Genomic DNA, 56,181 nt, shown 5'->3' on the forward strand with positions numbered 1-56,181 from the left:
TGGTGGCTATGACGGGATTCGAACCTGTGACCCCCGCATTATGAGTGCGATGCTCTAACCAACTGAGCTACATAGCCAACCTTGCTTCCGGTGAGTCGTTACCTCGTCACCGTGCGGGCCGAATTATGCGTATCTGGCTCTGGGGCGTCAACCCTTTTTTTGCCAGAAAAACGCAATTTGAGTGCGTTTGACCAGTTATTGGTCTCTGTTGCGCAAAAGCCCAACAATCTGGTTTTTTTTAAGACATTGCCATTATTGCTTGGGCAATGGCAGATAAAAAACAGGCCAGCAAATGCTGGCCTGTCATGGGATTAGACGTTGAACAGGAAGTTCATGATATCGCCATCTTTGACGATGTAATCTTTCCCTTCAGCGCGCATCTTGCCCGCTTCCTTGGCGCCTTGCTCACCCTTGTAGTTGATAAAGTCTTCAAAGGCGATGGTTTGGGCGCGAATAAAGCCTTTTTCAAAGTCAGTGTGGATCTTGCCGGCCGCTTGCGGGGCAGTGGCACCGACCGGAATAGTCCAGGCGCGTACCTCTTTCACACCGGCGGTGAAGTAGGTCTGCAGGTTGAGCAGCTGGTAGCCGGAGCGGATAACGCGGTTCAGGCCCGGCTCTTCGATGCCAAGGTCAGCCATGAACTCGGCGCGATCTTCATCGTCCAGTTCGGCGATGTCGGCTTCGATGGCGCAGCAGACCACGACCACGACCGCGTTCTCGGCGGCGGCGATTTCACGCACCTTGTCCAGATAGGGATTGTTCTCGAAGCCATCTTCCGCCACGTTGGCGATATACATGGTGGGTTTCAGGGTCAGGAAGTTGAGGTGGCTCACGGCGGCCAGCTCTTCTTTATCCAGCTTCATGCCGCGGATCATCTGGCCGTTTTCCAGCGCGACCTTGATCTTCTCAAGCACTTCCACTTCCAGCTTGGCATCCTTGTCGCCGCCTTTGGCGCGCTTGGACTGACGGTGAATGGCGCGCTCGCAGGCGTCCAGATCCGACAGGGCCAGCTCGGTGTTGATCACTTCGATATCGTCAGCGGGAGAGACCTTGCCGGCAACGTGAATGATGTTCTCGTCATCGAAGCAGCGCACAACGTGGCCGATCGCTTCGGTTTCACGGATGTTGGCCAGGAACTGGTTACCCAGACCTTCACCCTTGGAGGCACCGGCAACCAGACCGGCGATGTCGACGAATTCCATGGTGGTCGGCACAACACGCTGCGGATTGATGATGGCAGCCAGCTGATCGAGGCGGGGATCCGGCATCGGCACCACACCTGTGTTCGGCTCGATGGTGCAGAACGGGAAGTTGGCGGCTTCGATACCGGCCTTGGTCAGCGCGTTGAACAGGGTGGATTTGCCTACATTGGGCAGGCCCACGATACCGCATTTAAAACCCATGGATTGTTACCTTACTTGATGGATGCTGTTGGGGGTCGCCCGCAGGCGGCCCATGTCATGCTTGTTCTGGTCGTTGCTCATGTACCGGCACAATGCCCGTACAGGGTCAAACCGACCTAACCCTTTTCAGCCTTGAAGCTGTGCAAGCGATTCATGGCCTTGGTCATATCTTGTTTGAACAGGATGTCGGTGGCGCGCAGGGATTCGTCCAGCGCGGCGTCGATCAGGTTCTGTTCACTGCTGGGGGCCTTGGTCAGGACGAAGCCAGCCACCTGCTCTTTGCTGCCGGGATGGCCGATCCCGAGGCGCAGCCGGAAGAAGTTATTGTTGTTGCCCATCTTGGCGATGATGTCCTTGAGACCGTTATGGCCACCGTGACCACCACCCTGCTTGAACTTGGCGATGCCCGGCGGCAGATCCAGTTCGTCATGGGCCACCAGCATCGCTTCCGGCTCAATCTGATAAAAACGCGCCAGTGCGGCCACCGCCTTGCCAGAGAGGTTCATATAGGTGTTCGGGATGAGCAGCCGCACATCCTGCCCCTCGACCAGGATGCGAGCAGTATGGCCGAAGAACTTGGGTTCTTCACGCAGGCTGACATTGTGCCAGCGGGCCAGTTGCTCCACATACCAGGCGCCCGCGTTGTGGCGGGTCTTGGCATATTCCGGGCCGGGGTTGCCCAGTCCGACGATCAGTTTGATTTCGCTTGTCACGCTTGATGTCTTCACTCGCAGCTGCCGTGGGCACACTACCCAGGGCAATAGGACGCAATATTCTAGCCGCCGAGTGGCGATCACTCAACCAATGCGCATGTTATGGCGGGATTTGCAGCATTATTGCGGCCAATGGGTGGCTAACGGTGGGCAAACGGGCCTCTTGCAAGAGGCCCGTTTCAGTTTACCGATGGATTGTGCTCGGTTGACTACCGTCGTTATTTGGTACGCAGCAGGGTGACGGTCTCTTCATCCAGTGCGGTCAGGGTGGGACGGGCATCGCGCACATACTCCACGAAAGACGCTGCATCGGTGCCACAATCCACGCCGCTGGCCTTGCAATCGAGGGCCTGGTCCGGGGCATAGACGGCGCTCAGCAGTTCGCCATTTTGTGCCACTTTCAACACCGGGAAGGCGGTCAACTTGCCATTGACGCTGGCGATATCGACCCGCTCGCTCTTCTGACGCTGGGCATTGGCCAGTGTTTGCCAGCCATCGTTGCCGTTGGCGCTGTAGGCGTTCATCACCACCCGATAGTGCTGGCTATCCACCAGATCTTGCCACTCGCCGCTTGCGGTCTTGTGCTGCAATTGAGTCAGGGTGCCCGCTTTGCCTGCGTCGGTCTCCTGGAAGGTGTAACGCAGGTGACCGCCATAGGGGAACTTGCCGGCATGGGCGCTGGCGGGCAGGGTGGCGGTGATGGTCTCGGTCAGCAGGGCGCGCACCTCGGCGCCAGTCAGGGTTAGCACCGCGAGCTGGTTCTTGAACGGCAGCAGGGTGAGGGCACTATCCCCCTCGCGCCATTCGCCAGCGGGCAGGTCGGCGCGCACGCCGCCCACCGCCACCAGAGCGAAGTCGACCGGGCCGCCGGTCAGGGCCTGAACAGCCGGAGTATTGGCCCAGTAGAACTCCCCTTCGGCAACCAGCGGCGCTACATCTGAGCCGTGGCTGTCGCTGCCGTTGTCGCCGGGGCGACGGGCATTTTGCAGTTGCTCGGGGATGGTACCGATCACCGGGCCGTAGGCTTTCTCCAGCGCCGGTTTGTAGTGGCTGTCGATGATGCCGCGCAGGCGCGGATCTTCATCCACGGTGACCAGATTGGGTTGGTTGTCGACAAACTGGCTTGCCTCTTTGCTCCGGGCATCGTCGAGCGCTTGCTTGCGCGCCGCATCGGCGAAGAAGTCGCGGCTGGCCAGCAGGCTGTTGTGGCCCTGGCAGTCTGTCACCTGACCCTGGCTGTCAAAGGTCACCTGTGCCAGACCGATGGCCTGGGCGTAGGAGCCCGCCTGCACCACGCAGGTCTTGCCGATGCCATCCGGATTGGTCACCAGCTTGGCGTAATCGCCGGTCTTGCCCCAGCCAATGTTGCGAAAATCGCCGAGCAGGCTGTGGGAGTGGCCGCCGACGATGGCATCGAGGCCGTTTACCTTGGCGGCCAGCGCCAGATCCCGCTCGTTGCCGATGTGGGTGAGCGCCACAATCTGGTGGATCCCCTTGGCTTGCAGCATGTCGACCGTGGCCTGAGCCGAGGCGACCTCCTTGCCAAAGCGCAGCTTGCCGACGTTGGGGGCGATATTACCCATGTCTTCCAGTACCAGACCGATGACGGCGACCAGCTGTTTGCCTTGCGGCAGGTTGTCGAGATCGGTGACCGGGCTCTTCTGGTTGCCGTCAAAGGCGTAGACCACGAAGGGCTTGAGGTTGTCAGCCTTGCTGAGGGCCGGATCGGCCTTGGTGTCGAGGTTGGCGGCCAGCACCGGGAAGTTGACCCCCTCGATGAAGCGGGCCAGCTTCTGGTTATCCAGATCGAACTCGTGGTTGCCCAGTGCCATGGCATCGAGGCCGAACTGGCTCAGCAACTCGGCGTTGGCCATCCCCTCGTTCAGTTTGAAGTAGCCACTGCCCTGCCAGGCATCGCCGCCGTGCAGCAGCAGCAAGGGCTGGTTCTTGGCCAGCGCCTCGGCCTGATAGGCTTTCGCCATGGTCAGCAGGCGTGGATAACCGCCAAAGCGGGTATAGAGGGTGTCCGTCTCCCCCTGCTGGGCAAAGATCTGCCCTTTGATCTCGGCATTGACCGGATCAAACTGGGAGTGGGTGTCGTTCATGTGAGCCAGGGTCAGCACAAAGGGCGGGTTCTCTTTGGCGGGCTGACAGGCGAACAGGGCGGAGGTGAGGGTCGCGAGCAGGAGGGGGCGCAAGCCATTCATGGGTAAATCCTTAACACCTGCCACAGGCAGGGTCGTACATATAGCCGGGGTCTAGAAAGACGAAAACCGCCTGATGGCGGTTTTCGTTATTGCTGAATCTATCAATGCTCGAACATGGCGGAGATGGACTCTTCGTTGCTGATGCGACGAATGGCTTCGGCCAGTACAGTTGACAGCGTCAGCTGCTTGACCTTGCCGACCGCTTTCATCTCCGCAGTGAGCGGGATGGAGTCGGTGATGATCAGTTCATCGATCACGGAGTTCTTGATGTTCTCGACGGCGGAACCGGAGAAGACCGGGTGGGTAGCGTAGGCGAATACACGCTTGGCACCGCGCTCTTTCAGGGCCTCTGCGGCTTTGCACAGGGTGCCGCCGGTGTCGATCATGTCATCAACGATGATGCAGTCGCGGCCTGCAACGTCACCGATCAGGTGCATGACCTGGGAGACGTTCGGGCGGGGACGGCGCTTGTCGATGATGGCGATGTCGGTGTCATCCAGCAGCTTGGCGATGGCGCGGGCACGCACGACGCCACCGATGTCCGGGGAGACAACGACAGGAGACTCGAGGTTCTTGGACTTCATGTCTTCCAGCAGCACCGGGCTACCGAACACGTTGTCTACCGGAACGTCGAAGAAACCTTGAATTTGCTCGGCATGCAGGTCAACGGTCAGCACGCGATCCACACCGACGCTGGAGAGGAAGTCAGCGACAACCTTGGCGGTGATGGGTACACGGGCGGAGCGGACGCGGCGGTCCTGACGGGCATAACCAAAGTAGGGGATAACGGCAGTGATACGGCCAGCTGAAGCACGACGCAGAGCATCCACCATGACGATCAATTCCATCAAATTGTCGTTGGTCGGGGCACAGGTGGATTGAATGATGAAGATATCGCCACCACGTACATTCTCATTGATCTGTACGCTGATCTCGCCGTCGCTAAAGCGACCTACGGCAGCATTGCCGAGTTTGATAAACAGGCGATCTGCGATCTTCTGGGCTAGTTCCGGCGTTGCGTTACCAGCAAACAGCTTCATGTCAGGCACGGTTTGAAACCTCGGGGTTGCATCCAGTATGTGGGGGAGTCTGAAATCAGACCCTATCGTTTTGGGGCAAACGATTTATCAAGATAACGTACAAGGTGTCTGCTGCCCAATGAATGTGATGATACCGGTAACCCGAATCAGTGGCCGAGTGCAAAACCGGCCACGTTAATCATCATCAATACCGTTCGGTAAAATTGGCTGGGGTACTAGGATTCGAACCTAGGAATGGCGAGATCAAAACCCGCTGCCTTACCGCTTGGCGATACCCCAATCATTTGAACTGTTGCAATGTGGAGAAGAGAGGTGATATGTTCTCGCCCTTGGCGACAAACCCATCAAGTCCCTTCGGCACGCAGGCCAACACTTCCCGAGCAGTCACTTCGTCTTCAAATTGAGCAAAGACGCAGGCTCCTGTGCCCGTCATTCTTGACGGCGCGTATTCTAGCAACCAGCCGAGCGCATTGGCAACCTCGGGGTGGCGCTTTTTCACCAGTGATTCGCAATCGTTTTTCCACTCGCCTTCCAGCAGGTTGTCCAGCGCCATTTTTGGCGTGGCTCTCGGCAGGTCCGGATCCTGGAATACGGCCGCGGTCGCCACATGGCAATCGGGCTTGAGCACCAGATACCAGGCATCGGGCAGTTCGACCGATTGCAGCCGCTCGCCCACTCCTTCGGCAAAGGCCGCCTTGCCACGGACAAACACCGGCACATCAGCCCCCAACTGGACGCCAAGCGCTGCCAGTTCATCTTCACTCAAACCCGCTTGCCAGAGGTGGTTAAGCGCTACCAGCGTGGTCGCTGCATCGGACGAACCGCCGCCAATGCCGCCTCCCATGGGCAGCACCTTCTCCAGCCGGATATGGGCACCTTGCGGGCTCGGCAGGGTTGCCTGCAGTAGGCGTGCAGCCCGGATAATCAGATTCTGCTCATCCGGCACCCCGGGAATGGCCGGGCTCAGGGTGAGGGTGTCGCTATTTGGTATCACCTCAAACTCGAGCCAGTCGCTGTGGTTGAGGAAGATAAACAGGGTCTGCAGCTCGTGATAGCCATCGGGACGACGGCCATTGACGTGTAAAAACAGGTTGAGTTTGGCCGGTGCCGGCCAGCGTGTGGAAGCCATTAACGTGCAAGAGTCCATTGGTTGATCTGAAGCTTGAGGCGGCTGTTCTGGCCGGTCATGGTCAGCTGGTGCGGCAGGCGGTAGCCATCCTGATCCCGATAATCGCCATAGACGATCTGCCACTGGCCGTCGCGCACGCTGGCCAGACTGCTGTCGGGGTTGAGTTCAAACTCCGCTTGACCCGGTAGCCCCTTGATCCACTCTGGCAATCCCGCAACCGGAATATTCCAGCCGGTCAGTTGATAGATGAGCGCTTCTGCATCCTGGCTCTGGTGGCGATTGCCGTCGCTGTCGAGCAGGGTGATCTCTCCCTTGCTGCGGGAGAGCTCCAGAATGCTGGTGCCAATCAGGCTGGTGAGGTTGAGGCGATAATCCTCGCCATCCTGCTGCCAGTTGAGACGGGCGCTGCCTTTTTGCTGGGGCGTGATGATGGCCATCTTGCCGGATAGCTGCCAGTGGGTCAGCTTCTCGAGACGGGTCCGCTCCTGGTTCCAGTTCACCTGGTCACGCTGGGGCTGGGTGGTGGCACAACCGGCCAGCAACAGCAGGCAGGTGAGGGTAAAAATACGTAGCAGCAAGAGACGGCTCCAGAGAGAGGAATTTGCCACAGTATACGGGGCGGCCGTATTGCTTTTAAAGACTTACCCTTTCTCGTACAATTGGCAGCCTTTGCACCCAGCGTATGAAATGATCGTCGCCCACTCATGAGTTTGCTTGCCCTCGGAATCAACCACAACACCGCCAGTGTCGCCTTGCGGGAACGGGTCGCCTTTGGCCCGGACTGCATCGATCGCGCCTTGCGTGAGCTGGTGAGCCAACCCGGTGTCAGCGAGGCGGTGATCGTCTCCACCTGCAACCGGACCGAACTCTATTGCAATCTGGAGGAGGAGCGGCAGGAGCAAGTGCTGCGCTGGCTGCAACAGTTCCACGGGCTGGACGCGGCCGAACTGGTCACTGCCATCTATCAGCATCACGATGAAGAGGCGGTGCGCCACCTGATGCGGGTGGCGTGCGGGCTCGACTCGCTGGTGTTGGGGGAGCCGCAGATCCTGGGGCAGATCAAGCAATCCTACGCTCACGCCCAGCAGGCGGAGTCGGTGAAGGGGGCGCTGGAGCGGCTGTTCCAGAAATCCTTCTCGGTGGCGAAAAGAGTGCGTACCGATACCGAGATTGGCGCCAGTGCCGTGTCGGTGGCCTTTGCCGCCGTCAGTCTGGGTCGGCGGATCTTCTCCGATCTCTCCCAGACCAAGGTATTGCTGGTCGGGGCGGGGGAGACCATCGAACTGGTGGCCCGTCACCTGCGCGAGCAGAGCGTCACCAAGATGATGGTGGCCAACCGCACCCTGCAGCGCGCCCAGACCCTGGCAGCCGAATTCGGTGCCCAGGTGATGACGCTCGAAGAGATCCCCGACTATCTGCACGAGGCGGATATTGTCATCAGCTCGACCGCCAGCCCACTGCCCATCATCGGCAAGGGGATGGTGGAGCGCGCGCTGAAGGCCCGCCGCTTCAAACCCATGTTTCTGGTGGATATTGCCGTGCCGCGCGACATCGAAGCCGAAGTCGATGAGCTCTCCGATGCCTATCTCTACACGGTGGATGATTTGCAGGGGATCATTGAGCAGAACCTCGAAACCCGTAAACGGGCTGCCGCCCAGGCGGAAGTGATCGTGCAGGAAGAGCGCGACGAGTTTATGGGCTGGTATCGTGGCCAGAGCTCGGTCGACCTCATTCGCGATTACCGCCATCAGTCCCAGCAAGTGGCTGATGAAGAGTTGCAACGGGCCCTGCTGGCATTGGCGCAGGGCGAGAGTGCCGAACAGGCGCTCAAGGCGATGGCCCATCGCCTCACCAACAAATTGATCCACGCGCCGACCCAGGCGTTGCGCCAGGCTGCCTCCCAGGGGGATCAGAGCGAGCTCTCCCGCTTGCGGCAGGCGCTGGGGTTGTCACAAGAGCCATAATTTTCGGGCAACCTGCCGGTTGTCCCGTCCTCCATTGAGAATGCAAGAGTTATGAATCCGTCACTGATCAGAAAGCTGGAAGGCCTCATCGAGCGCCACGAAGAAGTACAGGCCATGCTCGGCGAGCCGGATGTGGTCTCGGATCAGGATCGCTACCGCGCCCTGACCCGCGAATATGCCCAGCTGGAAGATATCGTTCACGCCTTCCAGCGTTACCGTCAGGCGCAGGATGATCTTGAGACCACCCAGATGATGCTGGAGGAGGATGATGCCGACCTGCGCGAGATGGCGCAGGAGGAGCTGCCGCTGGCCAAGGCCAATCTGGAGGCGCTGGAGCAGGAGCTGCAACTGATGTTGCTGCCCAAGGATCCCAAGGATGACAACAACTGCTATCTGGAGATCCGCGCCGGTGCCGGTGGCGACGAAGCGGCCATCTTTGCCGGTGACCTGTTCCGTATGTATTCACGGTTTGCCGAGCGTCAGGGCTGGCGCGTCTCCATCGTCAGCTGCAATGACGGTGAATACGGTGGCTACAAGGAGGTGATCGCCAAGATCGACGGCGAGCGCGTCTATGGCCGCCTCAAGTTTGAATCCGGTGGTCACCGGGTGCAGCGGGTGCCGGAGACCGAATCCCAGGGCCGGGTGCACACCTCCGCCTGTACCGTCGCCGTGCTGCCGGAAGTGCCGGAAGCCGAGCAGATCGAGATCAACCCTTCCGACTTGAAGATCGATACCTTCCGCGCCTCCGGTGCCGGTGGTCAGCACGTCAACAAGACCGACTCGGCCATCCGCATCACCCACCTGCCGACCGGTCTGGTGGTGGAGTGTCAGGACGAGCGCTCCCAGCACAAGAACCGCGCCAAGGCGATGTCGGTGCTCTCCGCCCGCCTGCAAGCGGCCGAGGATGAGCGCCACCGCGCCGCCGAGCAGAGCACCCGCCGCAATCTGGTGGGCTCCGGTGATCGCTCCGAGCGCATTCGTACCTACAACTACCCGCAGGGCCGCCTCTCCGAGCATCGCATCAACCTGACCCTCTATCGCCTCTCCGAAATTTTGGAAGGGGATCTGGACTGCGTCATCACCCCGCTGGTGCAGGAGTATCAGGCCGATCAGCTCGCCTCGCTGGCCGAGAACAACTGATGCAAATGGTGATTCGGCAAGCTCGCATTAAGTGTCGTGCCCATAAGGTGGAGTGGCACTGATGCAGATCCAGCAGGCCCGCGCCCATATCATGACCATGCTGGCTGGGGGAGAATCCCCCCGCGCCGACGCCGATGTACTGCTCTGTCATCTGCTCGATTGCCGTCGCAGCTATCTGATGACCTGGCCCGAGCGTGAGCTGGATGCCGCCCAGCAGGCCACCCTGCAGACGTGGCTGGCTCGTCGTCTCAACGGCGAACCTATCGCCCATCTCGTTGGCGAGCGGGAGTTCTGGTCGCTGCCGCTGAAAGTGAGCCCGGCGACCCTGATCCCGCGCCCCGATACCGAGGTGCTGGTCGAGCAGGCACTGACCAGAATCCCGCAAGGGCCGTGCGCCGTGCTGGATCTCGGCACCGGCACCGGCGCCATCGCGCTGGCGCTCAAGTCCGAGCGGCCCGAGGTCGATGTGTGGGCGGTGGATCGGATGGCGGATGCCGCGGCGCTGGCCCGCGAGAACAGCGCCGCGCTGGGGCTACCCATCGAGGTGCGCGATGGCAGCTGGTTCGAGCCCCTTGGCGAGCCGGATCGCGACGAAGCGCCACGTTTTGCGGTGATTGTCTCCAATCCCCCCTATATTGATGGCGCCGATCCCCATCTCGAGCAGGGTGACGTGCGCTTTGAACCCCGCTCGGCGCTGGTTGCCGATGACGCCGGGCTGGCCGATATCCGCCACATCGTGGCCCATGCCCCCGCTTATCTGTTGCCTGACGGCTGGTTGCTGCTGGAGCATGGCTGGGATCAGGGGGAGGCGGTGCGTCAGTTGCTGCGTGATGGCGGCTACCGTGAGGTAGCCACGGTGCGCGATTACGGGGATAACGACAGGGTGACGCTGGGCCTCTGCCCGCTGCGCTGACGGTTCCTCACTGTTACACGGCGGGTTGCCTGTGCGCCCCCATGCAAGGATTGAATATGGTTTTTGTGCTCAAACACCTGCACCTCACCCTGATTGCCGGGGCCGTGCTGATGTTTATGCTCCGCTTCTACTGGGTACAGACCGCTACTGGCCGTGCCTATAGCGCGCCGGTGATGAAGGTCAGCGGCTGGCTCAACGGGCTGGTGGTGCTCTCCGGCGCATTGCTCTGCATGGTGCTGGATCTCAACCCGCTCAATAACGGAACGCCCTGGCTCAGCGAGAAGCTGATGGCCATTCTGGTGCTGGTATTTCTGGCTGCGATGGCGCTGCGGCTTGCCAAAAGCAATCTGGTGCGCTGGTGCTCCTTTCTGGGGGCGCTCGGCTGGATCTACTTTATTGCCAAGTTGGCAGTGCTCAAACAGACGAGTGTGTTCGGCTAAGGCATGAAGAGAATGTTACACATAGACGAATGGACCGATTTCGAAGCCCACGACATCACCGAGCTGGCGTTGTCAGTCAGTGACGAAATTTATGGCTCGGTCGAGGAGGGGATCCGCGAGTTGAACCTGCTGGACGAGTGGCTGGACGAGCAGATTGAAGAGGGCACTTGCGACGAGGTGCGCCAACAGTTGCTGCAGGGCTTCTACCACAGCCTCGGTTTTCATGGCGACTGGCAGGACTATTTTTCTGCCAACAACTGTGACCTCAATCAGGTGCTGGTGCAGCGCAAGGGGATCCCGGTCAGTCTCGGCATTCTCATTATCCAGCTGGGGCGCAAGCTCGGGCTCGATGTAGAGGGGATCTGCTTCCCCGGCCACTTCCTGGTGAGCTTTGCCGGTGGCGAGGGGGAGGTCTATGTCGACCCCTTTACCGGCGACGAGCTGAGTCTGGCCCGCATCGAGCTGCTGCTGCGCGGTGCGTTGGGGGACTTGGCAACCCTGACCCCCGACTACCTGCAGCCCTCCGGCCAGTGGGAGATCATCGAACGGCTGCTCAACGTCAGCAAGGGTGCCCTGCTGCGGGAAGATCGCATGCCCGAGGCGCTGCGTTGCAGCGAGCTGTTGTTGCGGATGAAGCCCGGCGATCCGCTGGAGACGCGGGATCGCGGCTTTATCTACGAGCAGCTCGATTGCCCGCGCCAGGCCGCCGACGATTTTGAATATTTTATTGAACAATGCCCGGACGATCCGGTGGCCGATGTGCTGAAAGTGCAGCTGGCCGCGCTGGACCTGAGCCCCAAGCCCCTCCATTAAGGGCGGCTTGAGACTAAACAGAAGAATATCAAGGCCGCTGCGCTCGGCTGCAACGGAGTAACTTGGCTTCAGGCCCTTTTATTAAGGATGTCTTGGAGTTGAAACAGAAGAATATCAAGGCCGCAGCGCTCGGCTGCAACGGAGTAACTTGGCTTCAGGCCCCTTCATTAAGGAAGTCTTAGATGGAACAGAAGAATATCAAGATCAACCAGATCGACGTTGCCAACGACAAACCGTTCGTGCTGTTTGGCGGCATGAACGTGCTGGAATCCCGCGACATGGCGATGGCGGTGTGCGAGAAGTACGTGGAAGTGACCAGCAAGCTGGGCATCCCGTTTGTCTTCAAGGCGAGCTGGGACAAGGCCAACCGCTCCTCCATCCACTCCTACCGCGGTCCGGGTCTGGAAGAGGGGATGAAGATTTTCCAGGAGCTCAAAGCGACCTTCGGCATGCCGGTCATCTCTGATCTGCACGAACCCCATCAGGCCAAGCCGGTCGCCGAGGTGGTTGACGTTATCCAGCTGCCCGCTTTCCTGGCGCGCCAAACTGATCTGGTGGAAGCCATGGCCCGCACCGGCAACGTCATCAACATCAAGAAGCCGCAGTTCCTGAGCCCAAGCCAGATGAAGAACATCACCGACAAGTTTGAGGAGTGCGGCAACGATCAGCTGATCCTCTGCGAGCGCGGTGCCAACTTCGGTTACGACAACCTGGTAGTGGACATGCTGGGTCTGGGCGTCATGAAAAAGAGCACTGGTGGCTATCCGGTTATCTTCGACGTAACCCACTCCCTGCAGTGCCGTGATCCGCTGGGTGCCGCCTCCGGTGGCCGTCGCGAGCAAGTGACCGAGCTGGCGCGCGCCGGCATGGCGGTCGGTCTGGCCGGTCTCTTTATCGAATCCCACCCGGATCCGAAAATTGCCCGCTGTGATGGCCCGAGCGCCCTGCCGCTCGACAAGCTGGAAGGCTTCCTCAAACAGATGAAGGCCATCGATGACCTGATCAAGGGTTTTGAGCCCCTGGATACCTCTGCTTGATGGGACAAGCACTTATCACAAGGCCTCGCAATGCGAGGCCTTGTTTTTTGCGCTTGCCCAGTGAAAGCACGTATAAAAAAACGGCCGACAGGCCGTTTTTTGTGCTGATACAGCAAGTATCAGCGGTTCACTGCAGGACGCTGATTACAGGCTCTGGGTGAAAGTACGGGTAACCACGTCACGCTGCTGTTCCGGGGTCAGGGCGTTGAAACGCACTGCGTAGCCAGATACGCGGATGGTCAGCTGCGGGTACTTCTCCGGATTCGCGATAGCATCTTCCAGGGTTTCGCGACGCAGCACGTTGACGTTCAGGTGCTGACCACCTTCAACAGCCGGTTCGGCCTGAACAGGCAGTTCGCGGTATTCGAACTGACCCAGATCAGAGAGTGCGACTTCCTGATCGGCAGCAAAGGCATCGCCTTTGACACAGATGCAGCGAGCCTGTTGCTTCTCTTCGTCCAGCAGCCAGAAAGAGTTCAGCAGGGCGGTGTTGGCAGCCTGGGTGATTTGAATGCCTTTGATCATGGTATGACTCCTCAATGGGAACGCGAATCCAACTGTAAGGAAATTACCCTGATGTATTTAAGCTACCGTTAATTGCGGTGGCTTAAAGGGCCCTTGCCTTACACCTTTGCTTTGATGGGGTCATATATACCATGTTGGTAATATTACTAAAATTGATCTAGATCAATAAAAATTAATAAAGCGCCATTTAAATGGGATTGAATTCTTGAGTTTAATCAAAAATAGGTCATTTTTCTGATTTTGTAAGATATCAAAATTATGCATCTTTTACCTTTTTAATCTAGTAATTTAACTACATCTTTTTCGGCTTTTCTGTGGTGGATTGAGGAGTTGGCTACACTCAGCAGAAAGCAAGGAGAGTGTCGGGTGAATATCAGGTGGCGAATGTGGGGATGGTTGGCCCTGTTCTGTTGCTGGGCAATCACAGCTGTGGTCCGGGCCGAAACAGTACGCATAGCGGTGGGCGAATGGCCGCCTTATATCAGTGAGTCGCTGCCCAATCAGGGGTTTCTCTGTCAGGTGGTACGTGAGGCCTTTGCCGAGCAGGGGGTCGATGTCAGCTTTCATTTCTACCCCTGGTCTGAGGCATACAGCCTGACTCTTGAAGGGCGTTATATGATTACCATGCCCTGGTTTCGCTCTCGCGAGCGCGAGCAGCACTTCTATCTCTCTGCATCGCTGGGCAAATTTACGACCCGTCTGCTTGCACTTAATGGTTCGCCATTGGTCAGTTTGGGTGAGCTGAAAAACGAGCCTGTCGGGGTTACCCGTGGCTATTTTTATGGTGAAGGGTTTGCAGCAAGGCAATCCGAGCTGTCTCTTGAGTGGTCCGACTCCGATGAGGAGAGCATGGAGAAACTGCTCACCGGACGCATTCGTTATCTGGTCATGGATGAACAGGTGGCACAGGTTCTGTTTCAGCAGGTTCTCTCTCGTCATCCCCAAGCGGCAGCATTGAGTGGTGCCCCCGATCCCATCTGGTCCCAGCCGGGCTATCTGCTGATGCGCAAGGCCGATCCCGATGCCCGCCGCTTGATGTTGCTGTTTAACGCCGGTCTGCACAAACTGGAGCGCTCCGGCCGGCTCGCCAGGCTCTGGAAAGTGTGAGTCACGGTTGCGTCTTGCGGGCTGCCCCCCTATCCTGACTCCTTCGCCGTATCAAGTGAGGAGGCCGGGGTGCTGACCTGGAGTGATGTGATTGGCTCTGAAAAAGAGCAGGACTATTTCAAGTGTACGCTGGCGACCGTCAGGGCAGAGCGGGAAGCGGGCAAGGTGATCTACCCCCCCGCGGCCGATGTGTTCAATGCTTTCAAACTGACCGAACTGGATCAGGTCAAGGTGGTGATCCTGGGGCAGGATCCCTACCACGGCCCCAATCAGGCGCACGGGCTCTGCTTCTCCGTTCTGCCCGGCGTGCGTACGCCTCCCTCACTGGTCAACATCTATAAGGAGATGCAGCGGGATCTGCCTGGTTTCGTCACACCCAATCACGGTTTTCTGGAGTCCTGGGCCAGACAGGGGGTTCTGCTGCTCAACACAGTGCTGACAGTGCAGGCCGGTCAGGCACACTCTCATGCCCATCTGGGGTGGGAAACCTTCACCGATCGGGTCATTGAGCAGATCAATGCCAGTTGTCAGGGGGTGGTATTTCTGTTGTGGGGCTCCCATGCCCAGAAGAAAGGGCGTTTTATCGACCGGCAACGCCACCACGTGTTGACGGCGCCCCATCCCAGCCCCCTTTCTGCCCACCGTGGTTTTATCGGTTGCGGCCACTTTTCCGAGACCAACCGCCTGCTGGAATTGCAGGGTAAAAGCCCGATCGAATGGCAATCTGTCTGCCAACCACTTGATTGAGTGCAAAGTTCGGGCGACAAATGACCGTATACTCAGGAAAGTAACATTTTATTTCAGCGCCAAGGAGTGCCCATGTTATCGAGTCTGCACAAGGATCACCTCAATATCGCCCGACTGCTGGATCTGCTGAAGCAGAAGCTGGCCGCCATTCGTGCCGAGCAACCCATCAGCTATTTTCTGGTGCGCGATGTCATCGATTATCTGCGGGAGGTCTCTGACAAGTATCACCACCCCAAGGAAGATCTTGTCTATGACTACTACCTGAAATACCGGGTGGTGGAGGGGGATGTCGCGAACCGCTTGCATGAAGAGCATCTCAAGTTGCTGGAGGCAGGGACCGAGCTCAAGGAGATGGTGGAGATGATCCTGATGGATGCGGTGATCCCGCTCGATCAGTTCACCGCCAAGCTGGAGCGCTTCGTGGAGCTGCAAGAGGCACACATGAACTACGAAGAGGGGGTGATCTTCCCCCATCTGCGTGACTCCCTGACCGAGGATGACTGGCGTCATCTGGAGCAAAACTGGCAGAACCGAGCTATCGGTGATCCTCTGTTTGGTGCCGAGATCAGCCAGCACTTCCAGGCGCTTGCCAAGCGCCTCTCCCTGCCTTTTGCTGCCAGCTGACGCACGCGGCTTTCGGTCATCAGTCATCTGACTGTGCAGGTGTTACCCGGCCAATGTGCCGGGTTACTTATTGTTACTCACGCCACATGATCTTGTTGTGCCATTTGTCGGGCACAGTGAGCTGCCAGCGGGCCAGCTCGCTCTTGCTGAAGACATATTCGCCGCGCAGGGCCGCTCGCGGGGAGATAGTACGGGGCAGGGTGCCCGCCAGTATGGTGTTGATAAGGGACGCTGCCTGCAACCCCTGATCGTGGCCGTCCAGTACCAGCCCGCCGATGGCCATCCCCTTGCCGACGGCAAACTCCCAGAAACAGAAGAGAGGAACCGGTGTGTTGGCGCTGGTCCACTCCAGCACCGTCTGTTCGCTCACATGCTTGCCATTATCGTCGACCAGCGTGTGGTAGAGGCCGAGGAAGATTGCCTGATAGCCATTCTTCTTGGCGTTGAGCACCGCCTCCTGCCAGAGGCTGTAATCCCCCATCAGCTGGCTGTTGACCCGGGTCTGGCCGACTCGCAATTCGGTCTGGGTCTTGAATTCATCCTCGATAGCGGTGAGGGCCACATTGCTGGAATCAAACAGTACCAGCGCCTTGTCAAGCCCTCCCATCATCTGACTTATTTCGCTGATGTTGCGCTTGAGCAGGGGGCGTTCCAGCACCCCGGTGATCTTGGGGTGGCCGACAAAGCCCTTGAGGCGGGGGTTTTCGTTCATGCCGAGAAAAACAACGGGAGTACCCAGCGAGGCGATCTCGTTGGCCAGATAGTTGATGGCATTGTCATCCCCCAGCACCACCAGATCCGGTTTGCTCTTGAGATAAAAAGCGATAGCCCGTTGAGCGATGTCGTCGAACGCCTCCCGTGGATGGCGTTTGGTGTCCATATAGAAGTGAGAGATCTTGTGCTCCCCCTGCAACCCTTTGCGCAAACCTTCGTTGTAGCTCTGGTCCCAAAGGTATTCGGGATGGTAGCTGCTGATCACCAGAATGTTTGCGGCCCAGAGCGGCAGGGAGAGGGTGGAGAGCAGTAGCAACAGCAGGGAGGTGCGCATGGGAAGGCCCCTGTCGAGTGATAGTGTATGCATGCTCAGTATGGGCAGTGTTTGCCGTTACTGTCATCTCGAAACCGGTATGGCAGGGCGCGATTTTTTTTCGGTTGAGCGGATCGGACGCCAGCCCGCACTCTGCTTGGGATCGGGTTTTATTGAGTCTTTTTTTGGTTGGTCGTGAACTGTCCCGCTCGCTGAAAAACCTGTTCTGGATCAAGAAATGAGGCTGCGCTTTGGTGCCTAATAGACACCACATATAGGGACGCATTCGTTTTTAATCCCTATATGTTGTGTTATCAAGCTGTGTATAAGCTGTTCCCCTCCTATCTTCAGCCCAGGCTTGTCAAGCCTCGGCTGAATTTATTTGCGTCCAGGACGAGATGCCGGGAGGGGGGCCCAACAAGGGTGAGCCAGAGGCAAATGCCTGGCCTTTTAACGGGGAAAATCCATGAAACCGGTTGTGATCAAACGTGACGGATGTCGCGCACCATTCAATGCCCAGCTGATTCGCGATGCGGTCAGCCGAGCGGCGGAAGCGGTCAATCAGGCCAATCCGGCACTCGCCTCCCGCATTGCCAATGCAGTGAGTCAGGAGCTGGAAGGGCGTGGTGAAGTTGATATCCACGAGATCCAGAACCGGGTCGAAAACCACCTGATGGCTTCCGACGACAAGGCCATCGCCCGTGCCTATATCGAATATCGCCACGACAGGGATCAGGCTCGCGAGGCGCGCGGCCGTCTGGCGCAGGAGATCCGTGGTCTGGTCGAGCAGACCAACGCCGCCCTGCTCAACGAAAACGCCAACAAAGACTCCAAGGTGATCCCGACCCAGCGCGACCTGCTGGCCGGTATTGTCGCCAAGCACTATGCCACCAGCCACATGCTGCCCCGTGATGTGGTTCAGGCCCACGAGAGCGGTGATCTGCACTTCCACGATCTCGATTACTCACCTTTCTTCCCGATGTTCAACTGCATGTTGATCGATCTGAAAGGGATGCTGACCCACGGCTTCAAGATGGGCAATGCGGAGATCGATACCCCGAAATCCATCAGCACCGCCACGGCCGTGACCGCCCAGATCATCGCTCAGGTGGCGAGCCACATCTATGGCGGCACCACCATCAACCGCATCGACGAAGTGCTGGCCCCCTATGTGACCATCAGCTGGCAGAAACACCGTGAAGTGGCCGAAGAGTGGGGCATTGCCGATGTGGAAGCCTACGCCATGGCCCGCACCGAGAAAGAGTGCTACGACGCCTTCCAGTCACTGGAGTACGAAGTCAACACCCTGCACACCGCCAACGGTCAGACGCCGTTTGTCACCTTCGGCTTTGGTCTGGGGGACAGCTGGGAGTCGCGAATGATCCAGCGCGCCATCCTCAGCAACCGCATCGCTGGCCTTGGCAAGAACAAGAAGACCGCCGTGTTCCCGAAACTGGTGTTTGCCATCAAGCATGGCCTCAACCACAAGCAGGGCGATCCCAACTACGACATCAAGCAGCTGGCGCTGGAGTGTGCCTCCAAGCGGATGTATCCGGACATCCTCAACTACGACCAGGTCGTGAACGTGACCGGCTCCTTCAAGACCCCCATGGGTTGCCGCTCCTTCCTCGGTGCCTACGAGGAGAATGGCGAGCTGATCCACGAAGGTCGCAACAACCTGGGCGTGGTGAGCCTCAACCTGCCGCGCATTGCCCTGAAATCCCGTGATGAAGCGGACTTCTGGGATCGTCTCGATGCCTCCCTGCGGGTCGCCAAGAAGGCGCTGATGTACCGCATCACCCGTCTGGATGGGGTGAAAGCACGGGTTGCTCCGATCCTCTATATGGAAGGGGCTTGCGGCGTGCGGCTGAAGGCGGACGACAACGTCAGCGAGATCTTCAAGAACGGTCGTGCCTCCATTTCCCTCGGTTATATCGGAGTTCACGAGACCATCAACGCCCTGTTTGGTGACAAGGTTCACCTGTTTGACAGCACCGAGCTGCAACAGAAGGCCATCGCCATCATCGCCCGTCTCAGGGCAGCCATTGACGAGTGGAAAGAGGAGACTGGCTACGGCTTCAGCCTCTACTCCACCCCGAGCGAGAACCTCTGCACCCGTTTCTGCCGCATCGATGCCAAAGAGTTTGGCGTGGTATCCGGCGTGACCGACAAGGGGTACTACACCAACAGCTTCCACCTCGATGTGGAGAAGCAGGTCAATCCGTACGACAAGCTGGACTTCGAGGCGCCCTATCCGCCCATCGCCAGCGGTGGCTTCATCTGCTACGGCGAGTACCCCAACATCCAGCACAATCTGGAAGCGCTGGAGAACGTCTGGGACTACAGCTATGACAAGGTGCCCTACTACGGTACCAACACTCCCATCGACGAGTGCTACGACTGCGGCTTCACCGGTGAGTTCGAATGTACCTCCAAGGGCTTTACTTGCCCGCGCTGCGGCAACCACGACCCGGCCAAGGTGTCGGTGACCCGCCGTGTCTGCGGTTACCTCGGCAGCCCGGATGCGCGCCCCTTCAATGCGGGCAAGCAGGAAGAGGTGAAGCGCCGCGTCAAACATATGTAAGCCGAGCCCTCACCCTAGCCCTCTCCCAAGGGGAGAGGGAACCGGCCGATGTACTGTTTGCGCTGCTTTGCTCCCTTCTCCCCTCGCGGGAGAAGGGTCGGGGATGAGGGGCCGTAATAGAGAGAGATGATGCACTACCACCAATACTACCCGGTCGATGTGATCAACGGCCCCGGCACCCGTGCCACCCTGTTTGTCTCCGGTTGTGAGCATCAGTGCCCGGGTTGCTACAACCAGAGCACCTGGCGGCTCGATGGCGGCAAGCCGTTCGATGAGGCGATGAGCGATCGCATCATTAGCGACCTCAACGACAGCCGCATCAAACGGCGAGGTCTGTCGCTCTCCGGCGGCGATCCGCTCCACCCGGCCAACGTGCCCCACGTGCTGGCGCTGGTGAAACGGGTGCGCGCCGAGTGTCCGGGCAAGGATATCTGGTGCTGGACCGGTTATCTGCTCGGCGAACTGTCAGAGGCCCAGCGCGAGCTGGTGGCCTTGCTGGATGTGCTGGTGGATGGCAAGTATGAAAAGGAGTTGGCAGACCCCGGCCTGCTCTGGCGTGGCAGCAGCAATCAGCAGATCCACGACCTCAACGCCTGGCGTGATGCGGGTGAGCTAATTCCCTGTCTGGTTTGCAGTTGAAGCCCGGGATGTTTATGGTTAGCCCATTCCAATCCTGACGACATTCATGAAGAGGAGAGCCGAGATGAACAATCTGCTCAAGATCCTGCTGGCCATTTTCCTGCCCCCGGTGTGCGCGTTTATCCAAGTGGGCTTTAGCCTGCACTTTTTAATCAACATCGTGCTGACCCTGATGGGCGGTCTGCCGGGCATGGTCCATGCGCTCTGGCTGGTGGTGAGCGACAAGCGCGGCTGATGCCAGCGGATGGTTAGTGAGCTTATTGACGATAAAAGGGCCAACCTCTCGGGGTTGGCCCTTTTGTTCATGTTCATACGAATACTTTTTCGTTAGGATGGGTGACTGACCAAAAGGGCGCGTGTTGAGCGGCCTGCAGTCCGGCAATAAGTACCGGCAGAGAACAAGGAGCGTTACATGAAGTGGAAAGTCGCAGTATGGTCAGGTCTGGCAGTGACACTGTTGCTGGGGTGCTCATCCCGTCAGGAGGTAGCGCACGAGCGCGCTCCGATCGCTATCTCTCTCGAGCAGTTGTCCAGCTACTGGGTTCAGGAGAAGCAGTGGTCATGGCTTGGTAATGACGAGCCAGCCCTGCCAGCCAAACCGGTCAAGGGGTATGTGGAAGTTCGCTATCAAATCGACGCCAGCGGCACGCCGGTCAAGCCGGAGGTGGTAGCGGCCGAGCCCCCCGGCGAGCTGGAGCAGAGTGCGCTGGCGACCCTCTCGCGGATCCGCTACAGCCCTGCAGAGGGCAACCCGGATGCCATTCCGGTCGAGGTGACCAACCGCTTCGAGATCGAGATCAACTGATCCCCCATCACTCTGATGCCAGAGAAAGAGAGACCCCGGCCAGGCCGGGGTCACGTTTATTGCTGTTTGCAGTCGTTGTAGGCGGTCTGCCACTCGCCATCCTGATCCCGAAGCTCGACAAAGCCCTCATCCCCCTTGTTCCACCAGACGGCCTCATGTTCGTCCGTATAGCGGGCGCCGGAGGCCGAAATGGCCTGGGGCAGGGTGTAATCCTTGCCATCCGGCAGCGACAGCTTGATAAAGCTGAGGCTCTCGTCGGAGAGGGAGAAGTAGCGCACCTGCACCTTTTTGCCTTGCTCGCACTGGTAACTGACCGGTTCGCCACCAGTGACTGAGAGGGTATTGCCCTGATTGCAGCCAGCGAGCAGGCCGAGGGCCAGCGCACCAGCGGCCATCATATGTACCTTATTCATGATTACAGCTCCATTGGTGTCATACGGGCGTGAGCCTAACAGGTTGCCGTTATTGTGCAATCAGCGGGGCCATTCGGTGCGTCGCTCGCTGTCCGGCATACCGCGCGAGTATGAGGGGGCGCTATCAGGAAGGCATCGTCAATCAGTAGAGGCCAAGTCTGGTTTCAAACTGGCGGATCAGCGTCTCATAGATGCCGTTGTTCTTGATCTTCTGCAGCCCCTGTTCGAACTGCTTGGCCAGCGCTTCCCCTTGAGGTGTGTTGCGGGAGAAGGCGAGCCAGAAGCCATCAGTGGAGAGCTTGCCAACCTTGACCACCTTGCCGGTCAGCTGCTTCTGCTGGATCTTGAGGTAGCCCGGCATGCCGTTCATCAGGATGTAGTCGACCCGGCCACGTACCAGCATCTCGAGGATCTGGGCATCGGATTTGGCCTGAAAGCGGGTGATCCTAGGGTTCTCCATAAAATCGGTAGGGTAGGTGTAGCCGAGGGTGATGCCCACCCGCTTGCCTTCCAGCGAGGTGAGCTTGAGATCCCGTTGCGGGTCGCTGGCAAGGGCGAAGATGGCAAGATCCTCCTCGAACATGGGGGTATCGTGCCAATGGTACTGGTAGCGGTTCTCTTCGGTGATGGTAGCGTTGAAGCACCCCGCAAGTTTGCCGCTTTTCGCATCGTGCATGCAGCGGGCGAAGGGGAGGGTGCGAAAGACAATCTCGATCCCTTCGGCGGCGAACACCGCCTTGACCAGCTCAGGCGCCAGTCCGTGGGGCTGGTCATCCTCATTGTCCTTGTCGCGCTCGCAGTAGGGGGCCCAGTCATCTTCGGCACCAATGACAAGCGGGGTGGCCCCGAGCGGGCTGGTAGCCAACAGCATCAGACAAACCAGCCATTTTTTTAACAACGGAACCATAAGTGTGCACCTCATCGACAGCAGCCTTACAAGCATAGCCACACTTCTGCGCTGACTTGTAGTGGCAGGAGTATTGGTGAGGGAGGTAAACGAGGGCGAGAAAAAACGCCCCGGCAGGCGACGGGGCGAAAGAGATCTCATCCATGGGTTGACAACAGTGCTTACAACAGGAAATCAATAACCGAAGCGGGTCGCCTCGAAGCGGTTGAGCAACCGGTGGACGAGGTAGCAGGCCAGCAGAGTGACCACGATGGCAAACAGGATGCTGCTCACCCGGTAGAGGGCGCTGAACACCAGATCGTTGCCCGGGGTGAGGTACTGGCCAAACAGGATGCCGAGGGTAGTGAGGGCGCCGAAGCCGACCCCGGAGCCGCCTGCCTCCTTGACGTGGGCATGGCTGAACAGCATGGCGCCGAGCCACAGCAGCGGGGCGACCAGCAGCAGTTGCCCTGACCAGTCATAGAGCAGCAGCTGGCCGAGCAAGCCGAAGGTGACCCCCAGTAAGGTACCCATCGCCCGTTTGCGGGCATAACTCAGCGCACCGTTCCAGTGCATGGGGAACAGCACCAGCAAGGTCGTGGCCTGGGCAGACATGGAGTCGCGCAGGTCAAACACCTGAAATATCAGAAATGACAGGGTGGCCACAGTGGCACCCAGCAGGGCTTCATGGCGCATCCGGTGCGGCGCCTTGGGGGCCGAGGCAGGCTTGGGTCTGGCCTCCACATCCGGGATCAGCATGGTCATCAGGTAGGCGATCAGCACCGACAGCACGCTCGCCCAGATATTGTTGAGGATCAGGTCGTTGAGGTCGGTCTGCGGATAGCTGGCAAAGTGCAGCATGATGCTGAGGCTCAGCACCCCGTTGGCCCCGAACAGAAACAGGCTGCCCCGCGACATGGCGGCGAAGCGGTAGAGAAACAGCATGAAGGCGATGGGGGTCATCAGCGCCGGATGGCTGCCAAACAGCCCACCCAGCAGCCCGACCTCCACCCCACAGACCACCGCCGCCGCGATCAGCTGGCGCGCGGCATGACCATTCATTACAGGCACCATCCCCAGCAGTAGCACCGGTGTGACCGTATAGAAGACCCCGTAATTCCAGCCAAACAGCTTGCAGAGCAGAAAGCCCGTGGTACAGCCAAAGGCGATGCGCAGGCACTGGCGCAGCTCGTTGCCGGTGAGGGGCCGATACCAGAGGTGAGCGGCAGCACCACCGGTGGGGTGTGCTGGGGCGGTATTGGCCGACGGGTGAGTGGCGTGGTTAGTAGACATAATGGAGCAGGCTGAGCAGGTGGATCTGGCCCCGTGCCAGCATGGCGGTCAGGGCATTGTCCGGCAGCAGTTGTACCGTGGCTCGCGCCCCGGCTGGCAGATGATCGGGGAGCTGGTCCAGCTCGAGGTGCAGCCGCATCCGCTGGGCATCCCGTACCCAGCGATCAGACTCCACCGGCGCGGCCAGTCGACCATTGGCATCAAACTGACCGGCACTCACTCCGGCATCCAGACTGCTTACCCGAGCAGGATAGAGCTGACCCGGCTCGCCATCGAAGGCGACCAGTGCGCGGGTTTGCTCGCCAACATGGCGCAGGCTCTTCTCCCGAAAATCGGCAATGACGTCCACCTGTTCCGACACCAGTGCCAGTAGCGGGCTGCCGGCGCTGGCGATACTGCCCGGCTTGAGCTGCAGGTTGGTGATGGTGCCATCCTGATCCGCGTGGACCTGGCTGTAAGAGAGGGCCAGCTGCGCTTGCGCCAGCTGGTTGCGGGCCTGGCGCAGCAACAGATTGTCCTCACCGGTCACGCCACGACTGGCCTTGATCTGGGCCAGTTTGGCCTGACTGGCGCGCAGGTTGGCCTGGGCGCTGCGCAGGGCGCTGTCAGCCTCATCTTTTTGTTGCAGCGAAACCATGTGACGTTGGTAGAGCGCATCGATCCGCTCAGCCTCGCGCCACTTCTGGCTGGCCAGGGTCTCCTTGGCGTTGATCTCGGCAACGGCGGCGGTCAGGGCGGCATCCAGTTCACTGTTCTGCTGCTCTGCCTGCGCCAGCGCAAGGCGGGCCTGCTCCACTGCCAGTTCAAAAGGGGCCGGATCCAGCCTGAACAGCAGATCCCCTTTCTTGACCTGCTGGTTGTTGTGAACGGCGACCTCGATCACCTTGCCGCTCACCTGGGGGGCCAGCTTGGTGACCACCCGGGTCGCCATCGCCTGAGGGGTGAGGGGCATCAGCAGGTCGGCTATCAGAAAATAGGCAAACAAGGTGGCAAAGCCCGCCATGGACCATTTGATCCAGCGGGTAAATTGTTGATCCGGAGTCATCTTATTCTCTCTCTGTGTCGGTCTCGGGAGGGCTTGTATCGCCTCCGGCTTGTCGGTCGTGGTGTTGTTCAATTTTGCTGAGGGCGTTGGCCGAGATCCGCTGCACCGTGGCTTCAAACAGCTGCAGGGTCTGCTCGTCGATGCCCCCCAGCAGCTCCCGGCGGATATTCATGATGCGGTCGGCGATCTGATCGAGCAGGGTCTGGCCAGCCGGGGTCACGCAGACGATGCGGGCCCGCTTGTCCTGACTGCAGCAGTGGCGCTCAATCAGACCCTGCTCTTCCAGCTGGCCCAGGGTGCGCATCAGGGATGGCAGTTCTATTTCGAGGGCTTCGGCCAGGGTCTTCTGGCTGACATGGTTCCCCATGCGGGAGAGCTTCCACAGCGCGGTCCAGCGGGGATGGGTGAGGCCAAGGGGAGCCAGCTCCAGGTCGGCGGCAGTACGCCATAGCCGGTGCATCCGCGCTATCTGCTCGGCGAGTGACAGCTCGCGCAACCTTTCCAGATCCGTCATCTTCTCATCCTCAATGTACTTAGCCTGCTAACTATCATACTTGTTTAGCAGGCTAAGTAAATAGTGTGATGTGAATCATGTTTCTGGTCGGATCTTTCGTTGGTGAGGGCGAGCAGCATTCGAGCCCCTGATATTATTTTCGGGGCTGATCCACTCGAGGCTCTCTTGCCGATTCGGATATTGCGCCGTGAATGGAGGATATCCGGCGATTATTTTCATGAAATTTTCAGCTTCAGTGAGCAGCTCTTTTTTTATCCGCTAATATTGATGGGGTTATAAAACAAGGGGGAAACGGGTTGTGGATGGATATGACAGTGGATGTGTGTATCTGGCAATTGAAACGCTGTTGAGTGATGGAGAATATGGTGCAGAGTCACACCATGGCGTGAATCGGGAAGGCGCTATCAGAAGTACCGATATCAGTCATGATTTTGACCCCGCCAATATTCCATTGCTGTTGGCAGAATAGACCTGACCGTGTGTGATCCTTGTGAGTTCAAGCCAGTGCTCTGGTATTCGCTGGCTTGACTCATCACTATTTCAATCTCCCCTTTTTGCATCTTTCTCCTCACCCTTTTTCATCGTGCGTGCTTCCTGCACGCCGACTCAAACCCTGGTGTGGCATGCCGTGGCACTCGCGTTATGGCGATGACATTACCCGCTGATAATCACTCACAGGAGCTGTGGCGATAAATGGTCGCAGAGCTTGTCATCTGGCTCTGTTATTTCCCCGAAGGGGGGAGATCATCGCATCGTTATTACTGCTGATCACCCAAATATCCGCCATTGGGCTCGCTCGTTTTATCACCCTATTTCCTGACTTGGTCGGGTATCGGATGTCTGGTGTTCTATTGTGCTGCGCACGTTGGCGGCACCATGATGTTTAAGTTTTTAATGTTTTTATATGGCTTTGCAATCTGGCTAACCGACAGGGGCGAGGGGGATCAATAAAGTAGCGGCCACAATCACACGCAGAGTACATAACAATGAAAAACCTCTCACCCCTACAAACCACACAAGAAAAGGCCGCCTTTATGGGCGGCCAACAAATTGCCGGTATGCCTCTCTTTATATTTCTGGGGCTGGCGACCTGTGTTCTCTTTTCCGGCTGGAATGGCTCGCTGCCGCTGGGCATGGTCGGTGCGTTGGCGCTGATGTTCGTGCTGGGCACCCTGCTGACCGAGCTGGGTGAGCGGATCATGCCGATCCGCGAATACCTGGGGGGCGGCACCATCCTCGCCATCTTCGGCGGTGCCGCCCTGTTTGAATATCAGTTGCTGCCGGTGCAGGCGGGGCAGGTCATCACCAACTTCATGAAGGAGGGGGGCTTTCTCAACTTCTTTATCGCCAGTCTGGTGACCGGTTCGGTGTTCGGCATGAGCGGCGCGCTGCTGAAAAATGCCGCCATGCGCTACCTGCCGGTTATTCTTGGTGGCGTCGCACTGGCACTGCTGAGTGTGGGGCTGGTCGGCTCCCTGATGGGATATGGCTTCAAGAATGCCGTGCTGCTGATCGGCCTGCCCATCATGGGCGGTGGCATGGGCGCCGGTGCGGTGCCGTTGGTGGAGATCCTCTCCGGCCCGATGCAGATGTCCAGTGCGGATCTCTTGTCGCGCATGGTACCGGCGGTGGTGATCGCCAATACCCTGGCCATTCTGGTGGGCTCCCTGCTGGCGCGGCTCGGTCGCCGTTACCCCTCCCTGACCGGCAACGGCAAGCTGATGGTCAAAGAGAATAGCCAGAGCATTGCTGACGAGCAGGCCGAAGCGCCGACCCTGCAGAGTCTGGGTATGGGCCTTTTCATCAGCTCCAGCATGTTTGTGCTGGGTTCCCTGCTTGGCAACTTTATCCCCATGCACCCCTTCGCCCTGATGATTTTGGCGGTCGCCTTTATCAAGGTGAGCGGCGTGCTGCCGCGTCGTTATGAGCAGGCGGCGGCCGACTGGTACCAGTTTGTGGTGAGCAACCTCACCCCCTCGCTGCTGGTGGGGATCGGCGTCGCCTATACCAGTATTCCCGAGCTGATCAGTGCCTTCTCCGTCAGCTACTTCGTGCTGGTCATGGTCACCGTAATCGGTGGCGCCCTCGGCGCGGCGCTGGTCGGCAAGCTGATCGGTTTCTATCCCATCGAGGCGGCCATAACCGGCGGGCTCTGTATGGCCAACATGGGCGGCACCGGCGACGTAGCCGTGCTCTCGGCGGCCCAGCGGATGAAGCTGATGCCCTTTGCCCAGATCTCCTCTCGCCTGGGCGGCGCCGTGATGCTGATCTTGGCCACCGCCCTTATCTCCCTGCTCGCCTGATACCGGATTGAGGAACAAACAAGATGAACGACATCATGATGGGCACCAGCCTGCCCTATGCCGAGCGCAAGCGTCAGGGGGTGCGGGGTCGCATGCCTCACAAGGAGGAGTCCCTCTCCCAGCAGCGGCGCCGGATCTACCGATTGGTCAGCGCCATGCAGAGTCCGTTTGACCAGCATCTGCTGCTGCGCCAGCTGCAGGAGGACAACCCTGTGCTGTTCTACGATCTGGTACGCCACCACCTGCCGGAGCTGCTGCCGATCATCTACACCCCGGTGGTGGGGGAGGCGTGCCAGCGCCACAGTGACCTCTATCTGCGCAGCCACGGCCTCTACCTCTCCTGGCACGACCGGGATGATCTCGACGATATCCTCGAGTCGGTGGAGCAGGAGGTGGATGTGATCGTCATCTCCGACGGCGAGCGGGTGCTGGGGCTTGGCGATCTCGGTATCGGCGGCATGGGGATCTGTATCGGCAAGCTGGCGCTCTACTCCGCTGCTGGCGGCATCAATCCGGCGCGTACCCTGCCGCTCTGTGTCGATGTGGGCACCAACAACCCCGAGCTGCTGGAGGATGACTCTTACCTCGGCTGGCAATCCCCGCGCATCGACGGCGAGAGCTACTACCACTTCATGGACAAGGTGGTGGCCGCCATTCGCAAGCGCTGGCCCCAAGTGGTGCTGCAGTTTGAAGACTTTGCCGGCAAGCATGCCGCCAACCTGCTGACCCGCTATAGGGACGAGCTCTGCATGTTCAACGACGATATTCAGGGCACGGCGGCAGTGGCTTCTGCCTGCGTGCTGGCCGGGTTGCAGCAGGCGGGTACCGCCCTGTGCGATGCCCCGGTGCTGATCGTCGGGGCGGGTTCTGCCGGTTGCGGCATCGCCGCCATGTTGGCCCAGCTTGCGGGGAGCCACGATGGCGTCTGGCTGTTTGATCAGGACGGGGTGGTCTGCGCCGATCGTCCCAACCTGACTCGCGCCCAACAGCCGTTTGCCCGCGCCGTTGAGGAGGGGAACAGTTCGCTGCTGGAGACCATCCGCCAGGTGCGTCCGGCGGTCTTGATTGGCGTGAGCGGGCAGGGTGGCCTCTTTACCCGCGAGGTGTTGCAGGCGATGGGGGAGGTGTGCGATCAGCCGGTGATCCTGCCACTCTCCAACCCGACCCGCAGTGCCGAGGCGACCCCCGAGCAGGTGTGGGCCGCCACAGATGGCCGCGCCCTGCTGGCCACCGGCAGCCCCTTTGCGCCGGTAACGGTGGCCGGCGAGCGGCGGGTAGTCTCCCAGTGCAACAACGTCTATGTCTTCCCGGGGATTGGTCTCGGTGCCTGCGCGGTCAAGGCGCGCCGCATCAGCGATGGCATGTTGCTGGCTGCGGTGCGGGCAGTCGGCGCCTATCCGCTGGTGGCGGGTCGGCTGCTACCCCCCATCGAACAGGTGGGAGAGGTGGCCCGCGCCGTCGCCAGAGCGGTGGCGCTCTGCGCCCGCGAGGAAGGATTGGCCGATTTTGTCGGCGATCCGGCTCCTTTGATTGACCAGACCTGGTGGCATCCGCACTATTGGGCTGCGTCCTGACGTTTTAAGGTATGTGCATGAAACTTCGCCACCAGTTGGTCACCCTTTCTCTCGGGCTCTCCCTGCTGCTGATCCTCATTCTGGGCAGTCTGCTGGCCCTCTTTATCCGCCATCTGCTGGAGAGCAATCTGCAGGATAAGGGGAGCGATCTGGCACGGGTGATGGCGGCGGACACCCGGGTGGTCGAGGCCCTGCGTCAGGGCCGTGACCCTACCCTGCGCGACTATGTGGAGGCGGTCTGCAACCGCACCGACGCCACCTATATGGTGGTAACCGACGAGCATGGTCGCCGCCTCAGCCACCCCAACCCCGAGCTGGTGGGGCAGAAGTTTCGCGGCGAGGATATCTGGCCCGCGCTGCAGGAGCGGCGCAGCTACTGCTCCAAGGATCGGGGCACCATGGGGCCGGCGATCCGCTGCTTCTCCCCGGTGGTGGGCGGTGACGGGCGCGTCATGGGGGCCGTGGTGGTGGGCTATCTGATGCAGCAGGTGGAGGGCATCTATATGGAGCGGGTAGCCCTGCTCATCAGCGCCATCGTTGCGGTGCTGGGGTGCGGCCTGCTGCTGGCACTCTGGGTGCAATACCTGCTGCGCAAGACTCTGCTCGATCTGGAGCCGGAGGCAATCGTGCGCCGTTTCACCCTGCAGGATCTGGTGCTTGAGCACATCACCGAAGGGGTCATCGCCCTTGATGGTCGCGGCAACATCAACATGATCAACAGCACCGCCAGCTATCAGCTGCGGCTGCCGGTTACCGGGCGCCACGCCCTGCAGGGACAGTCGCTGGCGGAGCTGGTGCCGCCCCTTGCCCCCTGTCTGGAGCAGGAGGGTGGGGAAGTGAGCTTCACCATTCAGGGGGAGTCCTTCGTTGGCCGCTGGCAGGCGGTGCAGGGCAAGGCGCCGGGGCGGCTGCTGATCTTCAGCCGTCCGGAGGTGGCCGCCAGTCTGGGGGTGCAGGTGACCCACCTGCGCCAGTATGCCGAGATGTTGCGGATGCAGAGCCACGAGTTTGCCAACAAGCTGAGCAGCCTCTCCGGCCTGTTGCAGCTGGGCCATGTGGATCAGGCGGTGGAGCTGATCCAGCAGGAGAACGAAGCGTGCCAGACCATGCTGCAGGAGCTGCTGCGGCTGATCGACAACAAGCCGGTGGCGGGGCTGATTCTCGGCAAGTTCAGCCGGGCTCGCGAGCTGGGGGTGACCCTGGAACTCGATCCCGATTCGGCGCTGGCGGAGTATCCGGCCTCGGTCTCGGCCGATCTCATTACCCTCATTGGCAACCTGCTGGACAACGGCCTGCAGGCGGCCTGGCGCAACCGCCAGCAGCGGCCGCCGCGGGTGCTGCTGTCCCTGTGCGATGTGGGGCGGCGACTGGTGATCGAAGTGGAGGATAGCGGTGAGGGGGTCGACGAGGAGCTGGCCGATCACCTGTTCGATTACGGGGTGAGTCGCCAGAGCGGCGATCACGGGGTGGGTCTGTTCCTGGTCAAGGAGACCGTGGGTCGGCACGAGGGTGTGATAGAATGGCGGCGAACCGCCGAGCAGACCACCCTGTTTGGTATCTATTTGAATAAAAACCAATTAATGTGAACCATGGACCCAATAATCACGCTTGTTATTGAAGATGACGATCGGATCGGTGCCATCTTGTCAGAACTGGTGGCGGCGACACCCGGTTTCTCCCTGCTGGGGCGGGCCGGCACCCTGGCCCAGGCCGATGCCATGATGGCCGGTGTGGTGCCCCAACTGCTGCTGGTGGATGTCTCCCTGCCCGATGGCTCCGGCCTTGAGTGGGTGAGCCGCCTGCGCAGCCACAACCGCGAAGCCTATGTCATCATGGTGACCGCCTCGCGGGATGTGGAGACCATCCAGCAGGCCCTCAATCTGGGGGTTCATGACTACGTCATCAAACCATTGCGGCTGTTTCGCATCCAGCAGAGTCTGGACGAGATCCTGCAACTGCACAGCCGCCTCTGCGAGCGGGGTCGGCTGGAGCAGGAAGATCTCGACAAGCTGCTGGGCAAGGGAGGGCGCTCCCAGATCAAGGAGATGCGCGTCACTCCCAAGGGGATCGACAGCATCACCCTGCGTCAGGTGCTGGATCTGCTGGCGGGTGAGCCGGAGAGTGTCTTCTCCACCGACACGGTGGCGCTGCGACTCTCCCTCAGCCGCACCACGGCGCGCCGCTATCTGGAATATCTGGAGTCGGAAGACCGGGTAGATGTGGATCTCAATTACGGCCAGCGCGGGCGGCCTGAGCGTCGCTACCGCTGGCGCCGGGCCGGTTGAGATGCGCACTGGCGTGCATTGCAGAAACAACAAGGGAGCCATGGGCTCCCTTGTTGTTTCCGGACGATGTTGGTTCTCAGGCGGCTTCCCGTTCGGCTACCGGCGCACGCCCCTTCAGCTGGGAGGCCATCACCCCGCCCAGGATCAGCCCGCCACCCAGCAGGTGATAGCCGTGGATTGGCTCGCCCAGGCCGACGACGGCGATCAGCGCCGTACAGAGCGGCATCAGGTTCATAAAGACCGAGGTGCGCTCTGCCCCCATGCAGGCGAGGCCGCGCATCCAGCAGTAAGCCGCCAGCAGGGAGGAGGCGAGCCCGGCGAAGAGCACCAGCCCCCACCCTTCGGCCGGCACCGCCATCGAGTCGGCACTGAGAGCGAGCGGCACCAGCAGCAGTACGGCCAGCAGGATCTGCATGTAGAGGTTGAGCCAGGGGCCAAACGGCAGTTGCCAGCGGCGGATCAAGAGGCCGTAAAGGGCGTAGCTGGCGGAGCCGAGCAACATCATGCCATCCCCCGGGTTGATGCCGTTATGGAGCAGGGCCAGTGGTTCGCCCTTGCCAAGCAGCCAGAGCACGCCGAACAGGGAGATACTCATGCCGAGCAGTGCCTGTTTGCCGGGACGCTGGCCGAAGAAGAGCGCCCCTTGCAGCAGGGTGAGCAGTGGAATGAGGGAGCCGATCACCCCCATATTGGTGGCCGAAGTGCTGTGAGCAGCGTAGTAAGCGAGGCACTGGTAGAGCACCATACCGAGCGCCGCCAGCACCAGCAGCTTGCCGAGCCAGGGGCGAACCTCGCTACGGCGGCGCCACAGCTGCGGCAGGCAGAAGGGGGTCAGCGCCAGAGCGGCGATCACCCAGCGATAGAAGGAGATAGCCGCGGGGTCGAGCACACTGGCGGCCGCCTTGGACACCACGGTATTGGTAGCCCAGATCAGCACCGCCATCAGCGGAAAGAGAAGAGGGGAAAAGATTCGCATCAGAGGCTCCTTATTAACAGGGGGCCAAGTCTACCCTTGTCTTTATATTATCAAGTAGCGTAAAACAGACAGATGACCCAGCAGAAAAGACAACTCTTTCTGATGCACCTTATTCCGGCCCACACGGGCTGCGTCTGCCCGCAACTGATGGCTGCTTTTGACCTGTGCCGGAGACCGAGCCAACAGGGCGTTGCATCACGCCTGCTCCTCTCTCTCGCTGACAAGGGGCGCTGATGGCCACTCACCACTTTCAGCCGGTAGATGTCGTTCTGCCCGCTCCCAATCCGCTCTTTTTCAGTTACCAGCAGATGTTGGCCGACAGCGCGACCGTGCTGCACTCCCACCCCTGGGGCCAGCTCAACATGATCAGCCTGGGGATCATGGAGATAGAGCTGGGGGATCAGCGACTGGTGGCCCCTGCCGACTATCTGATCTGGGTACCGGCGGATCTCGACCACACCTCTTACAACGAGCAGACCCTCGACTACACCTCCATCTACGTCAGTCACGAGCTGGCGGCCAAGCTGCCGCCAGAGCCCAGATTGCTGCTGCTCACCCCGCTGATCCGCGCCCTGCTGAGCGATTTTTGCGAACGGCGGGTGAGCCATATGGCGGATGAGTGGGATCAGCGTCAGGCCGAGTTACTGGTGGAGCGACTGGCGCGCACCCGCTGTCAGGAGAGCTACCTGCCGATGAGTCAGGACAAGCTGCTGGCTCCCATGCTGGCGGCGTTACACAGCGATCCTGCCGATCCCCGAACTCTGGCCCAGTGGGCCGGACAACTGCATACCACAGAGCGCACCCTGGCGCGGCGCTGCCTGCGGGAGCTGGGGATGAGCTTCGGTCAGTGGCGGGCGCGGTTGCGGCTGCTCAAGGCTCTGGCCTGGCTCAAGGGGGACATGCCCATTCAGGAGATCAGCTGGCGGCTCGGTTACGGCTCCACCTCGGCCTTTATCGCCATGTTCAACCGGGAGCTGGGATGTTCACCCCAGCGTTATCGCCAGCAATCGGCAGAACGGGGGCTCTAATGGGAAAAAACGGGAGCGATCCAGTGTGAATGCCATGATAAGTAGCCTGTTTCTTGTCGTTACAGGGATTATCATAGAGCCCTGTTATCATGGGCCATCTGGCAGCAACGATCGGTTGTCTGCCCGAGTGAATGGCTGTGCCTTCATATTCAGGGGTTAGGGTAAGCATGATCGCGTCCGGTTCCCGTTTGGCCGAGTCACTATTCTGGTATCTGCTGGCGCTCACCGGTTGTGCCATCCTGCTGTTCGAGTTCGGGCCAGAGCGAGTTCTCGATATCAAGGAGTGGCCGCTCTCCATCACAGTGCAGCAGCCACGGGATGCTGGGCCGGGGGCGGTGCGCTATCAACCCTCGGCGGATGATCATCCCGGAGTGGTCTGTACGTTAACCGCCAATCCCGCCAGCTACCCAAGTTGCGGCCTTATCCTCACCCTGACCCCCCGTGACAAGGGGATTAATCTGACCCGTTTTGGCACACTTCATATCCGTTTGAGCGTAACCGGGGCTGGCGAGCAGGATTGGCGCTTGTATCTGCGCAACTACAATCCGGTCTATGACCGGGTTGATGAGCCTGAGCAATCCAAGTTCAACGAGATCATTTTTCGGCCGGCGGATTACGGCCGGGATCACGAGGTGCCACTGGATGTGTTTACCCCGGCGACCTGGTGGATCACCCGTTACAATGTGCCGTTGCAGCAGCAGGGGGCCAATCTGGATCGGGTTTATGCCATCGAGGTTATGGCTGGTTCAGATATGCCGCCCGGTAAGCATGGCGTGGTGATCGAAGCGCTGCAGTTTCACGGTAGCTGGCTCGATGCCACCCTCTTCTATCGGCTGATCCTGTTTGTCTGGTTTCTTTACGGTTGTACCGTTTTTCTGATCAACCACCTTTTGATGAAGCAGCGCTTGCAGCATGCCCATCAGGCCAAACTGGAGGCCGAGGCGCTCAACCGGACCTTGAGTGAAGAGAATCGCCGCTCCCGCGAGGAGGCCTGTTATGATGCCCTGACCGGCGCCCTCAACCGGCTCGGCGGTGAGCGACTGCTGCTCGAGATAGGTGAGCAGCCCTGCACTCTTGTCTATATCGATGTGGATCACTTCAAACAGATCAACGATAGCCATGGCCATCCGGTGGGAGACGAGGTGCTCAAACTGCTGGTCAGCGAGATCCTGCGCCACTGCGATCCCCTCTGCCATCTGGTGCGCTGGGGGGGAGAGGAGTTTGTGTTGGTCTGCCTTGATTACGATGAGTTGCGGGCGTGTATCCTGGCCGAGCGGCTGCGCACCCTGCTGGAGGCATCTCCCCATTGGCCGCTGGCCTTGCGGGTGACCGCTTCGTTCGGGGTGGCCGAGCGGGGGGGAGAGCCATGGGAATGCGTACTCAAACGTGCCGACGAGGCGCTCTATCAGGCCAAGACGCAGGGACGCAACCGGGTAGTGGCGCATTGAGGGCGGTAGCATGACATGTTAAAGACGAGAGCAAGATGACCAGACAATCTATTGGTGCCCTGACCCTGCTGGTGGCCGACTATGACGAGGCTATCGCCTTTTTCACCGAGGGGCTGGGGTTTGCGCTGCTGGAAGATACCCGGCTCGACGAACCGGGCAAACCGGGCAAACGCTGGGTGCGGGTTGCTCCCGCTGGCAGCTCGGGTTCCTCGTTGCTGCTGGCGCGGGCTGCGACCCCGGAGCAGCTGGCCGCCATTGGCAAACAGGGTGGCGGACGGGTATTTCTGTTCCTCGAGACCGATGACTTCTGGCGGGATTACCGGCGGATGCAGCAGTATGGTGTCCATTTTTGTGAACAGCCTCGACAGGAGTCCTACGGCACCGTGGTAGTGTTCGAGGATATCAGTGGCAACCGCTGGGACCTGCTGCAACGCGCTGCTGCCAACTGAATCTGAAAACGTTTATCATCCCGCCTGTCATAAAGTCATAAAAGTGTCACAGAAAATTCTAATAATTGGCGCACCCATCTTCACAGAGGAGAGAGAAGGGAATGGCTAAGCGAATTCTGGTGGTCGAGGACGAAGCACCGATCCGCGAAATGCTCTGTTTCGTGCTGGAGCAGAAGGGGTATGAGACGATTGAAGCGGAAGATTTCGCCGACGGACTGGCGAAGGTGCGTGAACCCTACCCGGAACTTATCGTGCTGGACTGGATGATGCCAGGCGGCAGTGGCATCCAGTTTATCAAACAGCTCAAGCAGGATGAGGTGACCCGCCAGATCCCGGTGGTGATGCTCACCGCCCGCGGTGAGGAGGAGGACAAGGTGCGTGGTCTGGAGGCCGGTGCCGACGACTATATCACCAAGCCGTTCTCGCCCAAGGAGCTCACCGCTCGCCTCCATGCGGTGATGCGCCGAGTCTCCCCCACCTCGGTAGACGAGGTGATCGAGGTGCAGGGGCTCAAGCTGGACCCCGTCTCCCACCGGGTCAGTGCCGAGGAGAAGGCGCTCGACATGGGGCCGACCGAATTCAAGCTGCTGCATTTCTTCATGACTCACCCCGAGCGGGTCTATAGCCGTGAGCAGTTGCTCAACAATGTCTGGGGTACCAATGTGTACGTCGAGGACAGAACCGTGGATGTGCATATTCGGCGCCTGCGCAAGGCGATTGAAGAGACAGGGCACGACAGATTGATCCAGACGGTGCGTGGAGCCGGATACCGCTTCTCAACCCGTCTCTAGAGGCAGTTATGTTGCAACCTTACGCCTGGCGGCGACAGTTGTGGCGAATGGCGTTTTTCTACGCCCCCTTCGCATTGGTTGGCTGGTTGATTGATCATCTTGCCCTCTGCCTGTTGGTGGCGGCAGTGTTGCATCTGGGCTGGCATTACCGTTTTCAGAAGCGGCTGTCTGATTGGCTGTGGCACGACCGCAGCCTGGTACCACCTAACGGCAGTGGCAGCTGGGAGCACATTTTCAACGGGATCTACAAATTGCAACAGCGTCACCGGGCTCGGCGGCGCGAGCTGGCGGGGCTGATCCGCCGCTTTCGGGAGGGGGCCGAGGCGCTGCCCGATGCGGCCGTGGTGTTTCGCGAAGATGGCAGCATCCTCTGGTGCAACCGGCTGGCAGAGCAACTGCTCGGTTTCCGCTGGCCGGAAGATGCAGGTCAGCACATTGGCAACCTGATCCGCCATCCTGCCTTTGCCGCCTATCTGGGGAAGGGGAGCTATGATGAACCACTGGAGATGACTTCTCCGATCAACGAAGAGAAGTTTCTCGAGTTTCGCATTATGCCCTACGCCTCCGATCAGGCGATGCTGGTGGTACGCGATGTCACCCGCCTGCGCAGTCTGGAGAAGACCCGCAAGCACTTTGTCTCCAATGTCTCCCACGAGCTGCGCACTCCGCTCACCGTGCTCAAGGGCTATCTGGAGATGACTGAAGATCCGCCCCCGCCTGCCATGTGGGCCAAGGCGCACCGGGTGATGATGGAGCAGACCATCCGGATGGACAATTTGGTCAACCAGCTGCTCACCCTGTCGCGCATCGAGGCGGCACCGACCGTTGATCTCTCCCATCTGGTGGACATACCTGCCATGCTCGGACTGCTGGAGCAGGAGGCGCGGGCGCTCTCGGGCGAACGGGCCCACCAGATCGAATTCATGGTGCAGCCAGACCTGTTTGTGCGCGGGGATAAGGAGCAGCTGCGCAGCGCCGTCTCCAATCTGGTCTACAACGCCATCCACTACACACCGGCAGGGCGCAAGATCAGCGTGGAGTGGCGCAAGCAGGGGGCAATGGCGCTGTTTGCCGTGAGGGATGAGGGGGAGGGGATTGCCCCCGAGCATCTGGCGCGGCTGACCGAACGGTTCTATCGGGTCGACAAGGCCCGCTCCCGCCACACCGGTGGCTCCGGACTCGGCCTTGCCATCGTCAAGCATGCCCTCAGTCATCATGACTGTCAGCTCGAGATTGAAAGTCGTGTCGGCCTTGGCAGTCGCTTCAGCTTCATGATACCGGCTCGTATGGTGGTGTTAAAATAGCCTTTTATGACAATGGGTTAGTAAATTCGAGAGGGCCACAATGCGGGCCCTCTCTGCATTTGTGCAACTTTGTTGTCATGTCATTAAAGTGTCACATTTAATCCATAAATTTGTCACTGCCAGGTCAGATACTGGCGCCGTCTTAAGAACGGACCTTCTGTAACTTTGGAGAGATTGGATGAAACTCAACAAACTGGCTGGTGTAATAGGATTTACCGCAGCAACCCTGTTTTCTGCCAGCACCCTGGCCTATGGTGTCGACAAGGATCTGCCGGATTACACTCCGACCAGCGGTATCTCAGGCAACCTGTCCTCTGTCGGCTCTGATACTCTGGCCAACATGATGACCCTGTGGGCAGAAGAATTTAAGCGTGTCTACCCCAACGTAAATGTCCAGATCCAGGCGGCCGGCTCTTCTACCGCACCGACCGCCCTGACCGAAGGGGTTGCCCAGTTTGGTCCCATGAGCCGCGCCATGAAGGCCGGTGAAATCGAAGCGTTCGAGAAGCGTTATGGCTACAAGCCGACCGCTATCCGCGTTGCCGTCGATGCCCTGGCGGTATTCGTCAACAAGGACAACCCCATCAAGGGGCTGACCATGCAGCAGGTTGATGCCGTTTTCTCCAGCACACTCAAGTGCGGCGAAGCCAAGGCGGCTACCAAGTGGTCTGATCTGGGTCTGGATGGCAGCTGGTCCGGCAAGGATCTGCAACTGTTCGGTCGCAACTCGGTATCCGGCACCTACGGTTACTTCAAGGAGCACGCGCTCTGTAATGGTGACTTCAAGAGCGGTGTGAACGAGCAGCCGGGTTCCGCCTCCGTGGTGCAGTCTGTTTCCGCTTCCCTCAACAGTATCGGTTACTCCGGTATTGGTTACGTTACCTCCGGCGTTCGTGCCATTCCGCTCTCCAAGGATGGCAAGACCTTTGTCGATGCTACTGCCGATAATGCCATCACCGGCAAATATCCGCTGTCACGCTTCCTGTACGTTTACGTGAACAAGCATCCGAACAAGCCGCTCTCTCCGATGGAGCAGGAGTTCGTCAAGATGATGCTCTCCAAGGCGGGCCAGAACATCGTTGCCAAAGATGGCTACGTACCGGTACCGGCCAAGGTGGTGCAGGCGGATCTGAAAAAGCTGGGCATCATGTAACCGCTTGCTGCCAGCATCTACTGATAAAACGAGCCCCAATCGGGCTCGTTTTGTTTTTGGTGACTGTCAGTTCTGTTAATAGCGCTGGATGGATGTTTTTCCGCCAGCCGGGGGCAGGTTCCCTTGCGTAGCAGGGCTGCATTTCCGAGAATAGGGCAACGTTATGGCAAAGGATCCCTTCATGATTGCGTCCCTCTCCAAGTTTGGCCTGGTAGCCCTCTGTAGTTCCCTGCTGGTCGCCTGCGCCCAGTCGCCGACTGGCCGCAGCCAGATGCTGCTCTACTCCCCCCAGCAGATGAACCAGCTTGGTGCCGACTCCTTCGAGCATATGAAAAAGCAGGAGAAGGTGAGCAAGGATGCCAAACTCAACGCCTATGTCTCCTGTGTCGCCAAGGCGGTGACCGCCCAGGTGCCGGCCAGCTATGGCATCACCAATTGGGAAGTGGTGGTGTTTGACTCCAAGCAGGTCAACGCCTTCGCCCTGCCCGGCGGCAAGATCGGGGTCTACAGCGGCCTGCTCAAGGTGGCCAAGAATCAGGATCAGCTGGCGACCGTCATCGGTCACGAGTTGACTCACGTGCTGGCCCAGCACTCCAACGAGCGACTCTCACGCAGCCAGTTGGCGGGGATCGGTCTGGCGGCTGCGGACATTGCCATGGGCACCAGCGAGTATCGCGGCGCCACCATGGCCGCCCTTGGCCTCGGGGTCGAGGTCGGAGTGATGCTGCCCTACGGCCGTACTCAGGAGAGCGAAGCGGATCGGCTGGGGCTTGAGCTGATGGCGCGTGCCGGGTTCAATCCGGCCGAGGCGATCCCCCTGTGGCAAAACATGAGTGCCGCCGCCGGTGGCAACACGCCGCCGCAACTGCTCTCTACCCACCCGAGCAACGAGAACCGGATCGCCGAGTTGCAGGCGCAACAGGCGCAAGTGCTGCCGCTCTATGAGCAGGCCCGCGCCAACGGTCTGGAGCCCCAATGCAAGGCATAAGCCTGCGCATGGCGCGCAGCGATGATGCCGCCGCCATGACGGTGATGCAGCGAGCCAGCTGGCTCGCTGCCTATGGCCAGGTGCTCGGTGCCGATCTGCTGGAGCAGCTGGATGTTACCGCTCATCTGCAGATCTGGCAGAGCCGTCTGGCCGAGCAGGGCCCAAGGCCCATGCTGCTTTGTCTCGATGAGGTGGTGATAGGCCTGCTCTACTGGCAACCACAACAGGAAGCGGGGCAGAGCAGCGCCCTGATCCGCGCCTTTTACCTCCATCCCGACCACTGGCGACAAGGCTATGGCAAACGGCTGTGGCAGGCGGTGGCGATGCAGATGCGCCGCGCCGGTTGCCATAGCGTCAAATTGTGGCTGCTCGATGGCAACCACATCGGCGAGGGGTTCTACCTGCGCCGCGGCTTCGTCTTTGATGGCGCAGAGCGCACCCTGATAAGCCTCGGGCAGCCCTGCCTGCAGCGACAAATGAGCCGTTTGCTCTGATCACTCTCCCGTTTTTCGTCCCCGGTCACTTTATTTTTTTTGCGAATTAATACAATGTCCCCCTTGGAACAGAGTTGGATAAACACGGGCTGACAAGGGAGTGCTGGCATGTATTACGGCTTTGATATCGGTGGCACCAAGATCGCCTTCGCGGTCTATGACGGTGCATTGAACCTCTGCCACGAGGAGCGCATGAGCACCCCGGGCAACGATTACGAGGGGCTGCAGCAGCTGATCCGCTCCCGGGTCGAGCAGGCGGATGCCCGCTTCGGCGCTCGGGGCTCGGTCGGCATCGGTTTCCCCGGTGTCATCAACAGCCAGGATCACAGCATAGTGGCGGCCAATCTACCCTCCATCAATGGTCGCCATCTGGGTGCCGATCTGGCCGAGCTGCTGGAGCGGCCGGTCAAGGTGGATAACGACGCCAACTGCTTCCTCTGGTCCGAAGTGCATCAGGGAGCCGCCGACGGCGCAGGCAGTGCGCTTGGCGTCACCATTGGCACCGGCATCGGCGGCGCCGTCTATCTGGCGGGCAAGCTTATTCAGGGGCGCAACTGGCTGGCTGGCGAGATTGGTCACTACCCCCTGCCCGCGACCATGCTGATGAAGTACCCCGAGTTGCCCCGTCCCCGTTGCGGCTGCGGCCGTCTGGTCTGTTTTGAAACCTATGCCTCCGGCACCGGTCTGGAGCGTCTCTATCACCATTTCCATGGCCAGCGCGCCACGGGTCACCAGATTGTGGGACGCTTCGAGGCCCATGAACCCCATGCGGTCGAGACGGTCGACTGCTGGCTGGAGGTCATGGCCGCCGGGCTTGCCACCGCCATTTCGGTGATTGATCCCGAAGTGGTGGTGTTGGGGGGCGGCCTGAGCGGCCTGCCCGCCCTCTATGAACAGCTGCCGCTGCGTCTGCCCGGTCACTTGCTGCCCGGGGTCGCCCTGCCCGAGATCCGCCAGGCTCGCTTCGGCGGTGCCGGTGGTGTGCGCGGCGCAGCCTTGCTCAATCTATGAGATCAGATGTGGGGTCTGATCTCCCCGAAAAAGGAGTCCTCATGACCCGTCTTGAAATCTGTATCGACAACCTGGAATCCCTGTTCACCGCCCAGGAATCCGGGGCGGATCGCATCGAGCTCTGCTCTGCGCTGGGGCTGGGCGGTCTGACCCCCTCCTACGGCTTTATGCAACTGGCTGCCCGCCACGCCACCGTGCCGGTGTACGCCATGATCCGCCCGCGCGCCGGGGATTTTTGCTTCAACGACGGCGAGTTCGAGATGATGCTGCTGGATATTGCGGCGGCACGCGCTGCGGGGCTGCAAGGGGTGGTGGTCGGTCTGCTGGATGAGGAGGGGCGGGTGCCAGCCGCCAAGCTCAAACAGCTGGTGGATGCTGCCGGCCCGTTGGGGGTCACCTTCCATCGCGCCATCGACCTCTCCTCCGACTGGCGCCTCGATCTAGAGACCATAGTTGCTGCCGGTTGCGAGCGCATTTTAAGCTCGGGCCATGCGCCGACCGCGCTGGCTGGGCTCGAGACCCTGCAGGAGATGCAGCAGGCGCTGGCGGGACGTGCCAGCCTGATGCCGGGGGCCGGGGTCAATGCCGACAACGTGCGTACCATCATCGAGTTCACCGGGGTGAGCGAAGTACATATGTCCGGCATGGGCTGGCGCGGTGGCATGGTGCCGCACGGAGTGAATATGGGCACTTCGGATGATGGTCGGGTCAATATCACCGATGGCGCCAAGGTGGCCGCGGTCAGAGCCTTGCTGGATCGCGGTTAAGCAGATCGCCGCCGTTGGGCGGCGTTCATCCGCATCTTGTGTGAAGTTCCTCCCACTGACGGGGAAATCAGGGGCGCCCCCGGCAGCACCCCGGCCAAAAGTCTGATATCATCCCGCCTCTTTACTACATGGATCTGGAGCAACATCTCAATGTCCCAATACGACTCTATCGAACAGAAGGCCAGCTATGGCATCGGCCGCAACATGGGTGATCAGCTGGCGCAGCAAGCCTTCGCCGGTCTGGATATCCCGGCCCTGCAACAAGGTCTGGCAGATGCCCTGAATGGTCTGGAGTTCGCGGTCAGCCGTGACGATATCAATGATGCCTTCCAGGTGATCACTGCGCGTATGCAAGAAGAGCAGGAAGCCGCCGCCAAGGCCGCTGCTGCTGACGGCGAAGCCTTCCTGGCTGATAACGCCAAGCGCGCTGAAGTGAAGGTGACCGACTCCGGTCTGCAGTACGAAGTGCTGGTAGAAGGCAACGGTGCCGTTCCGGTAGCCGGTCAGTCCGTGCGTGTGCACTACCACGGTACCTTCACCCACGGTGGCGTATTCGACAGCTCCGTCGCTCGCGGCCAGCCGGCTGAATTCCCGGTGACCGGCGTGATCGCTGGCTGGGTTGAAGCGCTGCAGCTGATGCCGGTTGGTTCCAAGTGGAAGCTCTACATCCCCCACGATCTAGCCTACGGTGCCCGTGGTGCCGGTTCCATCCCGCCCTACTCTGCACTGGTATTTGAAGTCGAACTGCTGGACATCCTGTGATCCTGCTGGCTTGATGCAAACGGCGACCCTCGGGTCGCCGTTTGTTTTTGGGTTATGTGATAGACAGTATTTGTCGCGGCCAGCGGGCTGGAGAGCAGAAAAGGACGGCGTTTTTGCGCCATTGACTGGTTTTTTCAGAAACGGAAGCAGGCATACTGCGACTCATTAGAGAGGATAAGGAGAACCCGATGAGCAAGAAGATGAAGAAAGTAGCGGGGCTTGCTCTGTTGCTGCTGAGCATTCCGGCCAGTGCTGATGCCATGCGCTGCAAGAACGCCCTGATCACCGAGGGAGACACCACCGCCGAGATGCTGCTCAAGTGCGGTGAGCCGATGTTGCGTGAAGAGCTCAACCGCAACGAGGAGAACCAGTTTGGCAACATGGTGCAGGTCAAATATGGTGAACGCTGGACCTACAACTTCGGCAAGAACGAGTTCATGCGCTTTGTGACGGTGCGCAACGGCATCATTACCGATATCGAAAACGGCCCGCGCGGCCAGTAGCCGGCGGGCAAAGCATGGATGCACAACAGACAGTAGGGCAAGACCCTTTGACTCACATGTCCGGCAAGGGGTCGCGGTGACCAAGTTGTCTGACCGCCAGATTGATCTGGCGAGCCAGTCTTAGCCGCTGGCGGCAGGTCAGGCCATGGAGGCTGATCCTGCCCGCGTTGAATTCAAATGTCCCCAGCGACTCGATGGCAAAATAGCCTCGATGAAAGCTCTTGATGTAGCGAGCGATCTGCCGTGGGGATAACTGCTTGAATACCTTCATCACACGGTTCCCTGATTGCCTGGACAGGGCACACTATGGTGTCGGTCGATGACACTGATATGACGGTTTATAAAGATTTGCATGAATCCTTATTTTGCCAGTGAGCTCGGCAAATTGACGGCATCATCGAAAAAGTTGTGCCATGACAAACCACCGCACCGATATACTGCGGGCTTGAATGGAACAAATAAAAGGGCCTGTGCGTGGAATGGGTTGATGTGGTGGACGAGGATAACCGGGTGATTGGCGTGGCCGAGCGAGCCAAGGTGCGGCGGGAGAATCTCTGCCATCGCGCCAGCTATATTCTGGTGCTCGACGACGCGGATCGGATCCTGGTGCAGCGACGCACCCTCAGCAAGGATTTCTGCCCCGGCATGCTGGATGCCTGCGCTGGTGGCGTGGTCACCACCGGTGAGGAGATGGAGCGCTCCGCCCGCCGCGAGCTGGCCGAGGAGCTGGGGATTATAGATGTTCCTCTGCAGGGCTTTGGCAGCTTTTATGCGGAAGGGGAGGGCTACCGGGTCTGGGGTGGCCTCTTCAGTTGCCGTTATCAGGGGCCGCTGCAGTTGCAGGCCGAAGAGGTGAGCTCGGTGCACTGGATGAGCCTGGCCGAGATCGCCGAGCGTGCCAGCGAATTTACCCCCGACTCCCTGCTCGCCATCGCCACCTGGCAGGCGAGGCGCTGAACAATTTCATATATCCTCTTCTTCAGAGACAAGACGGGCAGCCTGATGGCTGCCCGTCTGCCTTTGTGCATTTAGTTGGTCTGCTACGCCAGCTTGAGGCGTCGGTTGGTGCGCCCGCAAGCGCTCGGCTTGGCGAGCCAGTGCCCTTGCCAGTCGGTGGCTAGCCGCAGCAGCGGATACTCCAGATCGAGTCGGGTCACCACCAGCTGGCCGGTCTCGTCGCCGCTCACCGGCTCGCCGCTGGCGGGATCGATGATCTCGATGATGCAACTCTCGCTCACAATAAATCCCTCTCCTGGTCGGCTCTCGTAAGCCACTACCCCCACATCCTGCCACACCAGACAGTTGAGGGCCGCAATGCCGTGAATGGCGCGCAGCGGCGTGGTTTCCGGGTGAGTGGCTTCACACAGCAGTGCGCGGCGCAGCGAGTCGGTCGGGATGTCGGCCGCTTCGGCCGCTTCCAGCAGATCGAGCAGGGTCACCAGCGGACCGACGTAGCCGGTGGGTTGATAGCGCAGCAGCGCCTCCAGCTGGCGCTGGGTATCGTGGGGCCCGCAGGGCACCACGGGGGCGCCCAGCTGGCGGGCGCCGTTATCGAAAATAAAGGCGGTGGGGCCGGCATGATAGTCGTGGCCATTGAGTATTACCTCACCTGGCTTGAAGCCGGCGGCAAACAGTGCTCGAGCGGCCCCCCACCAGTCTGCTCCCGCATACTCGGGGATGGCCAGCTGGCCCGGACAGGAGAAGACCCGCAACGCCTGACTGGCGGGGCGGCCGGTGAGTCCGGCGAACGGAGGGTGAGCCTGCTGGGCGGCAAACAGCTCTTTGCTGTCGAGCAGTGGCAGGGTGGCCAGCTCTGCCAGATCCTCGAGGCGGCACTGGCGATAGACGCTGGAGTAACCGGCGCAATATTGACTGACATGGGTAAGCTGATGATTGAGCTGCTCCAGCTGCTGTTGTTCGCGCAAGGCGGGGGGGCGAATTTCCAGTCCATCGTAATAGTGCTGCATGAGGCCTCCTTGGTCGGCTGATCCTGCTCAAGGTTAGTTCAAATGATCCAAGCAAAGGGAGGTCTGTGTCACAGCTCGGCAGTGGGGTAGACTGGGGCCTCCTCCCTCCACTTAAGGACGAGCACAATGATTGCGATGGGTCAGACTCTGCCTTCGGGCGAATTTACCTTTATCACCGCCGAGGGCAAGCAGCTGCGGGATAGCCAGACGCTGTTCGCCGGTAAAAAAGTAGTGCTGTTTGCGGTACCCGGTGCTTTTACTCCCACCTGCTCCAATGCCCACCTGCCCGGTTATGTGGTGCTGGCCGATCAGTTTATGGCCAAAGGGGTGGATGCCATCTGCTGTCTGTCGGTCAACGATGCTTTCGTGATGCGGGCCTGGCAGACGGCCCAGAATGCCGAGGCGATCACCATGCTGGCGGATGGCGACGGCAGCTGGACCCGGGCGCTGGGTCTGGCCAAGGATACCGGCGCCTTTGGAGGTATCCGCGCCCAGCGCTTTGCGTTGATCGCCAACGATGGCGTGGTCGAGCAGCTGTTTGTGGAGGCGCCTGGCAAGTTTGAGGTCTCCGATGCCGCGAGTCTGCTGGCTGTGCTGTGAAATGTTAATCGCAGTTTGATTTCCCCTTGAAATGGGAGGCTGGCTCGTTACACTGGCGCCACTTTTGAATCGGGTCAGGAGCTTGTCCTGACTCTGTTGCTTACTGGCGATGGGATGGAGATGTTATGACCCTGGCTGTTGTTGCCCTGATTGCCGGACTGGCGCTGCTGGTCTGGAGTGCTGACAAGTTTGTGGATGGTGCTGCGGCGACCGCCCGTTATGCGGGGATGCCGCCGCTGCTGATCGGCATGGTGATCATCGGTTTTGGTACCTCGGCCCCGGAGATGGTGGTCTCGGCGCTGGCGGCGTCCCAGGGCAATCCCGGGTTGGCGCTTGGTAATGCCTATGGCTCCAACATCACCAATATCGCGCTGATCCTGGGTCTGACGGCACTGATCAGCCCTATCGCGGTGGCCTCTCAGGTAGTGCGCAAGGAGATCCCCATCCTGCTCGGTATTACCCTGCTCTCAGGTGCCCTGCTGATTGATGGTCATCTGGGCCGGATGGATGCGGTCATTCTGGGGGCCGTCTTCGTTGCCCTGATGGGCTGGTCCATCTGGGCTGGCATGAATGGCAAGGGAGATGCGCTGGATACCGAGACCGCCGAGGATATCGAGAGCGAGGGGATGTCCCTCAAGAGCGCCGTTTTCTGGTTGGTGGTCGGGCTGGTGCTGCTGATCGGCGCTTCCCGCCTGTTGGTCTGGGGGGCGGTGACCATCGCTCAGGCGCTTGGTATCAGCGATTTGGTGATTGGTCTCACCATAGTCGCGATAGGAACCTCCCTGCCGGAGCTGGCTTCGTCTCTCATCGCCATTCGCAAGAACGAGCATGATCTGGCCCTTGGCAACGTGCTGGGCTCCAACCTGTTCAACACCCTGGCGGTGGTGGGGATCGCGGCGGGTATTCATCCGTTGGATGTGGCGCCGGAAGTGCTCTCCCGCGACTGGAGCATCATGATGGGGTTGACCCTGCTGCTGCTGGTGATGTGTCTGGGCCGCAAGGGGCAGGGCCGTATCAACCGGTTGGAGGGGGGCGTGCTGCTCACCTGCTTCGTCGCCTACACCGGCTGGCTGCTGACCAGTCAGTTCGTCTAGCCAGATCTGGCAAGATAAAACGAAAGAGGGGAAGCCTGGCTTCCCCTCTTTGCATTCGGGTGTCGGTCTTAAGCGACGGCCACCAGTTTCTGCCCCTTCTGACTGCTGTCCAGAATGAGGATGCTCGCCTTGGGGAAGAAGTTGAAGGTGGAGGCGGAGGCCCATGTATAGGCGCCCATCACCTTGCCAACCACCAGTTCGCCGATAGCCAGATCGGGCAGCATGATGCCATCGCGGATCACGTCCACGCTGTCGCAGGTGGGGCCTGAGAGTACCGAGTTATGCAGCTCGCCACTGGCATAAGGCGTGCTCACCGGATAGGTGACGTGGTCATAGAGCTGGCCGTTGTAGCTGCCGTAGAGGCCATCATCCAGGTAGTACCAGATCTTGTCGCCACGGTGGGCCTTGCCCATCACGCTGGATACCGAAGTCATGGCCGGCGCACTGATAAAGCGGCCCGGTTCGGCAATCTTCTGCACGGTAGCGGGCAGCTTGGCCAGCGCTTCGCGGATCGGGGCGCAGAAGCCGTCGATATCGAACTCGCCCCCCTCATAATCGACCGGGAAACCGCCGCCGATATCCAGCACCCAGGGCTTGAGCCCGAGCGCCCAGGCTTGCTCCATGATCTCGCGGCAGGCGTCGATGGCCTGCACATGGCGACGGGCATGAGGCACTTGCGAGCCGACGTGGAACGACAGCCCCATCACCTTGATCCCCTTGGCGTGGGCCAGTTGCAGCAGCGGCAGCGCCTGCTCCGGAGTGCAGCCGAACTTCTTGGAGAGATCGACCTTGGTCTCGGGGTTCGGGAAGCTGACCCGCAGCAGCAGTTTCACTTCGTCCTTGTAGGGAATGAACTTCTCCAGCTCCAGCGGGTTGTCGTAGACAAACACAGTGCAGCCGAACTCCAGCGCATAACGGATATCGCTGTCGCGCTTGATGGGATGGGTATGAATGCAACGTCCCGGGCGAACCCCCTGACTGCGCACCAGATCCACTTCGCCATTGGTGGCCAGATCGAAACAGGCCCCCTCTTCCTTCAAGACAGAGACCACCGCCTCATGGGGCAGGGGTTTGAGTGCATAGTGCAATCGTACATCGGGCAGGGCGGCGGCCAGGGCCCGATACTGTTTGCGGACGGCTGCCTTGTCGAGCAGCAGCAGGGGGGAGCCGAATTGTTCAACCAGCTGACGGTAATCTTGTGCGACCACATCTTTTGCAACCAGGGTCTCGTTCATTCTCTTTTGGTCATCCTTAGGGGGCGTGATATGCCCAAGCCATATGCGATTGAACCGGCGACGGCCGGGTCAGGCGAGCGGTCCGGTGGGACCAACCGAACACAGTGCATAAATTGATAACAAAGTGCTTGGTTATGCGGCGGATTATCGGCTTATTGATTCTGTGTGCAAGCATTTTGATTGGATATGTCGGCAAGATTTTCTTGGCGAAACGAGAGGGATCACTGTTCTCTATCCGCCATTTTTCCCGTTTGGGCCACATTTGATCCGTGAAAGCCTAACTTGTTGATAGTTAACTAACATTTAACATTCTTGCTGCGATTCTGGTGGTCACTAAAAAAATATAAATGGGGGCGGCCAAGTGCGAGACAGCTCACATTTTTTGGATTAACATGCCGACTTCCTAATCCAAACTAGTTCGGATGAAGGTAGCAGGAGAGCGATGGGCAACCATCCACCGAAGAAGTGAATCTTTCAGGTACCGGGCAACCGGTGTGGACTGCTACTGGACGATACTCTGGAGAGACCCGTTAAATCGGGCGCCGAAGGAGCAAGGCACCATGACTACCCGCAAGGGCAGGCTGGCGCCGGAAACTCTCAGGCAAAAGGACAGAGGGGATGGGATGGTTGTACCTGGGCTTGGCCCGCATCCGATCGCCTCTGGCCGATCGCGACACCTATGGGAAGATCATCCTTCTCCTCCTTAATTTATGTTTCTTAAGGAGGATGCATGTCATCAATTCAATCGGCGTTAACCGCCATCGATAGTTTTATCTGGGGGCCGCCCCTGCTGATCCTGCTGGTCGGGACCGGTATCTATCTCACCCTGCGTCTGGGTCTGCTTCAGGTCGTGCGCTTGCCGCTCGCTCTGCGGCTGGTCTTTGGCCGCGATCAGGGGCAGGGCAAGCAGGGGGATGTCTCCAGCTTCGGCGCCCTCTGTACCGCCCTCTCTGCCACCATTGGCACCGGTAACATCGTCGGGGTGGCTACCGCCATCAAGCTCGGCGGCCCCGGTGCCCTGTTCTGGATGTGGATGGCGGCACTGTTCGGCATGGCTACCAAGTATGCCGAGTGCCTGCTGGCGGTCAAATACCGCGAGCAGGATGCCAACGGCCAGATGGCTGGCGGCCCCATGTACTATCTGGAGAAGGGGCTCGGTTCCAAACCGCTCGCCAAGCTGTTTGCCCTGTTCGGTATCGGCGTGGCCTTCTTCGGCATCGGTACCTTCCCGCAGGTCAATGCCATCTCCGATGCCATGAGCCTCTCCTTCTCGGTGCCCCGTGAAGCGACCGCCGTGGTGCTGACCCTGATCGTGGCGCTGGTGACCCTGGGAGGGATCAAATCCATCTCCAGCGTGTCGAGCAAGGTGGTGCCCTTCATGGCCATCTTCTACATCGTCGCCTGTCTGGGTGTGCTGGTGAACAACGCCAGCGCCTTGCCCGATGCCGTCATGCTGGTTATCGAGAGTGCCTTCACCGGCCATGCGGCGACCGGCGGCTTCGTCGGTGCCAGCATAATGCTGGCCATTCAGTCCGGGGTGGCGCGCGGGGTCTTTTCCAACGAATCGGGACTGGGCTCTGCGCCCATCGCGGCGGCGGCGGCCAAGACCGATTCGTGCGTGGAGCAGGGGCTGGTCTCCATGACAGGTACCTTCATCGACACCATCATCATCTGCACCATGACCGGCCTGACCCTGGTGGTGACCGGCGTGTGGAGCGGCGATGCAAGCGGCGCGGCCATGACCAGTCTGGCCTTTGCCCAGGGGCTCGATGCTCATGTCGGCCAGTATCTGGTGAGCATTGGGCTGCTGTTCTTCGCCTTTACCACCATCCTTGGCTGGAACTACTACGGCGAGCGCTGCACCGAGTACCTGTTCGGGGTGAAGGCGATCAAGCCCTATCGTCTGGTCTATCTGGCGCTGGTGGCGAGCGGTGCTTTCCTCCATCTGGACATGATTTGGCTGCTGGCCGATATCGTTAACGGCCTGATGGCGGTGCCCAACCTCATCGGCCTGATTGGCCTGCGCCATGTGGTGATCGCCGAGACCCGCGCCTACTTTAGCCGGGATCTGGATAGCGAAGCCGAGCCGGAGCCGCAGACGGCCTGAACGCCTCAGCCCGTTTCGCGTTCCCATTGAAAAGAACAAGCCACGACTCCGGTCGTGGCTTTTTTTGTGCGCAGTGTCTATGGACGGTGATTTTCCCTCTCCCTTCGGAATAAGGTCAGGATGGGGGGGATAGCCCCTCGCTCAGCAGGCTATCCAGACGTGCTCGCACTTTCTCTACCAGTGCCTGATCGCTACCGCGCCAATCGATGCAGCTTGCCAGCGTGGTGGAGGTTCCCGCCATAAAACGCAGCTCGCCGCCCGCCAATTCGTAGAAGCGGCTCGCCATCCTGGTTCCCTCATCCACATCACCCGCCACCAGCAGCATGGCTTGCGCCAGCACGGCACCCTGGTGATCCTGTCCCGGCGCCAGCCAGCGCTGGGCGGTACCGGTGATCTTGCGTCCCCCGCTCACCAGATTGTACTGACCATCGCAAAAGGAGCCGGGCACGAAGTCATAGCTTCCCTCAAGGCCGTACTCCGCCAACAGGGTCAGCAGCGGCGCCCCCAGCAGCCGGTAGTAGTGGGCGAGATCTGTGGTGGTGCGGGGCAGCAGCAGGGATAGGTTGAGGATCCCCGCCCCGTGGGGCACGGCGGTGCCGCCGCTGTCGCGCACATGCACTGGCCAGCCTTCAGCTGCAAGTTGCTGGCAGGCGGCTTCGTAATGGGGGAGGCGGGTATCTTTGCGAGTGACAATCAGGCATTGGGGCGCCTGCCAGAGGTGAGCGCGGGGCTGACCGTCATGGGCACAGTCGCGCAACCAGCACTGCTCTTGCGCCAGTATCTGTGCGGGTGAAGCGGTATCGGGGAGGGGGGAGAGCAGGCGATAGGGCATGGCGGCATCCTCAAAAAAGGCTGCCCAGCACACTACCCGTGGCGACTGGCAAGGTAAAGCCCCGCAGTGCGGGGCTGTTTGCTATCGGTAGGCTGTGTCTCAGGAGTGACGCGCTTCGCGCTTGGGCAGCAGCAGGTTGAGCACGATAGCGGTAATGCCACCGGTGGCGACGCCGTAGGAGAGCACGCTCTTGGCCAGCTCCGGCAGGTGTTGCAGCACTTCCGGCACCTGCGCGACTCCCAGCCCCATGGCCAGCGACACCGCCAGGATCATCAGGGCGCGTCTGTCCAGCTCCTCGCGGGCAATGATGCGCACCCCGGCGGCGGCGATGGTGCCAAACATGACGATGGTCGCTCCGCCCAGCACGGGCTCGGGGATCTGTTGCACCAGACTCGCGACCGCCGGGAACAGGCCGAGCAGGGCCAGCATGGCGGCGATAAAGAGACCGACGTGACGGCTGGCCACCCCGGTCAGCTGAATGACGCCGTTATTCTGGGCGAAGGTGGACATGGGGAAGGTGGAGAAAACCGCTGCCAGCATGGAGTTGGCACCATCGGCCAGCACGCCGCCTTTAATCCGCTCCATATAGACAGGCCCTTCCAGTGGCTCGCCGGAGATATCCGAGGTGGCGGTCATGTCGCCGATGGCCTCGAGCGCCGTCACCACGAAGATGATGGCGAGCGGCACGAACAGCTGCCAGTCAAAGCCGAGACCGTAGTGGAGCGGAATGGGCACCATCACCAGCGGGCCGTCGAAGGTGGGGGCGCTCACTTTGCCCAACAGCAGGGCCACGGCATAGCCCGCCAGCATGGCGATCATGATGGCGGAGAGGCGCAACCAGGGGTTGCGACTGCGTTGCAGCAACACGATAAGGCCGAGCACCAGCAGGGAGAGGAAGAGGTTGGTGTGACTGGCGAAGCTGCCATCGGAGAGGGCTGCATAGCCGCCGCCCATGCTGATCAGGCCTACCTTGATCAGGGTCAGGCCGATCAGCAGCACCACTATGCCGGTGACCAGCGGGGTGATGATCCGTTTCACCAGATGGAGGAAGCGGCTCATCACCACGATAGTGAGTGCGGCAACCATCATGGTGCCAAACAATGTGCCCAACAGATCCTCGGTGGGCATGGCGGCCTGTTTGAGGGCGAGACCGGAGGCGATGATGGGGCCGAGGAAGTTGAAGCTGGTGCCCTGTACCGAGAGCAGGCCGGAACCGATGGGGCCGAAGCGGCGGGTTTGAATGAAGGAGGCGATGCCGGACATGACCAGCGACATGGAGACGATATAACGGGTGTCGGCGGCAGGGAGGCCGAGGGCATTGGCGATAATCAGGGGCGGGGTAATGATGGCGACAAACATGGCGAGCATATGCTGCAGGGCGGCGAACAGCGTCTGGGGCAGAGGCGGGACATCCTCTATGCCATAGACCAGTTCGCTATGGGCTCGCCTGGGTGGATGTGCCTCTCGATTGGCGCGTGTGACAGCAGCCTGTTCCATAAGTACCTCGAATTGTGTGGGGAGGGGGGAGAAAATTGGGCGCTATTGTAGTGATTGAAATGAGGCTGACCAGCGCTAATTATGCAAAAAAAGGTTTATTTTTTGATGGGTTGAAACGTTTGCGCGCTGCGATTATCATCTGTCGGTTTGTGTGATCGACCTCTCCGTTTTATTCCCCCCGCTAATGACATTTTTACCACTTTGTAGGTGTAGAATGAGCCACTCGACCTTGAAGTGGAGGCGATGGATGCTCAAGTTGTCAGAGTTCTGGAGTGCCAGGGCTCACTCCGAAGACTTTACCCGTACTCGTATGGGGTTTATGACGGTGCGTCTGCGCCTGCTCACCTGCCTGCTGATGATTGGTTTGCCCGCCTGGGCCGTGGTGGATTGGCTGACTTTGCCCGCCGTTCATTTCGAGCAGCTGTTTCAGGCCAGGATCTTCTGCACCCTGGCGCTCTCGCCACTTATTCCGCTCTCGTACCTCATCCACTTCAAGCGGGAACGGATGAAGCTGGCCCTTGGCTACCTGATGGCCGTGATGATGCTCTTCTCCCTCTTCTGCCTGAACAGCTTTGGCGCCGGACAGGAGTTGCAGGCGGGTTATGCGGCCTTTCCCTATCTGCTGATCACCCTGTTTGCCATCTTCCCCATCCCCCTCTCCCTCGGCTTGCAACTGGCTGGTGTGGTACTGGTGACCATGCTGCTGGGCCACTGGCTGCTGGTGGGCCAGAGCATCTGGAGTCAGGCCACCCTGAATCAGGTGTGGGTGCTCGGCATGTTTACCATGGCCAGCTGCTGGGTGCAGTGTGGCCAGCTCAACATGCTGCTGCGGCTATATCGGGAATCGACCACCGATGAGCTGACCGGCATGATGAACCGCCGCCTGCTGATGAAGCAGCTGGAGCAGGCCAGAATCCGGCTGCAACTCAAGAAGAAGCCCTTTGCAGTGATGCTGCTGGATCTCGATCGCTTCAAGCGGATCAACGATATCTACGGCCATCTGGCGGGGGATGCGGTGCTCAAGGAGGTGGCGACCACCCTGGGGGAGCAGCTGGAGCCTGACATGGTGCTGGGGCGTTATGGCGGCGAAGAGTTTGCCATCCTGATGCACAACTGCGCAGATCCGGCGCTGGCGAGCAAAATGGCCGAGCGGCTGCGCATTGCCGTTGAGGCGCGGCTGGTGAAGAGCCCCACCTCGGACGAATTGCTGGAGGTGACGGTGAGTATCGGGATTGCCATGGCCCGTTCCGATGACACCATCGATATTCTGATCAACCGTGCTGACGAGTGCCTCTATCAGGCCAAGATGGCGGGACGCAACTGCGTGGTGGTCGAGGGGCAAAACCGCGCAAAAACAGATGCCGCCTGAGGGCGGCATCCTGTAGGCAATGAGCTGACGAGATCAGGCCAGCTTGTACTTGCCGGAGAGCTGCTGGGCCAGCAGCTTGAACATGTTGAAGACTGCCATGGTCTTGCCGGTCGGGGTGCCGTCTTCGGCCAGGAAATACTCCCCCTTGAACACCAGAATATCCCCCTTCTGCTCCACCGAATCGGCGCGCATACCGTGGATGAAGTCTTCATGCTCTTTGATGATCTTGTTGGCCATCTCAAGCAGGGCCGTCTCGGTGATCAGCTCTTTCTGTGGTTGCATGCTCGTCTCCTTAAACGACTACTGGACAGGGAAATCGTGGATCCCTGCCTCTGATTGAAGAGGCGCCCAGCATACTGCAAACAGGGTTTTTCTGTCATTGATATGACCCCGATTTGTGGCTGTTTATCCGATCACCAGATTCTTCAACCAGCAGCGTTGGCGAATACGGCGCTGCACCAGCAACACTTTGCTGAGCTCCTCCAGCAAGACCACCGCCACCACCCAGGAGAGGGGCCAGCCGAGCAGAGTGACCGCCACCCAGGCGAGCGGGATGCCGATGCACCACATGCCGACAATATCGATGAAGATGCTGTAGTTCACATCGCCGCCAGAGCGCAGCACCCCGATGATCCCCACCATGTTGAACACCTTGAGCAGCATCCCGAGGCACATGATGCCGAGCACCTGTCCCGCTTCCGTCATCAGCTCGGGGGGCAGGTTGCCGACCCACTGCAGCAGGTTGGCTTGCAGCAGCCAGACGATGATCCCCACCAGTAGCGCGCCAATCGGTGCCAGCAGCAGGAACAGCTGGGAGTGCTGCCAGGCAATCTCGTACTCCTCGGCCCCGAGCCGGTGGCCGAGCAGGGTGGAGCAGGCCACCGCCAGTCCGAAGAAGAGGGAGATAAGGATGCTCTCCAGGGTGCCGAGGGTGGTCATGATGGCCAGCGAATCGGTGCCAAGATGGGCATAGAGAAAGCCGTAAATCAGCATGCCGAAGGCCCAGAGGCCGTCATGGAACAGCAGCGGCAGGGCGATCAGGGTAAAGCGCACCACCTCCTTGCGTTTGAAGGCGGCCAGCCAGTCTGGTGCACGCGGGATCAGGCGCGCTTCATAACGCTTTACGTAGAGCAGCAGCAGGGCTGTCTGCAGCAGCCGTGAAATGGTGGTGCCCCAGGCCGAGCCGGCCACCCCCATTGCCTCGAAGCCGAAGTGACCGAAGATGAGGGCGTAGTTGAGGATGACGTTGGCGATGATGGCGATAATGCCGATCCGGGTCGGCGCGGCGGCATTGCCCACCGAGCGCAGGGCTGATTCCAGCGGCACCACGATGGCGGTACAGAGGATGGTGGCGCCGGTGATCATCAAGAATTGATCCGCCAGTGCCCGCAGCGCCGGATCCTGACTGGCAAAGCCGAGCACGCTGCCCGGTGATAACACATAGATGAAGGCAAAGGGCAGGGTGACCAGCAGGGCGCCCACTATGGCCAGCGCCAGGGAGCGGCGTACCCCGGCCATCTCCCCGCGCCCGAAGTATTGTGCTGCCAATACCGAGACCCCGCCCGCGAGGCCCGCTATCACCAGCAGATTGAAGAAGAAGACCCGGTTACCCAAGCCGACCGCCGCCACAGCTGTGGTACCAAGCTGGCTCACCATCATGATATCGATGAGGCCGAGCAGGGAGAACATCATGGATTGCAGCGAGACGGGCAGGGCCAGTCGCCACAATCGGGTCATGAACTCGCGATCGGTGGTTTGTTTTAAAATCGCTTGCCAATAATTCATAGTTGTTAACCGGGTATGAGAAAAGCAAGGGTTGTCATGGTTATGATAAGGGGGTGTAGAGCAGTTACCACTGTGAGTAGATCTCGATTTTCTTGTGTAAAACTATCCTTTTGAGGTGTTATGCCATTTGCCAGAGAGTGTCTGGAGATAGCGCCAGCCTGTGAAGAACGGATGCTGGGGCGAGAGGGGCTCCCCCTGCTCGGCGAGGCAGGGATCTTCCTGACCGGCCTCTCCCGGGTGCGGGATCACTACCTGATCCGCCGCAATCGCCCCGAGTTTCACATCCTGATGGTGAGTCACGATGAAGGGGGCGCGCTGCTCACCGAAGAGGGGGAGCAAGCCATTCCGGCCGGGTCGCTGATTTTCCTGCCCGCCGCCGTCCCCGGCGGTCTCAAGCTGATTGGCGAAAGCTGGCAGATCAGCTGGATTCTGCTCGATGACGTGCCGCGCTGGCAGCACCTGCACCGCCTTGGTCACCGTATCTGGCAAGGGGATGGCGGCGATCAGCTCTATCATCTGCTCAGCCTGATGCAGGGGGAGGGGGTTCGCTCTTCGCTGCAACCCCAACTGCTTAGCCTGTTGCTGGCGCTGCTGGAGCGTACCCTGCAAGGGGAGGTGCGCGGTACCCCTGAACTCAGATTGCAGGCGCTGTTTCGCCGGGTGGAGGCGCGCCTGGACGAGCCCTGGAGTGTCGCCCTGTTGGCCCGACAGATGGCCTGCTCCGTCCCCCATCTGCACCGGCTTTGTCAGCAAGTGTTCGGTATGGGGCCGATTGCGAGGGTGACCGAGCTCAGAATGAACAAGGCACGCCAGCTGCTGCTCTATACCAACTGGCCACTTGGCGAGCTGGC

Annotated in this window: 55 protein-coding genes, 2 tRNA genes, 1 pseudogene and 1 riboswitch (1 of these 59 only partly in view); of the genes and pseudogenes, 35 read left to right on the forward strand and 23 right to left on the reverse strand. The window is 59.9% G+C overall.

Features of this window, described 5'->3' with window-relative positions; genetic code table 11:
• The 8 genes and pseudogenes from G5533_RS04980 to lolB all read right to left on the reverse strand — a co-directional run bounded on the left by G5533_RS04980 (position 1) and on the right by lolB (position 7,070).
• Positions 1-77, reverse strand: a tRNA-Met gene (locus G5533_RS04980).
• 234 nt (positions 78-311) lie between these two features.
• A complete protein-coding gene (gene ychF, locus G5533_RS04985; RefSeq protein WP_005353921.1) occupies positions 312-1,403 on the reverse strand; it encodes a redox-regulated ATPase YchF in 1,092 nt (363 codons plus the stop codon).
• A 116-nt stretch (positions 1,404-1,519) separates the two neighbouring features.
• On the reverse strand, positions 1,520-2,116 hold the full coding sequence (pth, locus tag G5533_RS04990; protein WP_005334960.1) for an aminoacyl-tRNA hydrolase: 597 nt from the start codon (positions 2,114-2,116) through the stop codon (positions 1,520-1,522).
• Positions 2,117-2,334: 218 nt separating this feature from the next.
• Entirely contained in the window at positions 2,335-4,323 is a 1,989-nt protein-coding gene (locus G5533_RS04995; RefSeq protein ID WP_441254577.1) for a bifunctional metallophosphatase/5'-nucleotidase, read from the reverse strand.
• A gap of 101 nt (positions 4,324-4,424) precedes the next feature.
• Positions 4,425-5,372, reverse strand: coding sequence for a ribose-phosphate pyrophosphokinase (locus tag G5533_RS05000; RefSeq protein ID WP_005343846.1), 948 nt, complete (start codon positions 5,370-5,372; stop codon positions 4,425-4,427).
• Positions 5,373-5,567: 195 nt separating this feature from the next.
• A tRNA-Gln gene (locus tag G5533_RS05005) sits at positions 5,568-5,642 on the reverse strand.
• A pseudogene (ispE, locus tag G5533_RS05010) lies at positions 5,622-6,492 on the reverse strand (4-(cytidine 5'-diphospho)-2-C-methyl-D-erythritol kinase). The gene G5533_RS05005 and the pseudogene ispE overlap by 21 nt, the downstream one beginning before the upstream one ends.
• Complete coding sequence (gene lolB, locus G5533_RS05015; RefSeq protein WP_421312429.1) at positions 6,492-7,070, reverse strand: lipoprotein insertase outer membrane protein LolB; 579 nt, start codon at positions 7,068-7,070, stop codon at positions 6,492-6,494. Before lolB ends, ispE begins: the two are co-directional and overlap by 1 nt.
• 126 nt (positions 7,071-7,196) lie before the next feature.
• On the opposite strand from lolB, the gene hemA reads away from it, so the two are divergent.
• The 6 genes from hemA to kdsA all read left to right on the forward strand — a co-directional run bounded on the left by hemA (position 7,197) and on the right by kdsA (position 12,799).
• Positions 7,197-8,456, forward strand: coding sequence for a glutamyl-tRNA reductase (hemA, locus tag G5533_RS05020; protein WP_120415613.1), 1,260 nt, complete (start codon positions 7,197-7,199; stop codon positions 8,454-8,456).
• Between the two features lie 51 nt (positions 8,457-8,507).
• Positions 8,508-9,596, forward strand: coding sequence for a peptide chain release factor 1 (prfA, locus tag G5533_RS05025; RefSeq protein WP_005353897.1), 1,089 nt, complete (start codon positions 8,508-8,510; stop codon positions 9,594-9,596).
• 61 nt (positions 9,597-9,657) lie between these two features.
• Complete coding sequence (gene prmC / locus G5533_RS05030; protein WP_441254578.1) at positions 9,658-10,509, forward strand: peptide chain release factor N(5)-glutamine methyltransferase; 852 nt, start codon at positions 9,658-9,660, stop codon at positions 10,507-10,509.
• 56 nt (positions 10,510-10,565) lie between these two features.
• Complete coding sequence (locus tag G5533_RS05035; RefSeq protein ID WP_139408052.1) at positions 10,566-10,949, forward strand: SirB2 family protein; 384 nt, start codon at positions 10,566-10,568, stop codon at positions 10,947-10,949.
• Positions 10,950-10,961: 12 nt separating this feature from the next.
• A complete protein-coding gene (locus G5533_RS05040; protein ID WP_005362204.1) occupies positions 10,962-11,762 on the forward strand; it encodes a SirB1 family protein in 801 nt (266 codons plus the stop codon).
• 182 nt (positions 11,763-11,944) lie between these two features.
• Positions 11,945-12,799 carry a 3-deoxy-8-phosphooctulonate synthase gene (gene kdsA, locus G5533_RS05045; protein WP_216951850.1) on the forward strand — a complete coding sequence of 285 codons (855 nt, stop codon included), beginning with the start codon at positions 11,945-11,947 and terminating at the stop codon, positions 12,797-12,799.
• Between the two features lie 144 nt (positions 12,800-12,943).
• Here the strand turns inward: kdsA and grcA are convergent, their stop codons facing one another.
• Positions 12,944-13,324 (reverse strand): autonomous glycyl radical cofactor GrcA, encoded by a 381-nt coding sequence (gene grcA, locus G5533_RS05050; RefSeq protein ID WP_216951849.1) that lies wholly within the window; start codon positions 13,322-13,324, stop codon positions 12,944-12,946.
• A gap of 384 nt (positions 13,325-13,708) precedes the next feature.
• On the opposite strand from grcA, the gene G5533_RS05055 reads away from it, so the two are divergent.
• The 3 genes from G5533_RS05055 to G5533_RS05065 all read left to right on the forward strand — a co-directional run bounded on the left by G5533_RS05055 (position 13,709) and on the right by G5533_RS05065 (position 15,802).
• Positions 13,709-14,431 (forward strand): substrate-binding periplasmic protein, encoded by a 723-nt coding sequence (locus G5533_RS05055; protein ID WP_421206196.1) that lies wholly within the window; start codon positions 13,709-13,711, stop codon positions 14,429-14,431.
• Between the two features lie 69 nt (positions 14,432-14,500).
• Positions 14,501-15,178: a uracil-DNA glycosylase gene (gene ung, locus G5533_RS05060; protein ID WP_266134094.1), complete on the forward strand. Its 678-nt coding sequence runs from the start codon at positions 14,501-14,503 to the stop codon at positions 15,176-15,178.
• A gap of 72 nt (positions 15,179-15,250) precedes the next feature.
• On the forward strand, positions 15,251-15,802 hold the full coding sequence (locus G5533_RS05065) for a hemerythrin domain-containing protein (RefSeq protein WP_216951846.1): 552 nt from the start codon (positions 15,251-15,253) through the stop codon (positions 15,800-15,802).
• 73 nt (positions 15,803-15,875) lie between these two features.
• Here G5533_RS05065 and G5533_RS05070 read toward each other — a convergent pair whose 3' ends face one another.
• Positions 15,876-16,850, reverse strand: a complete 975-nt coding sequence (locus tag G5533_RS05070) for an ABC transporter substrate-binding protein (RefSeq protein WP_216951845.1) — start codon at positions 16,848-16,850, stop codon at positions 15,876-15,878.
• Between the two features lie 445 nt (positions 16,851-17,295).
• On the opposite strand from G5533_RS05070, the gene nrdD reads away from it, so the two are divergent.
• From nrdD to G5533_RS05090, 4 genes are all read left to right on the forward strand, one after another.
• Positions 17,296-19,413 (forward strand): anaerobic ribonucleoside-triphosphate reductase, encoded by a 2,118-nt coding sequence (gene nrdD / locus G5533_RS05075; protein ID WP_441254579.1) that lies wholly within the window; start codon positions 17,296-17,298, stop codon positions 19,411-19,413.
• A gap of 129 nt (positions 19,414-19,542) precedes the next feature.
• Positions 19,543-20,052: an anaerobic ribonucleoside-triphosphate reductase-activating protein gene (nrdG, locus tag G5533_RS05080; RefSeq protein ID WP_421172530.1), complete on the forward strand. Its 510-nt coding sequence runs from the start codon at positions 19,543-19,545 to the stop codon at positions 20,050-20,052.
• A gap of 64 nt (positions 20,053-20,116) precedes the next feature.
• Positions 20,117-20,287, forward strand: a complete 171-nt coding sequence (locus G5533_RS05085) for a YqaE/Pmp3 family membrane protein (protein WP_005338440.1) — start codon at positions 20,117-20,119, stop codon at positions 20,285-20,287.
• 177 nt (positions 20,288-20,464) lie between these two features.
• A complete protein-coding gene (locus G5533_RS05090; RefSeq protein ID WP_108542479.1) occupies positions 20,465-20,857 on the forward strand; it encodes a TonB family protein in 393 nt (130 codons plus the stop codon).
• 56 nt (positions 20,858-20,913) lie between these two features.
• On the opposite strand, the gene G5533_RS05095 is transcribed toward G5533_RS05090, so the two are convergent.
• The 5 genes from G5533_RS05095 to G5533_RS05115 all read right to left on the reverse strand — a co-directional run bounded on the left by G5533_RS05095 (position 20,914) and on the right by G5533_RS05115 (position 25,008).
• Entirely contained in the window at positions 20,914-21,270 is a 357-nt protein-coding gene (locus tag G5533_RS05095; RefSeq protein WP_042058536.1) for an MliC family protein, read from the reverse strand.
• Positions 21,271-21,412: 142 nt separating this feature from the next.
• Positions 21,413-22,177, reverse strand: coding sequence for a substrate-binding periplasmic protein (locus G5533_RS05100; protein ID WP_139464164.1), 765 nt, complete (start codon positions 22,175-22,177; stop codon positions 21,413-21,415).
• Between the two features lie 174 nt (positions 22,178-22,351).
• On the reverse strand, positions 22,352-23,449 hold the full coding sequence (locus tag G5533_RS05105; protein ID WP_441254580.1) for a DUF2955 domain-containing protein: 1,098 nt from the start codon (positions 23,447-23,449) through the stop codon (positions 22,352-22,354).
• On the reverse strand, positions 23,439-24,494 hold the full coding sequence (locus tag G5533_RS05110; RefSeq protein ID WP_421255037.1) for an HlyD family secretion protein: 1,056 nt from the start codon (positions 24,492-24,494) through the stop codon (positions 23,439-23,441). The genes G5533_RS05105 and G5533_RS05110 overlap by 11 nt, the downstream gene beginning before the upstream one ends.
• Position 24,495: 1 nt before the next feature.
• Positions 24,496-25,008, reverse strand: a complete 513-nt coding sequence (locus G5533_RS05115; protein WP_005349886.1) for a MarR family transcriptional regulator — start codon at positions 25,006-25,008, stop codon at positions 24,496-24,498.
• Positions 25,009-25,994: 986 nt separating this feature from the next.
• Between G5533_RS05115 and G5533_RS05120 the strand changes: the two genes are divergently transcribed.
• The 4 genes from G5533_RS05120 to G5533_RS05135 are packed head-to-tail and all read left to right on the forward strand — an operon-like array spanning position 25,995 to position 31,170.
• Positions 25,995-27,311 carry a 2-hydroxycarboxylate transporter family protein gene (locus G5533_RS05120; protein WP_421255036.1) on the forward strand — a complete coding sequence of 439 codons (1,317 nt, stop codon included), beginning with the start codon at positions 25,995-25,997 and terminating at the stop codon, positions 27,309-27,311.
• 23 nt (positions 27,312-27,334) lie between these two features.
• The gene (locus G5533_RS05125) at positions 27,335-28,885 is read left to right on the forward strand and encodes an NAD-dependent malic enzyme (RefSeq protein ID WP_202000474.1); all 1,551 of its coding nucleotides are present in this window, start codon (positions 27,335-27,337) and stop codon (positions 28,883-28,885) included.
• Between the two features lie 17 nt (positions 28,886-28,902).
• Complete coding sequence (locus tag G5533_RS05130; protein ID WP_204481211.1) at positions 28,903-30,471, forward strand: ATP-binding protein; 1,569 nt, start codon at positions 28,903-28,905, stop codon at positions 30,469-30,471.
• A gap of 3 nt (positions 30,472-30,474) precedes the next feature.
• A complete protein-coding gene (locus G5533_RS05135) occupies positions 30,475-31,170 on the forward strand; it encodes a response regulator (RefSeq protein WP_075115718.1) in 696 nt (231 codons plus the stop codon).
• 76 nt (positions 31,171-31,246) lie between these two features.
• Here G5533_RS05135 and G5533_RS05140 read toward each other — a convergent pair whose 3' ends face one another.
• Positions 31,247-32,146, reverse strand: coding sequence for a DMT family transporter (locus tag G5533_RS05140; protein ID WP_042055263.1), 900 nt, complete (start codon positions 32,144-32,146; stop codon positions 31,247-31,249).
• 233 nt (positions 32,147-32,379) lie between these two features.
• Here G5533_RS05140 and G5533_RS05145 point away from each other — a divergent pair, with 233 nt between their 5' ends.
• The 12 genes from G5533_RS05145 to G5533_RS05200 all read left to right on the forward strand — a co-directional run bounded on the left by G5533_RS05145 (position 32,380) and on the right by G5533_RS05200 (position 42,844).
• Positions 32,380-33,174: a helix-turn-helix transcriptional regulator gene (locus tag G5533_RS05145; protein WP_421255034.1), complete on the forward strand. Its 795-nt coding sequence runs from the start codon at positions 32,380-32,382 to the stop codon at positions 33,172-33,174.
• Positions 33,175-33,341: 167 nt separating this feature from the next.
• Positions 33,342-34,622 carry a GGDEF domain-containing protein gene (locus G5533_RS05150; protein ID WP_266134087.1) on the forward strand — a complete coding sequence of 427 codons (1,281 nt, stop codon included), beginning with the start codon at positions 33,342-33,344 and terminating at the stop codon, positions 34,620-34,622.
• A gap of 35 nt (positions 34,623-34,657) precedes the next feature.
• On the forward strand, positions 34,658-35,071 hold the full coding sequence (locus G5533_RS05155) for a VOC family protein (RefSeq protein ID WP_167572379.1): 414 nt from the start codon (positions 34,658-34,660) through the stop codon (positions 35,069-35,071).
• A gap of 101 nt (positions 35,072-35,172) precedes the next feature.
• Positions 35,173-35,862, forward strand: a complete 690-nt coding sequence (gene phoB, locus G5533_RS05160) for a phosphate regulon transcriptional regulator PhoB (protein ID WP_026457670.1) — start codon at positions 35,173-35,175, stop codon at positions 35,860-35,862.
• 8 nt (positions 35,863-35,870) lie between these two features.
• A complete protein-coding gene (gene phoR, locus G5533_RS05165) occupies positions 35,871-37,166 on the forward strand; it encodes a phosphate regulon sensor histidine kinase PhoR (RefSeq protein ID WP_266134086.1) in 1,296 nt (431 codons plus the stop codon).
• 178 nt (positions 37,167-37,344) lie between these two features.
• Positions 37,345-38,319, forward strand: a complete 975-nt coding sequence (locus G5533_RS05170) for a PstS family phosphate ABC transporter substrate-binding protein (protein ID WP_216951835.1) — start codon at positions 37,345-37,347, stop codon at positions 38,317-38,319.
• Between the two features lie 181 nt (positions 38,320-38,500).
• Positions 38,501-39,307, forward strand: a complete 807-nt coding sequence (locus G5533_RS05175; RefSeq protein ID WP_421255033.1) for a M48 family metallopeptidase — start codon at positions 38,501-38,503, stop codon at positions 39,305-39,307.
• Positions 39,295-39,801 carry a GNAT family N-acetyltransferase gene (locus tag G5533_RS05180; RefSeq protein WP_421255032.1) on the forward strand — a complete coding sequence of 169 codons (507 nt, stop codon included), beginning with the start codon at positions 39,295-39,297 and terminating at the stop codon, positions 39,799-39,801. The genes G5533_RS05175 and G5533_RS05180 overlap by 13 nt, the downstream gene beginning before the upstream one ends.
• Positions 39,802-39,909: 108 nt before the next feature.
• Positions 39,910-40,812, forward strand: a complete 903-nt coding sequence (locus tag G5533_RS05185) for an ROK family protein (protein WP_139443243.1) — start codon at positions 39,910-39,912, stop codon at positions 40,810-40,812.
• A gap of 41 nt (positions 40,813-40,853) precedes the next feature.
• Entirely contained in the window at positions 40,854-41,579 is a 726-nt protein-coding gene (locus G5533_RS05190) for a copper homeostasis protein CutC (RefSeq protein ID WP_421265845.1), read from the forward strand.
• A 150-nt stretch (positions 41,580-41,729) separates the two neighbouring features.
• Complete coding sequence (locus G5533_RS05195) at positions 41,730-42,341, forward strand: FKBP-type peptidyl-prolyl cis-trans isomerase (protein ID WP_005338405.1); 612 nt, start codon at positions 41,730-41,732, stop codon at positions 42,339-42,341.
• 188 nt (positions 42,342-42,529) lie between these two features.
• Positions 42,530-42,844, forward strand: a complete 315-nt coding sequence (locus G5533_RS05200) for a DUF2845 domain-containing protein (RefSeq protein WP_005338404.1) — start codon at positions 42,530-42,532, stop codon at positions 42,842-42,844.
• Positions 42,845-42,896: 52 nt separating this feature from the next.
• On the opposite strand, the gene G5533_RS05205 is transcribed toward G5533_RS05200, so the two are convergent.
• Positions 42,897-43,115: a DUF1107 family protein gene (locus G5533_RS05205; protein ID WP_005338403.1), complete on the reverse strand. Its 219-nt coding sequence runs from the start codon at positions 43,113-43,115 to the stop codon at positions 42,897-42,899.
• Positions 43,116-43,318: 203 nt separating this feature from the next.
• Between G5533_RS05205 and yfcD the strand changes: the two genes are divergently transcribed.
• Positions 43,319-43,801 (forward strand): NUDIX hydrolase YfcD, encoded by a 483-nt coding sequence (gene yfcD, locus G5533_RS05210; protein WP_167557839.1) that lies wholly within the window; start codon positions 43,319-43,321, stop codon positions 43,799-43,801.
• Between the two features lie 83 nt (positions 43,802-43,884).
• Here the strand turns inward: yfcD and G5533_RS05215 are convergent, their stop codons facing one another.
• Entirely contained in the window at positions 43,885-44,811 is a 927-nt protein-coding gene (locus G5533_RS05215) for a phenylacetate--CoA ligase family protein (protein ID WP_421206204.1), read from the reverse strand.
• Between the two features lie 126 nt (positions 44,812-44,937).
• Here G5533_RS05215 and G5533_RS05220 point away from each other — a divergent pair, with 126 nt between their 5' ends.
• Together G5533_RS05220 and G5533_RS05225 are read left to right on the forward strand one after the other, a co-directional pair.
• On the forward strand, positions 44,938-45,411 hold the full coding sequence (locus G5533_RS05220) for a peroxiredoxin (RefSeq protein ID WP_100646526.1): 474 nt from the start codon (positions 44,938-44,940) through the stop codon (positions 45,409-45,411).
• A 125-nt stretch (positions 45,412-45,536) separates the two neighbouring features.
• A complete protein-coding gene (locus G5533_RS05225; RefSeq protein ID WP_216951830.1) occupies positions 45,537-46,505 on the forward strand; it encodes a calcium/sodium antiporter in 969 nt (322 codons plus the stop codon).
• Between the two features lie 68 nt (positions 46,506-46,573).
• Here the strand turns inward: G5533_RS05225 and G5533_RS05230 are convergent, their stop codons facing one another.
• Entirely contained in the window at positions 46,574-47,740 is a 1,167-nt protein-coding gene (locus G5533_RS05230) for a type III PLP-dependent enzyme (protein WP_058059164.1), read from the reverse strand.
• Positions 47,741-48,247: 507 nt separating this feature from the next.
• A riboswitch (glycine riboswitch) is annotated at positions 48,248-48,363 on the forward strand.
• A gap of 107 nt (positions 48,364-48,470) precedes the next feature.
• Between G5533_RS05230 and G5533_RS05235 the strand changes: the two genes are divergently transcribed.
• Complete coding sequence (locus G5533_RS05235) at positions 48,471-49,847, forward strand: alanine/glycine:cation symporter family protein (protein ID WP_005338391.1); 1,377 nt, start codon at positions 48,471-48,473, stop codon at positions 49,845-49,847.
• Between the two features lie 115 nt (positions 49,848-49,962).
• On the opposite strand, the gene G5533_RS05240 is transcribed toward G5533_RS05235, so the two are convergent.
• Positions 49,963-50,679, reverse strand: a complete 717-nt coding sequence (locus tag G5533_RS05240) for a lipoyl protein ligase domain-containing protein (protein ID WP_421206205.1) — start codon at positions 50,677-50,679, stop codon at positions 49,963-49,965.
• Between the two features lie 99 nt (positions 50,680-50,778).
• Positions 50,779-52,176, reverse strand: coding sequence for a nucleobase:cation symporter-2 family protein (locus tag G5533_RS05245; RefSeq protein ID WP_040066712.1), 1,398 nt, complete (start codon positions 52,174-52,176; stop codon positions 50,779-50,781).
• A gap of 247 nt (positions 52,177-52,423) precedes the next feature.
• On the opposite strand from G5533_RS05245, the gene G5533_RS05250 reads away from it, so the two are divergent.
• A complete protein-coding gene (locus G5533_RS05250) occupies positions 52,424-53,545 on the forward strand; it encodes a GGDEF domain-containing protein (protein WP_421231272.1) in 1,122 nt (373 codons plus the stop codon).
• 33 nt (positions 53,546-53,578) lie between these two features.
• On the opposite strand, the gene G5533_RS05255 is transcribed toward G5533_RS05250, so the two are convergent.
• Positions 53,579-53,827, reverse strand: coding sequence for a YciN family protein (locus G5533_RS05255; RefSeq protein WP_005338382.1), 249 nt, complete (start codon positions 53,825-53,827; stop codon positions 53,579-53,581).
• Positions 53,828-53,950: 123 nt separating this feature from the next.
• Entirely contained in the window at positions 53,951-55,330 is a 1,380-nt protein-coding gene (locus tag G5533_RS05260; RefSeq protein ID WP_047435970.1) for an MATE family efflux transporter, read from the reverse strand.
• Positions 55,331-55,450: 120 nt separating this feature from the next.
• Between G5533_RS05260 and G5533_RS05265 the strand changes: the two genes are divergently transcribed.
• Positions 55,451-56,181: the 5' portion of a helix-turn-helix transcriptional regulator gene (locus G5533_RS05265; protein WP_441254581.1), read on the forward strand. The gene runs 127 nt beyond the window's last position; the window shows 731 of its 858 coding nt (coding positions 1-731); its start codon is at positions 55,451-55,453; its stop codon lies beyond the right edge, outside the window.

Source organism: Aeromonas sp. A600620, assembly GCF_029479985.1.
Taxonomy (GTDB): domain Bacteria; phylum Pseudomonadota; class Gammaproteobacteria; order Enterobacterales; family Aeromonadaceae; genus Aeromonas; species Aeromonas veronii_A.

Excerpts from the sequence above, each read along its gene's own strand:
- ychF (WP_005353921.1), bottom strand. The coding sequence starts at position 1,403 with ATGGGTTTTAAATGCGGTATCGTGGGCCTGCCCAATGTAGGCAAATCC.
- G5533_RS04995 (WP_441254577.1), bottom strand. The coding sequence starts at position 4,323 with ATGAATGGCTTGCGCCCCCTCCTGCTCGCGACCCTCACCTCCGCCCTG.
- hemA (WP_120415613.1), top strand. The coding sequence starts at position 7,197 with ATGAGTTTGCTTGCCCTCGGAATCAACCACAACACCGCCAGTGTCGCC.
- prfA (WP_005353897.1), top strand. The coding sequence starts at position 8,508 with ATGAATCCGTCACTGATCAGAAAGCTGGAAGGCCTCATCGAGCGCCAC.
- prmC (WP_441254578.1), top strand. The coding sequence starts at position 9,658 with ATGCAGATCCAGCAGGCCCGCGCCCATATCATGACCATGCTGGCTGGG.
- G5533_RS05035 (WP_139408052.1), top strand. The coding sequence starts at position 10,566 with ATGGTTTTTGTGCTCAAACACCTGCACCTCACCCTGATTGCCGGGGCC.
- G5533_RS05040 (WP_005362204.1), top strand. The coding sequence starts at position 10,962 with ATGTTACACATAGACGAATGGACCGATTTCGAAGCCCACGACATCACC.
- kdsA (WP_216951850.1), top strand. The coding sequence starts at position 11,945 with ATGGAACAGAAGAATATCAAGATCAACCAGATCGACGTTGCCAACGAC.
- grcA (WP_216951849.1), bottom strand. The coding sequence starts at position 13,324 with ATGATCAAAGGCATTCAAATCACCCAGGCTGCCAACACCGCCCTGCTG.
- G5533_RS05055 (WP_421206196.1), top strand. The coding sequence starts at position 13,709 with ATGTGGGGATGGTTGGCCCTGTTCTGTTGCTGGGCAATCACAGCTGTG.
- G5533_RS05065 (WP_216951846.1), top strand. The coding sequence starts at position 15,251 with ATGTTATCGAGTCTGCACAAGGATCACCTCAATATCGCCCGACTGCTG.
- G5533_RS05070 (WP_216951845.1), bottom strand. The coding sequence starts at position 16,850 with ATGCGCACCTCCCTGCTGTTGCTACTGCTCTCCACCCTCTCCCTGCCG.
- nrdD (WP_441254579.1), top strand. The coding sequence starts at position 17,296 with ATGAAACCGGTTGTGATCAAACGTGACGGATGTCGCGCACCATTCAAT.
- nrdG (WP_421172530.1), top strand. The coding sequence starts at position 19,543 with ATGCACTACCACCAATACTACCCGGTCGATGTGATCAACGGCCCCGGC.
- G5533_RS05085 (WP_005338440.1), top strand. The coding sequence starts at position 20,117 with ATGAACAATCTGCTCAAGATCCTGCTGGCCATTTTCCTGCCCCCGGTG.
- G5533_RS05090 (WP_108542479.1), top strand. The coding sequence starts at position 20,465 with ATGAAGTGGAAAGTCGCAGTATGGTCAGGTCTGGCAGTGACACTGTTG.
- G5533_RS05095 (WP_042058536.1), bottom strand. The coding sequence starts at position 21,270 with ATGAATAAGGTACATATGATGGCCGCTGGTGCGCTGGCCCTCGGCCTG.
- G5533_RS05100 (WP_139464164.1), bottom strand. The coding sequence starts at position 22,177 with ATGGTTCCGTTGTTAAAAAAATGGCTGGTTTGTCTGATGCTGTTGGCT.
- G5533_RS05105 (WP_441254580.1), bottom strand. The coding sequence starts at position 23,449 with ATGTCTACTAACCACGCCACTCACCCGTCGGCCAATACCGCCCCAGCA.
- G5533_RS05110 (WP_421255037.1), bottom strand. The coding sequence starts at position 24,494 with ATGACTCCGGATCAACAATTTACCCGCTGGATCAAATGGTCCATGGCG.
- G5533_RS05115 (WP_005349886.1), bottom strand. The coding sequence starts at position 25,008 with ATGACGGATCTGGAAAGGTTGCGCGAGCTGTCACTCGCCGAGCAGATA.
- G5533_RS05120 (WP_421255036.1), top strand. The coding sequence starts at position 25,995 with ATGAAAAACCTCTCACCCCTACAAACCACACAAGAAAAGGCCGCCTTT.
- G5533_RS05125 (WP_202000474.1), top strand. The coding sequence starts at position 27,335 with ATGAACGACATCATGATGGGCACCAGCCTGCCCTATGCCGAGCGCAAG.
- G5533_RS05130 (WP_204481211.1), top strand. The coding sequence starts at position 28,903 with ATGAAACTTCGCCACCAGTTGGTCACCCTTTCTCTCGGGCTCTCCCTG.
- G5533_RS05135 (WP_075115718.1), top strand. The coding sequence starts at position 30,475 with ATGGACCCAATAATCACGCTTGTTATTGAAGATGACGATCGGATCGGT.
- G5533_RS05140 (WP_042055263.1), bottom strand. The coding sequence starts at position 32,146 with ATGCGAATCTTTTCCCCTCTTCTCTTTCCGCTGATGGCGGTGCTGATC.
- G5533_RS05145 (WP_421255034.1), top strand. The coding sequence starts at position 32,380 with ATGGCCACTCACCACTTTCAGCCGGTAGATGTCGTTCTGCCCGCTCCC.
- G5533_RS05150 (WP_266134087.1), top strand. The coding sequence starts at position 33,342 with ATGATCGCGTCCGGTTCCCGTTTGGCCGAGTCACTATTCTGGTATCTG.
- G5533_RS05155 (WP_167572379.1), top strand. The coding sequence starts at position 34,658 with ATGACCAGACAATCTATTGGTGCCCTGACCCTGCTGGTGGCCGACTAT.
- phoB (WP_026457670.1), top strand. The coding sequence starts at position 35,173 with ATGGCTAAGCGAATTCTGGTGGTCGAGGACGAAGCACCGATCCGCGAA.
- phoR (WP_266134086.1), top strand. The coding sequence starts at position 35,871 with ATGTTGCAACCTTACGCCTGGCGGCGACAGTTGTGGCGAATGGCGTTT.
- G5533_RS05170 (WP_216951835.1), top strand. The coding sequence starts at position 37,345 with ATGAAACTCAACAAACTGGCTGGTGTAATAGGATTTACCGCAGCAACC.
- G5533_RS05175 (WP_421255033.1), top strand. The coding sequence starts at position 38,501 with ATGATTGCGTCCCTCTCCAAGTTTGGCCTGGTAGCCCTCTGTAGTTCC.
- G5533_RS05180 (WP_421255032.1), top strand. The coding sequence starts at position 39,295 with ATGCAAGGCATAAGCCTGCGCATGGCGCGCAGCGATGATGCCGCCGCC.
- G5533_RS05185 (WP_139443243.1), top strand. The coding sequence starts at position 39,910 with ATGTATTACGGCTTTGATATCGGTGGCACCAAGATCGCCTTCGCGGTC.
- G5533_RS05190 (WP_421265845.1), top strand. The coding sequence starts at position 40,854 with ATGACCCGTCTTGAAATCTGTATCGACAACCTGGAATCCCTGTTCACC.
- G5533_RS05195 (WP_005338405.1), top strand. The coding sequence starts at position 41,730 with ATGTCCCAATACGACTCTATCGAACAGAAGGCCAGCTATGGCATCGGC.
- G5533_RS05200 (WP_005338404.1), top strand. The coding sequence starts at position 42,530 with ATGAGCAAGAAGATGAAGAAAGTAGCGGGGCTTGCTCTGTTGCTGCTG.
- G5533_RS05205 (WP_005338403.1), bottom strand. The coding sequence starts at position 43,115 with ATGAAGGTATTCAAGCAGTTATCCCCACGGCAGATCGCTCGCTACATC.
- G5533_RS05215 (WP_421206204.1), bottom strand. The coding sequence starts at position 44,811 with ATGCAGCACTATTACGATGGACTGGAAATTCGCCCCCCCGCCTTGCGC.
- G5533_RS05220 (WP_100646526.1), top strand. The coding sequence starts at position 44,938 with ATGATTGCGATGGGTCAGACTCTGCCTTCGGGCGAATTTACCTTTATC.
- G5533_RS05225 (WP_216951830.1), top strand. The coding sequence starts at position 45,537 with ATGACCCTGGCTGTTGTTGCCCTGATTGCCGGACTGGCGCTGCTGGTC.
- G5533_RS05230 (WP_058059164.1), bottom strand. The coding sequence starts at position 47,740 with ATGAACGAGACCCTGGTTGCAAAAGATGTGGTCGCACAAGATTACCGT.
- G5533_RS05235 (WP_005338391.1), top strand. The coding sequence starts at position 48,471 with ATGTCATCAATTCAATCGGCGTTAACCGCCATCGATAGTTTTATCTGG.
- G5533_RS05240 (WP_421206205.1), bottom strand. The coding sequence starts at position 50,679 with ATGCCCTATCGCCTGCTCTCCCCCCTCCCCGATACCGCTTCACCCGCA.
- G5533_RS05245 (WP_040066712.1), bottom strand. The coding sequence starts at position 52,176 with ATGGAACAGGCTGCTGTCACACGCGCCAATCGAGAGGCACATCCACCC.
- G5533_RS05250 (WP_421231272.1), top strand. The coding sequence starts at position 52,424 with ATGCTCAAGTTGTCAGAGTTCTGGAGTGCCAGGGCTCACTCCGAAGAC.
- G5533_RS05255 (WP_005338382.1), bottom strand. The coding sequence starts at position 53,827 with ATGCAACCACAGAAAGAGCTGATCACCGAGACGGCCCTGCTTGAGATG.
- G5533_RS05260 (WP_047435970.1), bottom strand. The coding sequence starts at position 55,330 with ATGAATTATTGGCAAGCGATTTTAAAACAAACCACCGATCGCGAGTTC.